Annotated in this window: 56 protein-coding genes and 1 other RNA gene (2 of these 57 only partly in view); 41 read left to right on the forward strand and 16 right to left on the reverse strand. The window is 71.7% G+C overall.

Translation table 11 applies throughout. From position 1 onward, the window contains the following. The 3 genes from cofE to AB3M81_RS03010 form a co-directional block, all read left to right on the forward strand. Positions 1-449 carry the 3' portion of a coenzyme F420-0:L-glutamate ligase gene (gene cofE, locus AB3M81_RS03000; protein ID WP_412902416.1) on the forward strand. The gene continues 229 nt to the left of window position 1, outside the view, so 449 of the gene's 678 nt are visible here — the last part of the coding sequence; its start codon lies off the left edge, out of view; it ends in the stop codon at positions 447-449. Then, positions 424-1,389, forward strand: a complete 966-nt coding sequence (gene cofD / locus AB3M81_RS03005) for a 2-phospho-L-lactate transferase (protein ID WP_412902417.1) — start codon at positions 424-426, stop codon at positions 1,387-1,389. The genes cofE and cofD overlap by 26 nt, the downstream gene beginning before the upstream one ends. Before the next feature lie 205 nt (positions 1,390-1,594). Further along, positions 1,595-1,999 carry a hypothetical protein gene (locus AB3M81_RS03010; protein WP_412902418.1) on the forward strand — a complete coding sequence of 135 codons (405 nt, stop codon included), beginning with the start codon at positions 1,595-1,597 and terminating at the stop codon, positions 1,997-1,999. A 3-nt stretch (positions 2,000-2,002) separates the two neighbouring features. Here AB3M81_RS03010 and cofC read toward each other — a convergent pair whose 3' ends face one another. The 3 genes from cofC to cofG are packed head-to-tail and all read right to left on the reverse strand — an operon-like array spanning position 2,003 to position 6,172. After that, complete coding sequence (gene cofC / locus AB3M81_RS03015; RefSeq protein ID WP_412902419.1) at positions 2,003-2,584, reverse strand: 2-phospho-L-lactate guanylyltransferase; 582 nt, start codon at positions 2,582-2,584, stop codon at positions 2,003-2,005. Further along, a complete protein-coding gene (locus AB3M81_RS03020; RefSeq protein ID WP_412902420.1) occupies positions 2,577-4,001 on the reverse strand; it encodes a flavin-containing monooxygenase in 1,425 nt (474 codons plus the stop codon). The genes cofC and AB3M81_RS03020 overlap by 8 nt, the downstream gene beginning before the upstream one ends. After that, positions 3,998-6,172, reverse strand: a complete 2,175-nt coding sequence (gene cofG / locus AB3M81_RS03025) for a 7,8-didemethyl-8-hydroxy-5-deazariboflavin synthase CofG (RefSeq protein ID WP_412902421.1) — start codon at positions 6,170-6,172, stop codon at positions 3,998-4,000. Before cofG ends, AB3M81_RS03020 begins: the two co-directional genes overlap by 4 nt. A 135-nt stretch (positions 6,173-6,307) precedes the next feature. Here cofG and ftsE point away from each other — a divergent pair, with 135 nt between their 5' ends. From ftsE to AB3M81_RS03050, 5 genes are all read left to right on the forward strand, one after another. Beyond that, positions 6,308-6,997 carry a cell division ATP-binding protein FtsE gene (gene ftsE / locus AB3M81_RS03030; RefSeq protein WP_412902422.1) on the forward strand — a complete coding sequence of 230 codons (690 nt, stop codon included), beginning with the start codon at positions 6,308-6,310 and terminating at the stop codon, positions 6,995-6,997. Positions 6,998-7,002: 5 nt separating this feature from the next. Next, positions 7,003-7,917 carry a permease-like cell division protein FtsX gene (gene ftsX, locus AB3M81_RS03035; protein WP_412902423.1) on the forward strand — a complete coding sequence of 305 codons (915 nt, stop codon included), beginning with the start codon at positions 7,003-7,005 and terminating at the stop codon, positions 7,915-7,917. Positions 7,918-8,035: 118 nt separating this feature from the next. After that, entirely contained in the window at positions 8,036-9,331 is a 1,296-nt protein-coding gene (locus AB3M81_RS03040; protein ID WP_412902424.1) for a peptidoglycan DD-metalloendopeptidase family protein, read from the forward strand. Between the two features lie 17 nt (positions 9,332-9,348). Then, the gene (smpB, locus tag AB3M81_RS03045) at positions 9,349-9,822 is read left to right on the forward strand and encodes an SsrA-binding protein SmpB (protein ID WP_412902425.1); all 474 of its coding nucleotides are present in this window, start codon (positions 9,349-9,351) and stop codon (positions 9,820-9,822) included. Then, positions 9,819-10,691 (forward strand): amidohydrolase family protein, encoded by an 873-nt coding sequence (locus AB3M81_RS03050; RefSeq protein WP_412902426.1) that lies wholly within the window; start codon positions 9,819-9,821, stop codon positions 10,689-10,691. Before smpB ends, AB3M81_RS03050 begins: the two co-directional genes overlap by 4 nt. A 98-nt stretch (positions 10,692-10,789) precedes the next feature. On the opposite strand, the gene AB3M81_RS03055 is transcribed toward AB3M81_RS03050, so the two are convergent. Next, the gene (locus AB3M81_RS03055) at positions 10,790-11,350 is read right to left on the reverse strand and encodes a YdeI/OmpD-associated family protein (protein ID WP_412902427.1); all 561 of its coding nucleotides are present in this window, start codon (positions 11,348-11,350) and stop codon (positions 10,790-10,792) included. Between the two features lie 83 nt (positions 11,351-11,433). Between AB3M81_RS03055 and ssrA the strand changes: the two genes are divergently transcribed. Both ssrA and AB3M81_RS03065 read left to right on the forward strand, forming a co-directional pair. Then, positions 11,434-11,804, forward strand: a transfer-messenger RNA (tmRNA) gene (ssrA, locus tag AB3M81_RS03060). Between the two features lie 86 nt (positions 11,805-11,890). Then, positions 11,891-12,331 (forward strand): VOC family protein, encoded by a 441-nt coding sequence (locus tag AB3M81_RS03065; protein ID WP_412902428.1) that lies wholly within the window; start codon positions 11,891-11,893, stop codon positions 12,329-12,331. A 3-nt stretch (positions 12,332-12,334) separates the two neighbouring features. On the opposite strand, the gene AB3M81_RS03070 is transcribed toward AB3M81_RS03065, so the two are convergent. Next, the gene (locus AB3M81_RS03070; RefSeq protein ID WP_412902429.1) at positions 12,335-13,420 is read right to left on the reverse strand and encodes an NADH:flavin oxidoreductase; all 1,086 of its coding nucleotides are present in this window, start codon (positions 13,418-13,420) and stop codon (positions 12,335-12,337) included. Between the two features lie 63 nt (positions 13,421-13,483). On the opposite strand from AB3M81_RS03070, the gene AB3M81_RS03075 reads away from it, so the two are divergent. Then, positions 13,484-13,885 (forward strand): pyridoxamine 5'-phosphate oxidase family protein, encoded by a 402-nt coding sequence (locus tag AB3M81_RS03075; protein WP_412902430.1) that lies wholly within the window; start codon positions 13,484-13,486, stop codon positions 13,883-13,885. Further along, positions 13,885-14,679, forward strand: a complete 795-nt coding sequence (locus AB3M81_RS03080) for an MBL fold metallo-hydrolase (protein WP_412902431.1) — start codon at positions 13,885-13,887, stop codon at positions 14,677-14,679. The genes AB3M81_RS03075 and AB3M81_RS03080 overlap by 1 nt, the downstream gene beginning before the upstream one ends. A 134-nt stretch (positions 14,680-14,813) precedes the next feature. Here the strand turns inward: AB3M81_RS03080 and AB3M81_RS03085 are convergent, their stop codons facing one another. Both AB3M81_RS03085 and AB3M81_RS03090 read right to left on the reverse strand, forming a co-directional pair. Next, a complete protein-coding gene (locus AB3M81_RS03085; RefSeq protein WP_410184367.1) occupies positions 14,814-15,017 on the reverse strand; it encodes a cold-shock protein in 204 nt (67 codons plus the stop codon). Positions 15,018-15,185: 168 nt separating this feature from the next. Continuing rightward, positions 15,186-16,151 carry an NYN domain-containing protein gene (locus AB3M81_RS03090; protein WP_412902432.1) on the reverse strand — a complete coding sequence of 322 codons (966 nt, stop codon included), beginning with the start codon at positions 16,149-16,151 and terminating at the stop codon, positions 15,186-15,188. 150 nt (positions 16,152-16,301) lie between these two features. On the opposite strand from AB3M81_RS03090, the gene AB3M81_RS03095 reads away from it, so the two are divergent. From AB3M81_RS03095 to AB3M81_RS03140, 10 genes are all read left to right on the forward strand, one after another. Further along, positions 16,302-16,469, forward strand: coding sequence for a Flp family type IVb pilin (locus AB3M81_RS03095; protein ID WP_412902433.1), 168 nt, complete (start codon positions 16,302-16,304; stop codon positions 16,467-16,469). A gap of 189 nt (positions 16,470-16,658) precedes the next feature. After that, on the forward strand, positions 16,659-16,841 hold the full coding sequence (locus tag AB3M81_RS03100) for a Flp family type IVb pilin (RefSeq protein WP_412902434.1): 183 nt from the start codon (positions 16,659-16,661) through the stop codon (positions 16,839-16,841). A gap of 119 nt (positions 16,842-16,960) precedes the next feature. Beyond that, entirely contained in the window at positions 16,961-17,350 is a 390-nt protein-coding gene (locus AB3M81_RS03105; protein WP_412902564.1) for a TadE family protein, read from the forward strand. Further along, entirely contained in the window at positions 17,341-18,543 is a 1,203-nt protein-coding gene (locus tag AB3M81_RS03110) for a Tad domain-containing protein (protein ID WP_412902435.1), read from the forward strand. The genes AB3M81_RS03105 and AB3M81_RS03110 overlap by 10 nt, the downstream gene beginning before the upstream one ends. A gap of 28 nt (positions 18,544-18,571) precedes the next feature. Beyond that, positions 18,572-19,246, forward strand: coding sequence for a CpaB family protein (locus tag AB3M81_RS03115; RefSeq protein ID WP_412902436.1), 675 nt, complete (start codon positions 18,572-18,574; stop codon positions 19,244-19,246). After that, complete coding sequence (locus tag AB3M81_RS03120) at positions 19,243-20,448, forward strand: CpaE/TadZ family protein (protein ID WP_412902437.1); 1,206 nt, start codon at positions 19,243-19,245, stop codon at positions 20,446-20,448. Before AB3M81_RS03115 ends, AB3M81_RS03120 begins: the two co-directional genes overlap by 4 nt. Next, positions 20,445-21,806, forward strand: a complete 1,362-nt coding sequence (locus AB3M81_RS03125; RefSeq protein ID WP_412902438.1) for a TadA family conjugal transfer-associated ATPase — start codon at positions 20,445-20,447, stop codon at positions 21,804-21,806. The genes AB3M81_RS03120 and AB3M81_RS03125 overlap by 4 nt, the downstream gene beginning before the upstream one ends. Further along, positions 21,803-22,741 (forward strand): type II secretion system F family protein, encoded by a 939-nt coding sequence (locus tag AB3M81_RS03130; RefSeq protein ID WP_412902439.1) that lies wholly within the window; start codon positions 21,803-21,805, stop codon positions 22,739-22,741. The genes AB3M81_RS03125 and AB3M81_RS03130 overlap by 4 nt, the downstream gene beginning before the upstream one ends. Further along, positions 22,741-23,625 carry a type II secretion system F family protein gene (locus tag AB3M81_RS03135; RefSeq protein ID WP_412902440.1) on the forward strand — a complete coding sequence of 295 codons (885 nt, stop codon included), beginning with the start codon at positions 22,741-22,743 and terminating at the stop codon, positions 23,623-23,625. The genes AB3M81_RS03130 and AB3M81_RS03135 overlap by 1 nt, the downstream gene beginning before the upstream one ends. A 54-nt stretch (positions 23,626-23,679) precedes the next feature. Continuing rightward, positions 23,680-26,481, forward strand: a complete 2,802-nt coding sequence (locus AB3M81_RS03140) for a hypothetical protein (protein ID WP_412902441.1) — start codon at positions 23,680-23,682, stop codon at positions 26,479-26,481. Positions 26,482-26,538: 57 nt separating this feature from the next. Here the strand turns inward: AB3M81_RS03140 and AB3M81_RS03145 are convergent, their stop codons facing one another. After that, positions 26,539-27,141 (reverse strand): vitamin K epoxide reductase family protein, encoded by a 603-nt coding sequence (locus tag AB3M81_RS03145; RefSeq protein ID WP_412902442.1) that lies wholly within the window; start codon positions 27,139-27,141, stop codon positions 26,539-26,541. A 121-nt stretch (positions 27,142-27,262) separates the two neighbouring features. Here AB3M81_RS03145 and AB3M81_RS03150 point away from each other — a divergent pair, with 121 nt between their 5' ends. Both AB3M81_RS03150 and AB3M81_RS03155 read left to right on the forward strand, forming a co-directional pair. Continuing rightward, on the forward strand, positions 27,263-28,735 hold the full coding sequence (locus tag AB3M81_RS03150; RefSeq protein WP_412902443.1) for a flavin-containing monooxygenase: 1,473 nt from the start codon (positions 27,263-27,265) through the stop codon (positions 28,733-28,735). A 46-nt stretch (positions 28,736-28,781) separates the two neighbouring features. Continuing rightward, positions 28,782-29,807, forward strand: coding sequence for an NAD(P)/FAD-dependent oxidoreductase (locus AB3M81_RS03155; protein WP_412902444.1), 1,026 nt, complete (start codon positions 28,782-28,784; stop codon positions 29,805-29,807). 12 nt (positions 29,808-29,819) lie between these two features. On the opposite strand, the gene AB3M81_RS03160 is transcribed toward AB3M81_RS03155, so the two are convergent. Both AB3M81_RS03160 and AB3M81_RS03165 read right to left on the reverse strand, forming a co-directional pair. Continuing rightward, on the reverse strand, positions 29,820-30,629 hold the full coding sequence (locus AB3M81_RS03160; protein WP_412902445.1) for a DNA-formamidopyrimidine glycosylase family protein: 810 nt from the start codon (positions 30,627-30,629) through the stop codon (positions 29,820-29,822). Beyond that, positions 30,622-35,130: an ATP-dependent helicase gene (locus AB3M81_RS03165; RefSeq protein ID WP_412902446.1), complete on the reverse strand. Its 4,509-nt coding sequence runs from the start codon at positions 35,128-35,130 to the stop codon at positions 30,622-30,624. Before AB3M81_RS03165 ends, AB3M81_RS03160 begins: the two co-directional genes overlap by 8 nt. A gap of 10 nt (positions 35,131-35,140) precedes the next feature. On the opposite strand from AB3M81_RS03165, the gene AB3M81_RS03170 reads away from it, so the two are divergent. Next, positions 35,141-36,193, forward strand: coding sequence for a DUF3048 domain-containing protein (locus tag AB3M81_RS03170; protein WP_412902447.1), 1,053 nt, complete (start codon positions 35,141-35,143; stop codon positions 36,191-36,193). A gap of 12 nt (positions 36,194-36,205) precedes the next feature. On the opposite strand, the gene AB3M81_RS03175 is transcribed toward AB3M81_RS03170, so the two are convergent. Then, on the reverse strand, positions 36,206-36,964 hold the full coding sequence (locus AB3M81_RS03175) for a MerR family transcriptional regulator (RefSeq protein ID WP_412902448.1): 759 nt from the start codon (positions 36,962-36,964) through the stop codon (positions 36,206-36,208). 48 nt (positions 36,965-37,012) lie between these two features. Here AB3M81_RS03175 and AB3M81_RS03180 point away from each other — a divergent pair, with 48 nt between their 5' ends. The 5 genes from AB3M81_RS03180 to AB3M81_RS03200 all read left to right on the forward strand — a co-directional run bounded on the left by AB3M81_RS03180 (position 37,013) and on the right by AB3M81_RS03200 (position 41,432). Then, on the forward strand, positions 37,013-37,564 hold the full coding sequence (locus AB3M81_RS03180; protein WP_412902449.1) for a YqgE/AlgH family protein: 552 nt from the start codon (positions 37,013-37,015) through the stop codon (positions 37,562-37,564). 77 nt (positions 37,565-37,641) lie between these two features. Beyond that, positions 37,642-37,914, forward strand: coding sequence for a DUF3039 domain-containing protein (locus AB3M81_RS03185; RefSeq protein ID WP_412902450.1), 273 nt, complete (start codon positions 37,642-37,644; stop codon positions 37,912-37,914). Further along, the gene (locus AB3M81_RS03190) at positions 37,911-39,602 is read left to right on the forward strand and encodes a DEAD/DEAH box helicase (RefSeq protein ID WP_412902451.1); all 1,692 of its coding nucleotides are present in this window, start codon (positions 37,911-37,913) and stop codon (positions 39,600-39,602) included. Before AB3M81_RS03185 ends, AB3M81_RS03190 begins: the two co-directional genes overlap by 4 nt. A 40-nt stretch (positions 39,603-39,642) precedes the next feature. Then, positions 39,643-40,608: an alpha/beta hydrolase gene (locus tag AB3M81_RS03195; RefSeq protein ID WP_412902452.1), complete on the forward strand. Its 966-nt coding sequence runs from the start codon at positions 39,643-39,645 to the stop codon at positions 40,606-40,608. Next, on the forward strand, positions 40,605-41,432 hold the full coding sequence (locus tag AB3M81_RS03200) for an oxygenase MpaB family protein (RefSeq protein WP_412902453.1): 828 nt from the start codon (positions 40,605-40,607) through the stop codon (positions 41,430-41,432). The genes AB3M81_RS03195 and AB3M81_RS03200 overlap by 4 nt, the downstream gene beginning before the upstream one ends. A gap of 121 nt (positions 41,433-41,553) precedes the next feature. On the opposite strand, the gene AB3M81_RS03205 is transcribed toward AB3M81_RS03200, so the two are convergent. Beyond that, positions 41,554-42,585 (reverse strand): aminotransferase class V-fold PLP-dependent enzyme, encoded by a 1,032-nt coding sequence (locus tag AB3M81_RS03205; protein WP_412902454.1) that lies wholly within the window; start codon positions 42,583-42,585, stop codon positions 41,554-41,556. A gap of 56 nt (positions 42,586-42,641) precedes the next feature. Between AB3M81_RS03205 and AB3M81_RS03210 the strand changes: the two genes are divergently transcribed. After that, positions 42,642-43,670: an LLM class flavin-dependent oxidoreductase gene (locus AB3M81_RS03210; protein ID WP_412902455.1), complete on the forward strand. Its 1,029-nt coding sequence runs from the start codon at positions 42,642-42,644 to the stop codon at positions 43,668-43,670. Between the two features lie 122 nt (positions 43,671-43,792). On the opposite strand, the gene AB3M81_RS03215 is transcribed toward AB3M81_RS03210, so the two are convergent. Then, the gene (locus AB3M81_RS03215; protein WP_412902456.1) at positions 43,793-45,082 is read right to left on the reverse strand and encodes a nicotinate phosphoribosyltransferase; all 1,290 of its coding nucleotides are present in this window, start codon (positions 45,080-45,082) and stop codon (positions 43,793-43,795) included. 55 nt (positions 45,083-45,137) lie between these two features. Between AB3M81_RS03215 and clpS the strand changes: the two genes are divergently transcribed. The 6 genes from clpS to AB3M81_RS03245 all read left to right on the forward strand — a co-directional run bounded on the left by clpS (position 45,138) and on the right by AB3M81_RS03245 (position 48,782). After that, positions 45,138-45,443, forward strand: a complete 306-nt coding sequence (gene clpS / locus AB3M81_RS03220; RefSeq protein ID WP_412902457.1) for an ATP-dependent Clp protease adapter ClpS — start codon at positions 45,138-45,140, stop codon at positions 45,441-45,443. Further along, positions 45,440-46,003, forward strand: a complete 564-nt coding sequence (locus AB3M81_RS03225) for a DUF2017 domain-containing protein (protein WP_412902458.1) — start codon at positions 45,440-45,442, stop codon at positions 46,001-46,003. Before clpS ends, AB3M81_RS03225 begins: the two co-directional genes overlap by 4 nt. A 61-nt stretch (positions 46,004-46,064) precedes the next feature. Further along, complete coding sequence (locus tag AB3M81_RS03230) at positions 46,065-46,538, forward strand: M67 family metallopeptidase (RefSeq protein WP_412902459.1); 474 nt, start codon at positions 46,065-46,067, stop codon at positions 46,536-46,538. A 1-nt stretch (position 46,539) separates the two neighbouring features. Next, complete coding sequence (locus AB3M81_RS03235) at positions 46,540-46,818, forward strand: MoaD family protein (RefSeq protein WP_412902460.1); 279 nt, start codon at positions 46,540-46,542, stop codon at positions 46,816-46,818. A gap of 2 nt (positions 46,819-46,820) precedes the next feature. Continuing rightward, positions 46,821-47,768 (forward strand): PLP-dependent cysteine synthase family protein, encoded by a 948-nt coding sequence (locus AB3M81_RS03240; RefSeq protein WP_412902461.1) that lies wholly within the window; start codon positions 46,821-46,823, stop codon positions 47,766-47,768. Positions 47,769-47,807: 39 nt separating this feature from the next. Beyond that, a complete protein-coding gene (locus AB3M81_RS03245) occupies positions 47,808-48,782 on the forward strand; it encodes a ribose-phosphate diphosphokinase (RefSeq protein ID WP_412902462.1) in 975 nt (324 codons plus the stop codon). Between the two features lie 64 nt (positions 48,783-48,846). On the opposite strand, the gene AB3M81_RS03250 is transcribed toward AB3M81_RS03245, so the two are convergent. Then, entirely contained in the window at positions 48,847-49,284 is a 438-nt protein-coding gene (locus AB3M81_RS03250) for a MarR family winged helix-turn-helix transcriptional regulator (protein ID WP_412902463.1), read from the reverse strand. A gap of 52 nt (positions 49,285-49,336) precedes the next feature. Between AB3M81_RS03250 and AB3M81_RS03255 the strand changes: the two genes are divergently transcribed. After that, positions 49,337-49,753, forward strand: a complete 417-nt coding sequence (locus AB3M81_RS03255) for an organic hydroperoxide resistance protein (protein ID WP_412902464.1) — start codon at positions 49,337-49,339, stop codon at positions 49,751-49,753. Positions 49,754-49,864: 111 nt separating this feature from the next. On the opposite strand, the gene AB3M81_RS03260 is transcribed toward AB3M81_RS03255, so the two are convergent. Together AB3M81_RS03260 and AB3M81_RS03265 are read right to left on the reverse strand one after the other, a co-directional pair. Then, positions 49,865-51,085, reverse strand: a complete 1,221-nt coding sequence (locus tag AB3M81_RS03260) for an MFS transporter (RefSeq protein WP_412902465.1) — start codon at positions 51,083-51,085, stop codon at positions 49,865-49,867. Then, entirely contained in the window at positions 51,082-52,413 is a 1,332-nt protein-coding gene (locus tag AB3M81_RS03265; RefSeq protein WP_412902466.1) for a GH1 family beta-glucosidase, read from the reverse strand. The genes AB3M81_RS03260 and AB3M81_RS03265 overlap by 4 nt, the downstream gene beginning before the upstream one ends. Before the next feature lie 164 nt (positions 52,414-52,577). Between AB3M81_RS03265 and murI the strand changes: the two genes are divergently transcribed. From murI to AB3M81_RS03280, 3 genes are all read left to right on the forward strand, one after another. Further along, positions 52,578-53,384, forward strand: a complete 807-nt coding sequence (gene murI / locus AB3M81_RS03270; RefSeq protein WP_412902467.1) for a glutamate racemase — start codon at positions 52,578-52,580, stop codon at positions 53,382-53,384. Further along, complete coding sequence (locus AB3M81_RS03275) at positions 53,381-54,142, forward strand: MBL fold metallo-hydrolase (RefSeq protein ID WP_412902468.1); 762 nt, start codon at positions 53,381-53,383, stop codon at positions 54,140-54,142. The genes murI and AB3M81_RS03275 overlap by 4 nt, the downstream gene beginning before the upstream one ends. A gap of 117 nt (positions 54,143-54,259) precedes the next feature. Next, positions 54,260-55,709: the 5' portion of a choice-of-anchor J domain-containing protein gene (locus tag AB3M81_RS03280; RefSeq protein ID WP_412902469.1), read on the forward strand. The gene runs 737 nt beyond the window's last position; the window shows 1,450 of its 2,187 coding nt (coding positions 1-1,450); its start codon is at positions 54,260-54,262; its stop codon lies beyond the right edge, outside the window.

Genomic DNA, 55,709 nt, shown 5'->3' on the forward strand with positions numbered 1-55,709 from the left:
AGAACCGCCTCGGCATCGTGGCGGCGGCCGCCGGCGTGGACGCCAGCAACGTGCCCGAGGGCCACGTCCTGCTGCTGCCCGAGGACCCCGACGCCTCCGCCCGCCGTCTCGCCGAGGGCCTGCGCCGGGACGCGCGCGTCGGCGTCCTCGTCTCGGACACGCTGGGCCGCGCCTGGCGGCTCGGCCAGACGGACGTCGCGATCGGCGCCGCCGGCGTGCGGCTGTTCGAGCGCCCTGACCGTGACGCCGACGGCCGCCCGCTCGCGGTGACCATGCCGTGCGTCGCCGACGAGCTGTGCGCCGCCGCCGAGCTGGTCAAGCCCAAGGACGGCCACGTGCCCGTCGCGGTCGTGCGCGGTCGCGCCGACCTCGTCGGCGACCTCGGCCTGCCGGGTGCCCGCTCCATCGTCCGGCCCGCGGCCGATGACCTCTTCCGGGCGGGCGGCTGACATGCGGGTGACGGTGCTGGCCGGGGGCGTCGGCGGGGCGCGGTTCGTGCGCGGGCTGCGCGAGGCGTTGTCCGGGGACGACGAGATCACGCTCGTCGTGAACACGGGCGACGACCTGTGGCTCTCGGGCGTGCGGCTGCAGCCCGACATCGACTCGATCCTCTACGCGCTGGCGGGCGTCAACGACACCGAGCGCGGCTGGGGCCGCGCTGGCGAGACCGAGCGCGTCAGCGCCGAGCTGCGCGAGTGGGGCTCCGGCTGGCCATGGTTCACGCTCGGCGACCTCGACCTCGGCACCCACCTGGCCCGGACCGGCTGGCTGCGCGACGGGCTCACGTACACGCAGATCGCGGAGCGGCTGGCCGCGCGCTGGCCGATCGGCGTGCGCCTGCTGCCCATGACGGACGCCGAGGTCGACACGCACGTCGTGGTCGAGGACGGCTCGCGGCTGCACTTCCAGGAGTGGTGGACCCGGCACCGCGCCGCCCTCCGCGCCGTCGAGTTCCAGAACGAGGGCATCCAGGACGCCGGGCCCGCGCCGGGTGTCGTCGAGGCGATCGAGGGCGCCGACGTGGTGCTGATCGCGCCGTCGAACCCCGTCGTCTCGATCGGGCCGATCCTCGCCGTGCCGGGGATCCGGGAGGCGCTGGCCAACGCGCGCCGGGTCGTGGGGGTCTCGCCGATCATCGGCGGCCGCGTGGTGCGCGGCATGGCCGACGCGTGCCTGTCGGCGATCGGCGTCGAGACCGCCGCGGACGCCGTCGCGCGCCACTACGGCCGGCGCGCCGACGGGGGAGTGCTCGACACCTGGATGCTCGCCGAGGAGGACGCCACGCTCGCGGCCGGCCTGCGCGACGAGGGCTGGGACGTCCGCGTCGAGCCACTCTGGATGAGCGACCTCGAGCGCTCCGCCGCCCTCGCCCGCGCCGCCCTGGCCTGACCGCCCCGCGTTCCCCGCTCCGACCTCGCCGGGGATCCGAGGCCCTCGCGTGCCGCACACCCCGGTGATCGAGTGCCGGCGAGCGCAGCGAGACGGTGTATCGAGATCACGCCTGAGGGCGGTGGTTTCGATACGCCGCTCCTTCGTCGCGTGCTGCTCAACCACCCGGGGGCTCGCGCGACCACCGGGTGGCTACGGTGGCGGCATGCGCGCGCTCCTGGGGGTCCTGCTGTCGCTCACGCTGCTGTCCGCCTGCGCGGACGAGCCGTCCGACTCGGATCCGGCACCGGAGCGCTCGACCTACACCGGCGGCCCCGAGGACACGCTGCCGTTGCTGGGCGCGTGGGTCTCGAAGGAGCCGTGGCCGTCGACCGGCCGGCGCGTGGTGCTGACGCTGTCGGACGACAACACGTACGCGGCCACCGACGAGTGCGCCGAGCTGCTGGGACGCTGGCAGCTGCGCGGCGGCCGGGTCGAGCTCGCGCCCAACGACGACGGCGTCGCGTGCGAGGACGACGGCGGCGAGCCGATCGAGCTGCCGACCGAGTACGTGGTCGAGGGCGACACGCTGGTCTCCGAGGGCGACGGCCTCGACTTCACCCAGCGCTGAGGCTCAGCGCCCCAGCACGGCGGTCGTGCGCGGGCCGAGCGGGCCGTCGAGGTGCTCGGGCCGGTCCACGTCGCGGCGCAGCGTCGACGACTCGGGGACGGCGAGCGGCACGAAGCCCGCGGCCAGGTGACGCGCCCACGACCCCGGTCCGAACGCCGCCGGCAGGTCGCCCTCGAGCGACGTGACCAGCGTGGTGCCGAGCCCTTCCGCGTCGGGCACGGCGCCCAGCCGCACCGCGCCGGCCAGCCGCAGCGCCTCGGCCAGGTCCGCGGGGTCCAGTCCCGGCACATCGCCGAGCAGCACGGCGCGTCCCTCGGTGGCGGCGTGACGCAGTCCGTCCTGCACGGCGGCGGCGATGCCGCGCGGCGCCGCCTCGGGAACCACCTCGACCCCCGCGACGTCGACGAGGCCGGGATCGGCCGTCACGACGACCACGCGCGCGACCGCGGCGGCGGCCTCGATCGTGTCCAGCGCGACGGCACGGGCCAGGGCGACGCGATCGACGCCCTCGACCGTCAGCCGCGTCTTGCCCACCTCGGGCGGCTTGACCGGGATCACGACGGTCCAGTCGCGGGGCTCAGGCACCGGCGGACTCCACGAGACCGAACGGGGCCGGGTCGAAGTGGCCGAAGCGGTCGCGGAACTCCTGCGCCTTGCCCGGCCACAGCAGCACCTGGCGGCCGGACCGCTCGTCGACGTACCAGTTGTGGCAGCCGGAGGTCCACACGCCGCTGCGCTGCTGGATCTCGTCGACGTAGGCCTGCTCGGCCTGCGCGGAGACCTCGAGCGGGCCGCGCGTGGTCCACGGCAGCGCGGAGGCCACGTAGTCGGCCTGGGCCTCGATCATCAGCACGGCGGAGTTGTGCGCGAGCGTGGCGTTGGGCCCGTCGAGCACGAAGAGGTTGGGGAAGCCGTGCACGGCGGTGGACGCGAACGCGCGCATGCCGTCGCGCCAGTGCTGGGCCAGGATCAGGCCGTCGCGCCCGGTGATGCGCGAGGCGAACGGCTGGCGCGTCGTGTGGAACCCGGTGGCGGCGACGACGACGTCGATCTCGTGGCGCGAGCCGTCCGCAGCGACGACGGCACCCGGCTCGTAGGCCGTGAGCGCGGCGGGGACGAGCCGGACGTGCGGCATCCGCAGGGCGTCGTAGTAGTCGTCGCTGAACAGCACGCGCTTGCAGCCGAACTCGTGGTCGGGGGTGAGCGCCGCGCGCAGGACCGGATCGGGGACGCGCTCGGCCAGGTGGGCGAGCGCCCGCTCACGGGCGGCGCCGCGGCCGGCGCCGGCGCGCTGGTCGAAGACCTCCTCGGTCTCGCGCATGAGCGAGTCGCGCAGGTCGTCGAGCCGCTCGGGCTGCTGCTCGAACAGGGCGATCTCGGCGTCGGCGTAGGCGCGGTCGCCCTTGGGCATGATGAACGGCGCACTGCGCTGCAGCACGACGACGGAGTCGGCGCGGCGGGCGAGCTCGGGCACGACCTGGACGCCGGAGGCCCCCGTGCCCACGACCGCGACGCGGGCACCGTCGATCGCGACGTCGTCGCGCCACCGCGCGGTGTGCACGACCGGTCCGTCGAACGAGCCGGGGACGTCGGGCAGGCGCGGCTCGGTGAGCCGGCCCGCGGCCATCACGAGGACCTCGGCCCGCAGCGCCCCGCGGGACGTGGTGATCTGCCAACCCGAGCCGTCCCAGCGCGCGTCCTCGAGCTCGGTGGACAGCATGATCCGGTCGGCCACGGGAGCCGCGGCGTCTTGGAGGTACTCGAGGATCTCGGCGCCGGGCGCGAACACGCGGCTGAAGCCGGGGTGCGCGATGTCGGAGTAGCCGTACAGGTGCGCGGGCACGTCGCACGCGACGCCGGGGTAGCGGTTGTCGTGCCACGTGCCGCCGATGCCGGGGCGGCGCTCCAGCACGACGAAGGACTCGGCCGCGGCGGCCAGCCGCCGGGCCATCGCGACGCCGGCGAAGCCCGCGCCGACCACGGCGACCCGCACGGCCGTCACCCGGGCACCCCGTACGTGGTGGTGCGCAGGCGCAGCTGCCGGCCCAGGGCCTTCGCGATCCGCTCGGCGACGGGGACGGTGAGCTCGTGGCCGAACTCGACGCCCGCCTCGGGCAGGACCCGGCCGTCGTAGAGGGTGCCGCCGAGGTCGTCGGCACCCGAGCGGAGCACCATCGTGGCGCCCTCGACGCCGAGTCGCGTCCAGGCGGCCTGCACGTGGCCGATCGAGCCGTGCAGCATGAGCCGTGCGACGGCGTGGACGGCGCGGTGCTGGTCGTCGGTGTGGCTGCCGCCCGGGAACGCCATCGGCACGAGCTCGGTGAAGCCACCCGTGTCGGCCTGGATCTGCAGGAGCTTGCGCAGGTGGGCGACGACCTGGCCGGGCGTCTCGCCGTGGCCGTAGAACAGGACCGACGTGGACCGCAGGCCGAGACCGTGGGCGGCGCGCAGCGCCTCCTCCCACCGGGCGACCGGCAGGTCGGCGGGGAAGTGGCGGGCCCGGTGGTCCTCGTCGAAGACCTTGACGCCCGTGCCGGGGACGGTGTCGACGCCGGCCGCGACGAGCGCGGCGTACTGCTCGCGCAGGGTGCGGCCCGTGCGGTGCGCCCCGTCGACGACGTCGGCGGGACGGAACGCGTGCAGGTGCAGGTCGGGCGCGGCCCCGCGCACGGCGCGGGCGACCTGCTCGTAGACGTCGTCGGGCGCGTCGGCCGGGGCGGTGCCCTGGATGCACAGCTCGGTCGCGCCGAGGTCGACCGCGTCGCGCGCCACCTCGGCGACGAGCGTGGGATCGGTGACCCGGTCCGAGCCCAGGTTGCGGTTCTGCACGAGCGAGACCGTGGAGCCGACGACGGAGCGGCGCAGCTCGTCGGCGAGCCCGGCCAGCCGGTCGAGGTCGCGCCCGGTCGAGCCCAGCAGCCGCACGTACTCGTCGTCCGTGAGCCCCGCCGGGTCGTCCTCGAGGCGCGGGGAGTGACGCCTGCGGGGCGTCCCGGCCGAGGCCATCCCGGGAACGTCATCTCCCGCGGCCAGTCCGGCGTCGTCGGCCAGCGCGAGGACGGCGTCGTGCAGCCCCGGGTCGATCCACTCGTCGCGGTCGCGGATGTAGTGCGGGTGCACGGTGAGGCGCTCGCGCAGCGTGTAGCCGGCGGCGCGGGTGGCCTCGGCGAGCTGGTCGACCTGGGGCCACGGCCGCTCGGGGTTGACGTGGTCGGCCGTGAGCGGGCTGACGCCGCCCCAGTCGTCGATGCCGGCGGCCACGAGGCGGCCGAGCTCGGCCGGGTCGGACAGGTTGGGCGGGGCCTGGATGCGCGCGTCGGGGCCCAGCACGATGCGCGCCGTGGCGACGGCGGCGATGAAAGCGTCGGCCTCGGCGTCGTCGGACGCCTGCATCGCGGTGGCGGGCTTGGCGCGGAAGTTCTGCACGATCACCTCCTGCACGCTGCCGTGCCGCTGCGACAGGTCGCGCAGGGCGAGGATCGTGTCGAAGCGCTCCTCGACGGTCTCGCCGATGCCCACGAGCAGGCCGGTCGTGAACGGGATGCGCAGCCGCCCGGCGTCCTCGAGCACCTGCAGCCGCAGCGCGGGGTCCTTGTCGGGCGAGCCGAAGTGGGCCTCGCCGGGCTCGGTGAACAGCCGCCGGCTGGTGGTCTCGAGCATCATGCCCATCGACGGCGCGGTGGGCCGCAGGCGCTGCAGCTCGTCGAACGTCATGACGCCGGGGTTGAGGTGCGCGAGCAGTCCGGTCTCGGCGGTGATGCGACGGGCGAGGTGGCCGACGTAGTCCAGCGTCGAGGCGAAGCCGTGCGCGTCGAGCCACTCGCGGGCGACGTCCCACCGGTCCTCGGGCCGGTCGCCGAGCGTCAGCAGCGCCTCCTTGCAGCCCAGCGCGGCGCCCTGATGCGCGGTGGCCAGCACCTGCTCCTCGGACAGGTAGGGCGCGATGCCCTTGCGCTCGAGCTTGCCGGGGGTGTCGACGAAGACGCAGTAGTGGCAGCGATCGCGGCACAGCGTGGTGACGGGGACGAACACCTTGCGCGACCACGTGATGACGCCCGGGCGGCCCGCGCGGGCCAGTCCCTCATCGCGGATCCGGCCGGCCTCGCGCACGAGCGCGTCGAGGTCGTCGCCACGCGCGAGCAGCATCGAGGCGTCGCGCAGGTCGGGCCGCATGTCGTTCACCATAGTCCGCGCTCATGACGCCGCGACCGGGCGCGGGGGAGGGGCCGCGGCGATGAGGCGGGCCTCACGGGAAACGGGTCCCGGTGCTTCCGGGAATCCTCAGGTCACGCACCTACACTCGATCGGGTGATTCGCTTCGACAAGGTCACCAAGACCTATCCCGGACAGAAGCGCGCTGCGCTCGACCGGCTCGACCTGGAGATCACGAAGGGCGAGTTCGTGTTCCTGGTCGGCGCCTCGGGATCGGGCAAGTCGACCTTCCTGCGCCTCATCCTGCGCGAGACCCGCCCCACCTCGGGCCACGTCTTCGTCGCGGGCAAGGAGATCAACAAGCTGTCCAGCTGGAAGGTGCCCAAGCTGCGCCGCCAGCTCGGCACGGTCTTCCAGGACTTCCGCCTGCTGCCGAACAAGACCGTCTTCGAGAACGTCGCGTACGCGCTCGAGGTCATCGGCAAGCCGCGCGACGAGATCAAGCGACTCGTGCCCGAGACCCTGGACCTGGTCGGCCTCGACGGCAAGGGCCACCGCCGCCCCGACGAGCTGTCCGGCGGCGAGCAGCAGCGCGTCGCGATCGCGCGTGCCTACGTCAACCGGCCGATGATCCTCATCGCGGACGAGCCGACCGGCAACCTCGACCCGAGCACCAGCGTGGGCATCATGAAGCTGCTCGACCGCATCAACCGCGAGGACACGACCGTCCTCATGGCGACCCACGACTCCTCGATCGTCGACCAGATGCGCAAGCGCGTCATCGAGCTCGACGAGGGCCGCGTCGTGCGCGACGAGGCCCGCGGCATCTACGGCTACCAGAACTGAGACCCATGCGAGCGATCCTCACCGAACTGCGTGCCAGCCTGACCCGCAACACCTCCATGACGATCTCGTTGGTCGTCACGATGAGCGTGTCGCTGCTGCTCGCGTCCCTGGGCCTGCTGATCCAGTCGCAGGCCGAGCGCACCGAGCAGTACTTCGGCGACCGGCTGCAGCTGCAGGTCAACCTGTGCACCAAGAACTCCCCGGCGGCGACGTGCGTCGGCGGCGCCGCCACCGACGAGCAGAAGGCAGCCGTCCGCACGGCCCTGGAGGACAACCCCGAGGTCAAGGGCGTCGACGTCCGCAGCCCCGAGGAGAACTTCGCCCAGGCGCGTGAGCTGCTCGGCCAGACCGACACGGGCCGCAAGCAGCTCGAGACGCTCGGCGTCGACTCGTTCCCCGAGTCGTACTTCGTGACGCTCAAGGACCCGCAGCAGTTCGACGGCGTCGTGAGCGAGGTCTCGGGCATGGACGGCGTCGGCAACGTGAACTCGCTGCGCGACCTGCTCGGGCCGCTGTTCGAGATGCTCGACAAGATGCAGTGGGCGGCGCTCGTCACGGCCGGCCTGCTGATCATCGCGGCGATCCTGCAGGTCTCCAACACGATCCGCATGACGGCGTTCGCGCGCCGCCGCGAGATCGGCATCATGCGCCTCGTCGGCGCCTCCAGCTGGCACATCCAGGCCCCGTTCGTGCTGGAGTCGCTCGTCGCGGCGCTGGTCTCGGCGGCGCTCGCGGCGGCGGGGCTGGCGGCGTTCATGCACTTCGTCGTCTACGGCTACCTGCGCGACACGCTCGGCCGGATCACCACGTGGGTCCGCTGGGAGGACGCGTTCGTCGTCATGGGCATGACGACCGTCCTGGCGCTGCTGCTGGCGCTCGTGCCGACGTTCGTCATGACGCGCAAGTACCTCGACGTCTGAGCCGGCCGACACGCGCGGCCTCGACGCGGAAGCGGCGAAACCCTCAACCTCTGCCGTAGAGTCACAGGGTCACACCGCACGATTCCGTCCCGACGGACACTTCCCCGGATTCGAGGCCATGACGAGATTGCGCAAGCCGCTGCTCGCGATCGCCCTCAGCGTCATGCTGTTGGCGGGACTGAGCGCGCCCACGTTCGGTGACGAGAAGGACGACGTCAAGCGCGAGCAGCGCGAGAACAAGAAGAAGCTCGACGCCGCCCGGGACGAGGTCCAGGAGTCCACGAAGGCCGCCCGCGACGCGAAGGCCGCGCTCGACCGCGCCGAGTCGCGGCTCGCGGACGCCCAGACCAAGCTCGGCCGCACGCGCGGCCGGCTCGCCGTGGCGCAGGCGGAGGACGCGCGCCTGCGTGCCGCGTTGCAGAGGGCCGAGGCCGAGCTGGCCGCCGCGGAGGCCAAGCTGGAGAAGGCCGAGCGCGAGCTGAAGTCCTCGCGCGGCGCCGTCGAGTCGTTCGCCGTCGAGTCCGTCATGGCCGGCGACACGGGGCTCAAGGCGTTCGGCGACCTGCTGCGCGGCGCCGACCCGGCGCAGTTCTCCGAGCAGATGAGCGTCAGCACCTCGATCGGCGACGCCCAGATCGCGGTCATGCAGGAGCTGGCCGCGTCCGAGGTCATGCTCGAGATCGAGCGCGACAAGGTCGAGGACCTGCGCGACGAGGTCGCGGCACAGAAGCAGAAGGCCGAGGCGATCGTCGTCCAGATGCAGGCGCTGACCGCCCAGGCCGAGCAGCAGGCCGCCTCGGTGGCGCAGCTCGTCACGGCGCGCACGGGCGCGAAGCGGACCGCCGACAAGGCGCTCGCCGAGGACCAGAGGCTGCTGGCGCAGTGGGAGGCCGAGCGCGTCGCCCTCGAGAACCAGATGGCCGAGATCGTCCGCAAGGAGCTCGAGGCCGCCCGCAAGAAGCGCAAGAAGAAGGGCGGCGGCGGTGGCGGCGGTGGCGGCGGCACGACCGGTGACTCCGGCGGCGCCCTGAGCTGGCCGGTCAACGGGCCCATCACCTCGCCGTACGGCATGCGACGTCACCCGATCACCGGCGTGTACAAGCTGCACGACGGCACCGACTTCGGTGTCGGCTGCGGCACCCCGATCCGCGCGGCCGCGGGCGGCACGATCGTGTCCCAGTACTACAACGGCGCGTACGGCAACCGCGTGATCCTCAACAACGGGGTCAAGCGCGGCGTCAGCGTCATCACGACCTACAACCACCTCTCGCGGTACGCCGTGAGCACGGGTGCGCGGGTCAAGCGCGGCCAAGTCATCGGGTACGTCGGATCGACGGGCTACTCGACCGGGTGCCACCTGCACTTCATGGTTCTGGCCAACGGGCGCACCACGCAGCCGATGAACTGGCTCTGACCTGTCAGAATGGTCGAATGGCCAAGGAGACCGGTCGCAAGCTGATCGCCCAGAACAAGAAGGCGCGGCACGACTACCACATCGAGGACACGTTCGAGGCCGGTCTCGTGCTGACCGGAACCGAGGTCAAGTCGCTGCGCCAGGGGCGCGCCTCGCTCGTCGACGGCTTCGGTGAGATCGACCGCGGCGAGGCGTGGCTGCTGCAGGTGCACATCCCGCAGTACGACAACGGCACGTGGACCAACCACGAGACGCGCCGGCGCCGCAAGCTGCTGCTGAACCGGCACGAGATCGAGAAGATCGAGCACCGCACCCAGTCCAAGGGCCTCACGATCATCCCGCTGAGCCTGTACTTCAAGGACGGCCGCGCCAAGGTCGAGATCGCCCTCGCCCGCGGCAAGAAGGCCTACGACAAGCGCCACGCGATCGCCGAGCGTCAGGCGTCCCGCGACGCCGAGCGCGAGGTCGGCCGCCGGCTCAAGGGCATATGACCTGGCAGGACGCCGAGCTCGGGGCGTACCTCGAGCGACTCGGCGTGCCCGGCATCGTGGACGTGCACGTGCACTTCATGGCGCCTCAGGTGCTGGCGAAGGTGTGGGCGTACTTCGACGCGGCCGGGCCGAAGCTGGGCCGGCCGTGGCCGATCCACTACCGCACGAGCGACGAGGAGCGCGTCGAGACGCTGCGCGCCCTGGGCGTGCGCCGCTTCACGGCGCTGTCCTACGCGCACAAGCCGGGCATCGCGGAGTTCATGAACGACTGGCTGGCCGGGTTCGCCGAGCGCGTGCCCGACTCGGTCCGGTCGGCGACGTTCTTCCCCGAGCCGGAGGCGGCGCAGTACGTCCCGAAGGCGATCGCCGACGGTGTGCGCGTGTTCAAGGCGCACCTGCAGGTCGGCGAGTTCGCCGCCGACGACCCGCTGCTGGACCCGGTGTGGGCCGCGTGCCAGGAGTCGCAGGTGCCGATCGTGCTGCACGCCGGCTCGGGCCCGATGCCCGGTCCCCACACCGGCCCGCAGGGCGTCGCGCACGTCATGGAGCGCTTCCCCGAGCTGCCCCTCGTCATCGCGCACCTGGGCATGCCCGAGATCGACGCGTTCTGCGACCTCGCCGAGCGGTACCCGGCGATGCGGCTGGACACGACGATGACGTTCGTGGACTTCTTCGCCGAGCCGCCGCCGGTCGACCCGCAGCGGCTGCTGCGCCTGCAGGACCGGATCGTCTTCGGGTCGGACTTCCCGAACATCCCGTACCCGTACGCGCACCAGGTCGAGGCGCTCGACCGCCTCGGCCTCGGCGACGACTGGATGCGCGCCGTCCTGTGGCACAACGGCGCCGCCCTGTTCGACGTCACGCCCTGACCGCCCGCCCTGACCGCGAGTGGCGCAGATCTGCCCGCCACTCGCCGAGTGGCGGGCACTTCTGCGCCACTCGCGACCCCGGTTTGCGCCACTCGGCGTCAGCCCGAGAGCTTCGCGACGACGCGCGCCACGACCCGGGCGCGCCCGGCCTCGGTCAGCGCCTTGTAGACCGGCAGCATCAGGGCGTACTGCTCCGACCGGCTGAGCCGGCCGAACGCCTCGGCCGCTCGCGGAACGGCGGCCAGCGCCTGAGCGAGGTCCTCGGGCACCGTGGCCTGCGACTGGCTCGGGTACGCCGCGGCCCAGCGCCCGTCCGCGCGTGCCGCCTCGACCTCGGCCATGCCGCCCGGCCGCATCCGGCCGGCGGCGATGAGCGCCTCGACCTTCGCCACGTTGACCTGCGACCACGGGCTGCGCGGACGCCGCGGCGAGAACCGCTGCAGCCGCGAGACCTCGTCGAGCGACCGGCCCATGCTGTCGATCCATCCGTGGCACAGGGCGCACTCGAGCGCGTCGCCGAACTCGACCAGCGCGATGCCGGCGCTCTTGCGCCGCACGCGCAGCCACGCCTCGGCCGTGTCGGCATGGTGCTCGGTCAGCCACGCGTCCCAGGCGTCGACGTCGGCGAGCTCCAGCACGTCCAGATCCCCGACCCTCACGAGCCCACGCTAGATCGATTCCCGGTCGCGGGGAACAAACCCGACCCGGGCCCGGTTAGAATGAGTGCATTGACAATTCCAGAGGGGCTGATCGGTTTCGACTGTGGTCGTTCGATCCAAGAGAAGCGGGTAGAGAAGGCAACGTCATCTCTCAAACGTTCGTTGCAAACCCATAAGTGCCGATTCCAAGCGCACTGACTTCGCCCTCGCTGCCTGACAGCGACCTGCGAAGGGTGGACCCGGGAGCGTCCTCGTCCCGGATCGTCCATCTCATCTAGAGGACTTGCTGGTCTGACCGTGTAGCGAGGTCAGATCGGGACTTCTCCGCTACTGAGCCTGTCGGTGACGCGTTCGTCCGAGCACCGGGGCCGAGAAAAGCGCCAGACGGACTGCACCCGGAGAAGTCTTGGTTCAGCGTCATAGGACCCGGGTTCGATTCCCGGCAGCTCCACCAGCCCTCATGGACAGAGCCGCCCCGCACCAGCGGGGCGGCTCTGGTCGTACCTGGGCACGTGCGCGTCCTCGGAGGACGATGGCGTCATGGGACACGTCACCGCCTTCGACCACGTCGGGATCACGGTCTCGGACCTGGAGCGCGCCACGGACTTCTTCGTCCGGATCGGGCTCGAGGTCGACCAGCGGACCGACGTCGCGGGAGAGTTCATCGACACCGTCACCGGGATCGCCGGCGCGCACACCACGATCGTGGGCCTGCGGGCGCCGGGCGGCGGCACGTGGGTCGAGCTCTCCAGCTTCCACCGGCCCGACCACGAGCCGGGCTCGCCGGACGCCATGGCCAACGAGCTGGGGCTGCGCAGCGTCGCGTTCCAGGTCGACGACCTGGCCGCGGTCGTCGCCGAGCTCGCCGAGGCCGGGTACGGGCTCGTCGGCGGGATCGGCGAGTACGAGGACGTCTGGCGGATGGCCTACGTCCGTGGCCCCGACGGCATCACCGTCGCGCTGGCCCAGCGGCTGGGCTGAGGCTCAGGCGACGAAGTCGTCCCAGTTGTCGGCCAGGTAGTCGATGAACACCGGGCCGACGTGCTCGGCCTCGAGCCGGGCGCGGGGGAACGGCTGCGGCTCGCTCACGAAGTCGTGCGCGTCCGCGACGCGGCGCGGGAAGTCGTGGTGGATGATCGCGGCCGTGCCGACGGTGACGAAGTCGGCGCCCTGCTCGAGGCACCACGCCGCGTCCTGCGCCGACAGGATCTTGCCGGCGACGCCCAGCCGCGTGCCGTGCCGCGGCAGGTCCATGAAGCGCTCGATCAGCAGGCCGTCGAGCGACGTGTCGCGCGGCGCCTTCGCGACGTCCCACATCGACAGGTCGACGTAGTCGGCGTCGCCGGACGCGAGCAGCTGCGACACGAGCGTCGTGGCGTCGTCGATCGAGACGCCGTAGCCCTCGGGCGAGACGCGCACGCCCACCTGGAAGTCGGCTCCGGTCGCAGCGCGGATGCCGCGGGTGACCTCGCGCAGCGCCCGGCTGCGGTTCTCGGCCGAGCCGCCGAACTCGTCCGTGCGGTGGTTCTTGCGCGCGTCGAGGAACTGGCACAGCACGTAGCCGTGCGCGCCGTGGACCTCGACCCCGTCGAACCCGGCACGCTCGGCGCGGACCGCCGCCCGGACGAAGTCGTCGATGACGCGGTGGACGTCGGCCGTCGAGAGCTCCTCGACCCCACGCGTCGCGTCGGCCCAGGGCGCGACGGTCGGCCGTCCCGTGACCTCGGCGTCGGCGCGCATGCCACCGTGGTGCAGCTGGATCGACGAGACCGCGCCGGCGTCGCGGATGCCGTCCGCCAGGCGGCGCAGCCCGTCGTCGTGGCGGTCGTCGCTGATGCCCAGCTGGCCGGCCCAGGCCTGGCCCTCGGGCGAGACGTACGCGGCGCACGTCATGACGAGGCCGAAGCCGCCGCGGGCGCGGGCGACGAGCCAGGCGTACTCGTCGTCCGAGAGCGTCCCGTCGGCGTGGCTCTGCTTGTTCGTCAGCGGAGCGAGCGTCCAGCGGTTCGGCCACTGCGGGCCGTGCGCCAGGTCGAGCGGGCAGGACAGGGCGGCGGGGGAGTGCGACACGCCCGCCACTCTACGAGCGGCCCCCAGCGGTCGCGTCAGGGCCGCGTCGCCGATGATGGGCGCATGACCGACGTCTGGCTCCCCGAGGGCGACTTCCTCACCGATCGCCACCTCGCGACGCTGTCCACGATGGGCCCGAGCGGACGGATCCACGTCGTCGCCGTCGGGTTCACGGTGTTCGAGGGCATCGTGCGGATCACGACGATGGACGGCAGCCAGAAGGTCCGCAACGTCGAGCGCGACCCGCGTGCCACCGTGGCGCAGGTGGCCGGCCCGCAGTGGGTCAGCATCGCCGGCACCGCCGAGATCCTGCGTGACCGCGAGTCCGTCGCGCTGGCCGAGCGGCTCTACGCCGAGCGCTACCGCCAGCCGAAGGAGAACCCGCGCCGCGTCGTCATCGCGATCACGCCCGAGAAGGTCATGTGCTCGCCGGGGCTGCGGGGGCAGGCGCCCGCGCACGACTGATGGACGTCCTGCTGCTGGGCACCGGCGCCGCCGACGGGTGGCCGTCGCCGTTCTGCCGGTGCGAGTCGTGTGTGACGATGCGCGAGCGCGGCGAGCTGCGCACGCCCACGAGCGTCCTGGTCGACGGGCGGATCTGGATCGATCCCGGACCCGAGGCCGCACGCCAGGCGCTGCGGGCCGGCGCCGACCTCGTGGACGTCGACACCGTGCTGGTCTCGCACGCGCACAGCGATCACCTCGATCCGGCGTTCCTGCTGCACCGCAGCTGGGTGAGCGACCGGCCGCTGACGGTCCTCGGTCCCGCGCCGGCGATCGAGCGCTGCCGCGACTGGCTCGCCCCGGGTCAGACGGCGGTCGCGCTCGTCGAGGTCACGGCGGGGGACCGGCTCACGACGCCGTCGCACGACGTGACGGTGGTCAGGGCGGCGCACGAGGCCCTCGGCGAGGCGGTGCTCTACCGCGTCGACGGCATCGGGTCGCTGCTCTACGCGTGCGACACGGGGCCGTGGGCGCAGGGAGCCTTGGAGCAGATCGGTCGCGAGCGCCTCGACCTCGTGCTGCTGGAGCAGACGTTCGGCGCGCGGTCCGACCTCGCGGGGGAGCGACACTTGGACCTGGGCGGGTTCGGAGCCTCGGTCGCGGCACTGCGTGCGACGGGCGCGGTCGACGAGGCGACGCGGGTCGTCGCCGTGCACCTCAGTCACCACAACGCACCCGATGTCGAGGAGCAGCTTGCGACGCTCGGAGCCGAGGCCGGCCGCGACGGCCAGCGCCTCCGCGCGCGAGATGTGTAGCGGTCGCCACCCGAGATCGCCCTGACGGGCCGGATCCGGGTGGACTGCGCTACACATCCGGTCCGGGGCACCCGGAAAAGGCGAAAGCCCCCGCCGAAGCGGGGGCTTTCGAGGAGTTCTCGTGTTGCGAGAGCTCAGATCGCGCGGATCTTGGCGGCCTGCAGGCCCTTCTGGCCCTGCGTGACCTCGAACTCGACCTTCTGGTTGTCCTCGAGCGAACGGTAGCCCGAGCCCTGGATCTCGCTGAAGTGCGCGAACAGGTCCTCGCCGCCGTCGTCGGGGGCGATGAAGCCGAAGCCCTTCTCAGCGTTGAACCACTTCACAGTTCCGGTAGCCATGTTGTCTCCTTGGGAGTTGTGCGCACTCGTGAATCGCGTGCGGCTGGAAATGTCACGCGTCACTTCAACCAAAGAGAGAACCGATAAGCCCGAGGGCTCGACCATCAATCTGCTGAGTCATGCCATGCAACGACTCCCACCTTACGGGGTGGGGCCACGGAAGGCGAATCAGTGCCCCGTCCGCAGGCGCACCTTGCGGCTCTGGCCCTCCTCGTCGACCTCGACCGCGTGGTTGCGGGACCGGAGGAAGTCCGTGAACGACTTGTAGCCCAGCTCCTTCTCGTTGAACGAGGAGTCCATGCGCTTCATCTGGTTCTTGACCGTGCCGGAGTGCACCCACTCGTCGTCGGTGTCCTTCTCGCCGAGCAGGCGCATCGCGCGCAGCAGCAGGCGGGTGGCCTGGCGGGCGAGGGCGCGCTCGTCGTCGTGCTCGTCGTCGGGGTCGGGGACGGCGGCGACGAAGACGGGCTTGAGGGCGGGCTTCGGGTCCGGGTCGGCCTCGGGCTCGGGAGCGGCCTTGGCCTTCTTCGCGGGCTTGCGCGTGGTCTTCTTCGCCGGCGGGGGCGAGGCGGCCTCGACCTCGTCGCCGGTCTGGGCCAGGCCCGGCAGGTTGTCGTAGGTGAGCAGCTCGTCGCACGCGGCGGCGAGGGAGCGGCTGGTGGCGCCGGCGACGCCGACGGCCACGACGTAGCGGCCCATGCGCTTGAGCCGCTGGGCGAGCGGGATGTAGTCGGAGTCGCCGGCGGCCAGCACGACGGTGCCGACCTGCGGCATGCGCGCCATGTCCTCGAGGGCGTCGACGGCCAGGCGGATGTCGGCGCCGTTCTTGGAGCCGGAGGCGGGGAACAGCTGGACGAGGTCGATCGCGCGGTCGACGAGCTGCTTCTTGTAGCGGACGTTGAAGGGCATGGACCAGTCCGCGTAGGCGCGGGTCAGTGCGAGGCGGCCGAAGGAGGAGGCGTAGTCGAGGATCGCGTGGACGTCGATCTCGGCGGCCTTGAGCCGGGCCTCGTCGAACCCGGCGTCGCGGTCCTTCCAGAAGGACTGCTTGCCGTGCACCTGGTCGTACCGGGAGATGACGATGTTGTCGAAGTCGAGGTAGACGGCCACGGCGGAATCGCTCGAGTTGGTCATGGGGCCAGTCTGCCGGTCCTCGCGGACAGCGTCAGGAGCAGGCGCGGATCTGGCCGATCCGCCCACCAATTCCGGTCAGATGCCCTACTTTGAACTCGCGAGTCACCAGAGACCCTTCCGTCCCACGGTGACATCAGTCGAGGAGCCGTCATGACGTGGTGGAGGACGTGGGCGCAGGCCCGCCGGATGGAGCGTGGCACGAGCGCCACGGAGTACGCCCTGCTCATCAGCGGAGTGGCGATCGGGATCGTCGTCCTGGTCGTGATGTTCGGCGATTCGCTCGCGACGAACTGGCTCGGCTTCGCGAACGTCCTCTGATGTTCCGAGTCCTGTAGCGGTCAGATATCTTTCGTCACATGTGACTCACTAGTTCCTTGGGACCATTTTCTCTCTTCTGTGTCATTTTTCACAGATTCCCCTCGCTCACCAGGGGACCCACGGCTTAGCGTTTTCACATCGGGACTTCGCAGTATGCGAGCTCGCCACCACACCTTGAGGAGAAAACCCATGCTGCAGATCTTCAGCTTCCTGTCCGCCTTCGTCGCCGACCGCGAGGAGAAGGGCGCCACGGCCACCGAGTACGCGCTCATCATCGCCGGCATCGCCGTCGCGATCGTCGCGGCCATCGGCGTCTTCGGCGACGCGCTCACCGGCTTCTGGGAGGGCCTGGGCGGCGAGCTCGGCCTCTGATCCGAGCGGTTCGCACGAACCACCGGGGTGTGCCGCGTCGCCGGGATGCGACGCGGCACACCCGCCCCGGGGCGACGACGCCCCACCACCACGACGTCCTTTGAGGGAGGGAAGACGTGATGCTGCACCTCACGACCTGGACACGACGCCCGCGCGATCGACGCGAGCGTGGTGCCGCGGCCGTGGAGTTCGCACTCATCGTCCCGATCCTCATGACGGTGATCATCGGCATCGTCGAGTTCGGGATGGCGTTCAACTTCCGCACCCAGCTCAACAACGCCACGAGCGTCGCCGCCCGCAGCTACGCGATCGACCGCAACTGGAACGTCGCCCGGGCCAACGTCACCGGCCTGGCGCCCACCGCGACCGTCACCAAGTCCGTGGACTGCACCGCGAGCAACGTCGGCGCCTCGGTCACGATCACCTCGACGGTGACGCGCGCGTCGATCACGGGCCTGTTCGGCAACAGCTTCACGTACCGCGTGAGAGGAGTGGCGCAATGCAGCTGAAGTCCCGTCGCCCGCGCCCCGAGCGCCGCCTCGGCCTGCGCCGCCGGGAGCGCGGTGCGACCGTCGTCCTCGTCGCGGTCTCGATGGTCGCCCTGCTGGGCATGGCCGCCGTCTCGGTGGACTTCGCCGTCGCGTCGGACCAGAAGGCCAGCGTCCAGAACGCCGCCGACACCGCCGCGCTCGCCCTGGGCAACGAGTGCTCCCTGAAGAAGTCGGGCTGCAGCACGAGCACCAGCACCTGGTACGCCCAGCAGAACGCCGGCGCCTCCGCCACGGTCCAGACGCTGAAGGACGGCGTCGCGAAGAACCCGTCCTACGACGACGGCAAGGCCACCGTCCGCGTCTCGAAGAACGTCTCGCACACCTTCGCGCGGGTCCTGGGCGACTCGAGCAGCACCGTCCGCGCCGAGGCCACGGTCAACTGGAAGTCCGTGCCGCTCAAGGGCGCCGGGCTGATCCCCATCGGCCTGCCGTACTGCGACTGGCTGGGCGCCCAGCCGTCCGCCGGCGGCCCCGGCGCGATGAAGTCGTTCCTGTGGGCGCGCCACTCCGCGACCGAGACCAGCTGCCCGGGCACGGGCGCCACGGCGCCCACGGTCTACGGCCGCAAGGGATCGGGCACCGGGTACACGAGCTTCGGCCGCGCCATGTGGTTCACCAGCTCGGTCTTCCCCGGCATCACGAACAACTGCAACTACTCGGCGAGCCTGTGGGACCTCTACCGCGACGTGCTCGACGACTGGACGCTCTTCGGCTGGGACTCGTGCATGACGCAGAAGCTCTCCGGCGTCGGCCCCGGCTCGATCGTGATGTTCCCGATCTACGCCCTGGAGAAGAAGAGCATCTTCTGGGGCGCGGTGTCGTACACGAGCCGCCTCGTCGTGATCGGCTTCGCGCCGTTCAAGATCGACAAGTGGCTGACGTACCCCAGCATCTACTTCGGCACGCAGCCCAGCGCGAGCTCGATCGGGACCTCGAACAGCTGCTCGTTCGGCTTCTACATCCAGTCCGGCCTGGGCAACATCACGTGGGGCGGCACCTGCGCCGGCGTCCGTGGCCAGTTCGTCCGGTCCACCGAGGGCGCCCTGTTCAACAACTTCACCGAGTACGGCACGAGCTACGACAACCCCGACTCCGGTCTGAGCGGCAACGCCCCCGACCTGGGCCTGACCCGCGTGAAGCTCGTCCGCTGACGCACCCCTACCTGGAGGAATCGATCTCATGAACTCTCGCGTCATCGCCGCCATCGCCGCCGCCGTGCTGGCGATCATCGGCATCGGTGCCGTCGTCGCGTACGCGGTGGGTGCCCGTAACGCGGCGTACGACGGTGCCGAGATGGTCAAGGTGTGGCGCGTCGCGACCGACATCGACGCGAACTCCGACTCCGCGACGGTCAAGGACAACGTCGAGCAGGTGAGCATCCCCAACGCCGCCGTCGCCAAGAACACGATCCGCGATCTCAAGGAGATCGACGGCCTCAAGACGGTCGTCAAGCTCATCGCGGGCGAGCAGCTGATCAAGGACCGCTTCGACAAGGAGGGGGCCAAGGCCGCCGCCGACGTCACCGTGCCCGCCGGGCTGCAGGAGGTGGCCGTCCTCGTCGACGCCGCCGCCGGCGTCTCCGAGCGCGTCGACAACGGCGTGAAGGTCGGTGTCATCGGACTCGTGGAGGACGGCGACAACAAGCGTGGCCGGATGTTCGCGCAGAACATCCTGGTCACCGACGTCGAGAAGAAGGAGGACGGCACGATGGTCGTCACCCTCGCGGTCAACACCCAACAGGCGACCCAGATCGCCACCGCAGCCCAGTTCGGCCAGGTCCGGCTCGCCGTACAGAACGACGAGACGTCCCGTGATGGTGCGTCCAGCATCGAAGCGGGGTCTCTCGTCAAGTGAGCATCATCGTCGTCATCACCGAGGCCAGCCCCTTCGCGGGCCGCCTCCGGCGCGTCGCGGACCGTCAGGTCGTCGGCCTCCGGCCGACCTTCACCGAGCATGCCCTCAGCTCCATGCTCGCGAACATGCGCGCGATCGACCTCGTCGTGATCGGCGAGGACGTGGATGACGACCAGGCGCTCGACCTCGCCGACATCGTCCACGACCACCAGGGCGGCGTGCCCGTCGTCCTCGTGCGCGAGTCGCCCGAGCCGCTGTCGACCGAGCAGCGCCAGTGCGGCGTCGTCGAGGCCGTCTCGGCGATCGCGTCCGACCTGGAGATCGAGCGGCTGCTGGGCCGTCACGTCTCGGGCACGTCGGCGCCGGCCGCCGTCGCGCCGTCGTCGACCGCCGCGGTCGTGCCGCAGGCGCCCGTCCGGCCCGTCGATCCCGAGGAGCACCGCGTCGTCGTGGTGATGTCGCCCAAGGGCGGCGTCGGCAAGACCACGATCAGCACGAACCTCGCCATCACGCTCTCGCGCCGCGCGCCGCTCGACGCCGTCATCGTCGACTTCGACTCCCAGTTCGGCGACGTCGGCAGCGTGCTGAACATCAACGCCCAGCACACCCTCGAGGACGCCTTCACCCAGAACGGCGTCCACCCGCCGCTGGTCGTGAAGGGCCTGCTGAACGCGTTCGACGAGAAGCTGCTCGTCCTGGCCGCGTCCGAGTCGCCCGCCGCGCTGGAGAAGATCACCCCCGTCCAGGAGAGCGACCTGCTGCGCCAGCTCTCCAAGGAGTACTCGTACGTCGTCATCGACACCGGCTCCGGCCTGACCGACGAGACGATGGCGGCCCTCGAGGTCGCCACCGACGTGATCCTCGTGACCACGATGGACGTCTCCAGCGTCAAGGCGCTGCGCCGGGCCGTCGACCTGCTCGACCGCATCGACCTGCTGCCGCGCAACCGCCACCTGGTCGTGAACATGACCGAGTCGGGCACGGGCTTGGAGCTGCACGACATCTCCCAGGCCATGCGCATGCCGGTGGACGTGTCGATCGCCCGCTCGGTCGACATCGCGCTCTCGGTCAACACCGGCAAGCCGCTGGCCCAGGCCAAGCGGTCGGCCGAGCTGTCCGGCGCCGTCGACTCGCTGGTCGCCAAGCTGCGCGGCGAGGGCCAGTCCCGTCGCCGCAGCGGACTGTTCAGGAGGGACGAATGAGCATCACCGACCGGCTCCTGGCCGCCGAGAAGCAGACCGAGGTCGGCAGCCGCCCCACGACCGTGCTGCAGCGCTCCGCCGTCCTCGACGACCTCAAGAAGCGCTCCGTCGAGTCGCTCTTCCGCCGCATCGGCTCGCGCATCAACGACGCCTCGCTGACCGACCTGCAGCTGCGCGACTTCGTCCGCTCCGAGCTCGAGCTGATCCTGCAGGAGGAGCACGTCCAGCTGGGCGCCTCCGAGCGCGCCGCGCTGACCCGCGAGATCGAGGACGACGCGCTCGGCCTCGGCCCGATCCAGCGCCTGCTCGACGATGACGACGTCAGCGAGATCATGGTCAACCACCCGAGCCAGATCTTCGTCGAGCGCAAGGGCAAGCTGACCCTGGCCGACGAGACCTTCAGCTCCGAGGACCAGCTGCGCCGCGTCATCGAGCGCATCGTCGGCAAGGTCGGTCGTCGCATCGACGAGTCGTCGCCGCTCGTGGACGCCCGCCTCGCCGACGGGTCGCGTGTCAACGCCGTCATCCCGCCGCTGGCCGTCCGCGGCTCCTCGCTGACGATCCGCAAGTTCGCCAAGAAGGCGCTCAGTATCCAGGACCTGATCAACTACGGCTCGCTCAGCCCCGAGCTGGCCGAGCTGCTCGAGCTGTGCGTCCGCGGCCGCCTCAACATCCTCGTCTCCGGCGGCACCGGCACCGGCAAGACGACGCTGCTCAACGTGCTCTCGTCGTTCATCCCCGAGGACGAGCGCATCGTCACGATCGAGGACGCGATCGAGCTCAAGCTGCAGCAGGCGCACGTCGTGCAGCTGGAGGCGCGCCCGGCGAACATCGAGGGCCGCGGCGAGGTCACGATCCGCGACCTGGTCAAGAACTCCCTGCGCATGCGCCCCGACCGCGTCGTCATCGGCGAGTGCCGGTCGGGCGAGGCGCTCGACATGCTGCAGGCCATGAACACGGGCCACGACGGCTCGATCTCGACCCTGCACGCCAACTCCCCGCGCGACTGCATCGCGCGTCTGGAGACCCTCGTGCTCATGGCCGGCATGGACCTGCCCCTGCGCGCCATCCGTGAGCAGATCGGCTCGGCCGTCGACCTCATCGTCCAGATCACCCGCCTGCGCGACGGCTCGCGCCGCATCACGCACGTCACCGAGCTGCGCGGCATCGAGAACGACGAGCCGGTCCTGAACGACCTGTACCGCTTCGACTTCGGCGCCGGCTACGACGAGGACGGCCACCCGCGCGGCACCGTCCAGGCGGTGGGCGACGGCGCCACGATGATCGACCTGCTGGAGGAGCGCGGCGTCAAGGTGCCGCCCCACCTGCTGGCCTCGCGATCCGGGGGAGCCCGATGAACATGCTCGTCCTGGGCTCCGTCGCGATCCTCGTGGCCGTCGCCCTGTTCGCCTACTTCCTGCTCGAGCCCGAGCTGGCGGACCTGCGGTCCGAGCAGATGAAGGCCGAGACGGCCGCGACCGAGGCCACGCGGGGCACGGCGCAGACCCCGATCTACGACCTCATCGACCGCGTCCTTCGCACGCTCGGCATCCGCCCCTTCGAGGAGGAGGAGCTCGAGCTCGCGGGCATCACGTCGAGCGTCACGTCCGTCGTCGCCACGACGCTGCTCATCGCCTTCGTCGCGTTCGGCGGCACGCTGGCCCTGACGGGCTCGTTCTTCTTCGCCGTGATCGTCATGCTGGTCGCACCGCTCAGCGTGAAGATGTACGTCGGCCTCAAGACCAGCCGGCGCCGCGCCAAGTTCAACCAGCAGATGGCCGAGACCATGACGCTGCTGAGCTCGGCGCTGAAGTCGGGCATGAACGTCCCCAACGCCCTCGGCAGCGTCGCCGCCGAGATGGACGCCCCGATGGGGGAGGAGATCGCGCGCATCGTCAACGAGACGCGCCTGGGCCGCGACCTCATCGACGGCATGAAGGACACCGCCGCCCGCATGGAGAGCGACGACTTCCTGTGGGTCACGGAGGCCGTGGCGATCCAGCGCGAGTCGGGCGGTCGCCTGAGCGAGATCCTCGACCGCGTCACCGACACGATCTCGCAGCGCAACGAGCTGCGCCAGAAGGTCGAGTCGCTCGCGGCCGAGGGCAAGGCCTCCGCCGTCATCCTCATGGGCCTGCCCGTGGGCGTCGGCGTGCTGTTCCTGGTCATCAACCCCGACTACATGGCGCCGCTGTTCACGACGGGCGCCGGCAAGATCTGCATGATCATCAGCCTGGTGTTCTACGTGCTGGGCGGCCTGTGGCTGCGGTCGATCACGAAGGTGAAGCTGTGATGCTGCTCATCGGAATCATCGCGATCTTCGGCGCCCTGGCCTGCCTGTTCAAGGCGCTCGGGATCTTCGGCCGCAGCGAGTCCGCGGCCGCCGCCCGCCTGCGCGAGCTGACCGAGTCCGAGGTCGTCGTCGCCGGCTCGGCCAAGCAGTCGCAGCAGGACGACCGCTCCGCGCTGGGGTTCCGTCTCACGCCCGCCTCGATGATCGCCAAGGCCGAGCGCAACTACATGCTCGCGGGCCGGCCCGACGGCACGAGCGTCGCCAAGATCCTGCTGCAGAAGGTCATCTTCGGCATCGCCGGGCTCGGCCTGGGCTGGATGACGTTCAACAGCCAGGGCGGCCTCATCGGCCTCATCTTCCTCGTCGGTGCGCCGGTGCTGGGGTACCTCGCGCCGGACATCATCCTCAACGGCAAGGCCGTGCGCCGCCAGGAGGAGATCCAGTACGCGCTGCCGGACCTTCTCGACCAGATCACGATCTCGATCGAGTCCGGCACGAGCTTCGAGAACGCGCTCGCCCGGTCGGGCCAGACTGGCTCGGGGCCGCTCGCGGACGAGATCGTCCGCACCGTCCAGGACATCAGCCTGGGCCTGCCGCGACGCGAGGCCTACGAGGCGCTCGTGGCGCGCACCGACGTCGACGAGCTGCGCAAGTTCGTCCGCTCGATCCTGCAGGGCGAGGAGTTCGGCGTGCCGGTCTCCGAGATCGTGCGCGACCAGGCGAACGACATGCGCACCACCCGTCGTCTGCGCGCCGAGGGCGTCGCCAACCAGATCCCGGTCAAGATGCTGCTGCCCCTGATGGGCACGATCCTGCCGGTCCTGTTCATCATCGTCATCGGTCCGGCCATCATCGCGGCCATCGGGCAGTTCAAGGGAGCGTGACCGGCGCGGGCTCGCTGCCGTTGCGTCGTTCTCGGACATCAGAGGGGAATCTCCGTGAAGCACCACTACCTCAGGCCCGTGCTGGCCACGGCACTGGCCGGCGGCCTGCTCGGCCTCGTCGCGCCGACGGCCAGTGCCGACGTCACCGACGTCGACCTGCAGGGCAACGTATCCGAGGCGCTGGACCTGCCTGCGGGCGTCACCGTCGCCAAGGGCGGCACGGCACCGGACCAGATGATCGGCACCTCGACCCGCCGGTTCAACGACTTCCCGCGCCGGGGCAGCTCGTCCTACGCGGTCATGTCGACGGGCAAGGCGAACGACCTGTTCAACATGGACCTGCCGGGCCTGCAAGCCAGCACGAGCCACGGCGGCGCGCGCGACACGGCGAGCCTGACGTTCACGGTCGACCCGTCGGTGAGCGGGTCATGCCTCCTCGTGGACGTCGCGATGGCCACCGAGGAGCGCGTGCACACGTTCCTGCCCTCAGCGCCGTCGGACAACGCGTCGCTGACCCTGAACGGCTCGTCGAAGCAGTACGCGATGAACCCGGGCCCGCGCTACTTCGAGCAGCAGAACCTCGCGGCGAAGCCGGTCGGCTTCGAGGTCAACAAGATCGACTACTGGCACCAGATCGACGAGGAGTTCGAGCGCCAGCCCGACGACGCGGACGCCCCGATGCTGGCGGCCGTGACGCCGTTCGACAACTTCACCTCGGTCGAGACGATGGAGGTGCCGCTCACCGACAACCCTGACGGTGAGACCGACGTCGTGACGCTCGCCCTGTCCGACGCGAACAACGACTCGTTGGACTCGGCCCTCATGGTCGATCGCGTGCGCATCGCGCCGGTGTGCTCGGGCTCGGCGAGCGCCGAGACGGGCCTGTACCCGACGCGCGCCTTCACGATCGTGGGTCACCGCGGGATGCACAACATCCTGACCGTCGACCTGTTCCCCGAGACCGACGAGATCGAGCGGTACGACGCGGCCGACAACAGCTGGTTCCCGAACGGCGAGGTCGACCTGCGGTTCCGCTGGTATCGCGGCGCGTGCACGCAAATGCCCAATGCGGCCACCGCCATCCCTGACGCGGACCGGCAGTCGTACTCGCCCACGGTCGAGGACGAGGGCAAGTGCCTCATGGTGCTCGTCACCGGCGTGAAGGACGGGTACCGCACCGAGACGTTCCCGAGCCCGAACAACTGGTCACAGGCCCTGACCCTGCCGATCCAGAAGGGTGTGTTCACCAGCGAGCTCGCCCCGACGATCACCAAGACCGGGGACCCCGACGTCATCAAGGTCAACGACAGCCTGACCGCGACCAACGGCGTCTTCACGCCCCGGCCGGACACGTTCGAGTACCAGTGGTACGCCGACGACCGACCCATCAGTGGCGAGACCGCACAGACGTTCAGGGTCACGTCGGACCAGGCGGGCAAGAAGCTCGCCGTGCGGGTCACGGCCCAGCGCCTCAACTTCGACGCCCTGCCGAAGTTCAGCCCCGAGACGAGCGCGGTCCAGCTCCTCGAGCTGACGGCCACGCCGACACCGCGGGTCACGGGCACGGGGCGCGCGAACGAGATCCTCACCGGAGTCCCCGGAACGTGGGGTCCGGATCCGGTCGCGCTGAGCTACCAGTGGTACGCCGACGGTGCGCCGATCACGGGGGCGACGAAGGTGACGTACACGCCGACCGCGTCGCAGGTGAACCGCCAGGTCCGGTTGGCCGTCACGGGCACGCGCGCCGGCTACCGGTCGGTGACGCAGCAGAGCGACCCGATCCTGGTGACGCTGCAGAGCTTCAACGCCCCACGGCCGACCATCGGCGGCACCCCGTTGGCCGGCAACCAGGTCCAGGCGATCACGGGCACGTGGAGCCCGACGCCCACGACCTTCGTGTACCAGTGGCTGCTCGACGGCGAGCCGATCTCGGGCGCCACGCGCTCTCTCTACACGCTCACCTCCGCGCAGGCGGGACGCGAGCTCACGGTCGAGGTGACCGGAAAGGCCACCGGGTACACCGACACGACGCGGGTGAGCGACCCGGTCGTCGTCGGGCTCAAGGACTTCACGGTCAGCGGCGACCCGACGATCATCGGTGACGGCCTCGTGGGATCGTCCCTGAGCGTCGACCGCGGCGTGTGGGATCCCATGCCGGGCTTCAGCTACAAGTGGTACGCCGACGGCAATGAGATCCTGGGTGCGACGCGCTCCACGTTCACGCCGTCGGATGCCGAGCGCGGCAAGAGCGTCTCGGTCAAGGTCACCGGCTCGCTGACCAACTACCGGACGCAGGAGCGGATGAGTGCGCCGATCGACATCGACATCCGCCGGTTCATCGCCGGACGGCCCTCGATCACGGGGTCGCTCAAGGTCGGCCAGCGGGTCAACGCTGCACCGGGCAGCTGGCTGCCGTCGGCGTCCTACACGTACCAGTGGAAGCTCAACGGCGTGCTGCTGAGCCGCTACAGCTATCTCACGATCCCGGCCTCGGCCGCGGGCAAGCGCCTCACGCTCGAGGTGACCGGCAAGAAGAGCATGTACCTGACGCAGACGGTGTCGACGACGAGCGCGATCATCGCCAGGGGAACGCTCACGGCGACCACGCCACGCATCACCGGCACCCTGAAGGCCGGCAGGACGCTGCGGGTCAGTGGCTCGTGGCGACCGAGCCCGGTCACGCTGCGGTACCAGTGGTACCTCGGAACGAAGGCGATCCGCGGCGCGACCAAGTCCTCGTACAAGGTCCCGAAGAAGTACCGCAACAAGAAGATCCGCGTGCGGGTGATCGGCTACAAGTCCGGCTACACGACGCTCTCGCGGTACTCCTCGTACAAGCGGATCTCGAAGAGGTAGTCAGACGCGAAGGGGCCCGGCTGGATCACCAGCCGGGCCCCTCCGTCGTTCCGGCCGTCAGGCCCAGAGGCTCTCGCCGAACTGGAACCAGATCGTGGCGACGACGGCGATGATCCACAGCGCGGAGATCAGCACGGTCCAGTTCCTGAGGAATCGGCTGCCGGTGAAGCGCGCGGTCACCACGACGAACATCGGGATCATCATGGCCCACACGACCATGCACCAGGGGCAGAGCTTGCCGATCTCGAAGATGGCCTGGTACTGCAGCCACGTCACGAAGCCGATGCCGAAGATCACGCCGGCCTGCAGGCCGCCCCACATCCAGCGAGGGAGCGAGACGCCCGTGGCCAGCACCACGCCGAGCGTCAGCACGACGGAGAACGCGACGACGCCGATGAACGTGTTGGGGAAGCCGAACGCCTCGGACTGGTCGGACGTCACGACGCTGCTGCAGCTGACGAAGGCCGAGAGGTCGCAGCCGAGCGGCTCGGCGGTGCCCTCGATCTGACCCTTGAGCAGGGCGATCTTGTCGTAGGTCAGCGTGAGCGACGCCCACAGGGCGATGGCGCTGGTGACGATCAGGAAGGCGCCCAGGCCCCGGTCGGAGCGGGGCTCGTCCTCGAGCGGGGCCGGCGGCGTGTCGGCGGCGACTGCGGTCATGCGCAAAATCCTAGTCCGGTGGTGGTCTACGCCCTGAGTGAAGCAGGCCCGTCCCAAAGCAGTGACGTGAGCCACAGGTCCTGTTAATGTGACATTACCAATGTCACATAGGAGTGTGAGCATGAGCGACCACGTCGACGTCCTCATCGTCGGTGCCGGCCTGTCCGGCATCGGTGCCGCGTACCGACTCCAGGAGCGCGCCCCCGGGCGGACCTACACGATCCTCGAGCAGCGCGACGCGATCGGCGGCACGTGGGACCTGTTCCGGTACCCGGGCGTGCGCTCGGACTCGGACATGTACACGCTGGCGTACCCGTTCGAGCCGTGGACGCATCCTGCGTCGATCGCGGACGGGGCGGACATCCGGCAGTACCTCGTCGACACGGCGGCCAAGCACGGGATCGGCGAGAGGATCCGGTTCGGCCGCCGCGTGGACTCGGCGGAGTGGTCGAGCCAGGACGCGACGTGGACCGTCACGAGCACCCTCGCGGACGGCTCGACCGAGGTCGTCACGGCCTCGTTCCTGTACCTGTGCAGCGGCTACTACTCCTACGAGGAGGGCTACACGCCCGACTTCCCGGGCCTGGAGTCGTTCGAGGGCGAGGTCGTCCACCCGCAGTTCTGGCCCGAGGGCCTCGACCACGCCGGCAAGGAGGTGGTGGTGATCGGCTCGGGCGCCACCGCGATCACCCTGCTGCCGTCGCTCGCGCGCGAGGCCGCGAAGGTCACGATGCTGCAGCGCACGCCGACCTACGTGCTGAGCCAGCCCGCCACCGACCCGCTCGCGATCGCCGCGCGCAAGGTGCTGCCGAACCAGCTGGTCCACGACGTGTCGCGGCTGGGCCACGCGGTGGCGACCGTCGCGTTCTACCTGTTCTGCCGGGCGTTCCCGAAGGCGGCCCGGCGCATCCTGCTGGGCCTGAGCGGCAAGGCGATGCCCAACGTGGACCGGGCCACGATCACGCCGCCGTACAAGCCGTGGGACCAGCGCCTGTGCGTCGTGCCCGGCGGCGACCTCTACGAGTCGGTGCGGTCCGGCCGGTCCGAGATCGTCACCGACCGGATCGCCTCGTTCACCCCGACCGGGATCTCGCTCGTCTCGGGCCGCCACCTCGACGCCGACGTCGTCGTCACGGCCACGGGCCTCAAGCTCGTCGCCCTGGGCCAGATCGACCTCACGATCGACGGGACCAAGGTCGATCCGCACGAGCTCTACACGTACAAGGGCCAGATGTTCAGCGGCGTGCCCAACCTGGCGTGGTGCGTGGGCTACACCAACGCGTCGTGGACGCTGCGCGCCGACCTGACGTGGAAGTACGTCGCGGAGTACCTCAACCACCTCGAGCGGCAGGGGTACGCGTACGGCATGCCCGACCCCCGCGCGGACTTCGGCGAGGACTCGCGCATCCTCGACCTCGAGGCGGGCTACATCGCGCGCGCCGATGACCTGCTGCCGCGGTCCGGCGGCAAGCACCCGTGGAAGATCCGGCAGAACTGGTTCCTCGACGCGTGGGACGCCAGGCACACCGACATCGACGAGGACATGATCTGGGTGCGCCGCGCGGACCTGCCGGCCCGGTCCGGAGGGGCCTGACCTCGTTCAGCCGTGACACCTGAGGTTTCCGGGGCATGATGGGTCGATGGACGTCATCGTCATCGGCGGCGGGATCTCGGGAGTCGCCCTCGCGTACGAGCTGGCCGCCGACCGCGAGGTCCTGGTCCTGGAGGGGGAGCGGTCCCTCGCGGTGCACACGACGGGCCGCTCGGCCGCGACGTGGATCGGCAGCTACGGCCCGCCGATCGTGCGCGAGTTCACGACCGCGAGCCGCGAGTTCCTGATCGACCCGCCGTTCGACGTCGACGGCCCGGTGGCCGCGCCGATGTCGTGCCTGTGGGTCGGCGTGAACGGGCGCGACGACGACGTGCGCCGGCTCGCCGACGAGACGCAGGCCCAGCTGGTCGACGGGGCGGAGGCCGAGCGGCTGTGCCCCGTGCTCCGGCCGGGCGAGGTCCGGATCGCGGCGTGGGACGAGACGGCGCTCGACCTCGACGTCATGGGCCTGCACCACGCCTACACGCGGGCGTTCCGGGCTCGCGGCGGGCAGGTCGTCACGTCCGCGCGGGTCGCGTCGGCGCTGCGCGAGGGCACGGAGTGGGTGCTGACCACGACCGACGGCGCGACGTACCGCGCCGACGTCGTCGTCAACGCGGCGGGCGCGTGGGGCGACGTCGTGGGAGCGATGTTCGGTGCCGAGCGGCTGCGCCTCGAGCCGCGCCGCCGCACGATCTTCCAGTCGCCGACCAAGGCCTCCCTCGAGGGGGTGCCGTTCACGGCCGGCATCGACGACGGCTTCTACTTCAAGGCCGAGGGCGCCTCGGTGCTGTGCTCGCCGCAGGACGCGACGCTGCACGAGCCCGGCGACCCCAAGCCCGACGAGCTCGAGATCGCGCGCGCCATCGAGGCGGTCAACGAGGTCACGACCCTCGGCCTGCGCAGCGTCAGCACCGCCTGGGCCGGCCTGCGCACCTTCGCTCCCGACGGCAACCCGGTGGCCCGCTGGGACGCCAAGGCCGACGGCTACTTCTGGTACGTCGGCCAGGCCGGGTACGGCATCCAGATGGCCCCCGCCCTCGCCCAGTACGCCGCGGCTCTCCTGCACACCTGAGGCCCCGCGCCGCTACCGATCGCGCCCGCCGAACGCGGGTTGGCAGGTGGGGCACCAGTAGACGCGGCGCTCCTGGGTGGGGGTGCGTCCGAGGGAGATCTCGCGGATCGTGGTGCCGCAGCGGCGGCAGGGGCGGTGCTCGCGGCCGAAGACCCACGTCATCTGGCCGGGGCGCGTGGTGCCGGTGAAGGTGCGCTCGACGCGGTCGCGGTTGGCACGGATCAGCTTCACGCCGCGGTCGAGGATCGGCCCGAGCGGGGCGTCGCCGGCGGGCGTGCGCGGATCGAGCCGGGCGAGGTAGCACAGCTCGTTGGCGTACTCGTTGCCGAAGCCGGCGACCTTGCGCTGGTCGAGCAGGGCGACGAAGACCGGCACGTCGGGCTCGTTCCCGAGGTTCGCCAGGGCGAGGTCGCGGTCGAAGTCCGGGTCCAGCGGATCGGGACCGAGGTGGCCCACGGCGGTGTCCTCGGCCGCGAGGGGCAGCACCTCGACGATCCCGAGATCGAAGCCGACGGCGATCCACTCGTCCGTGCGCAGGATCGCGCGGATCGTGTGTGCGGGGCGGCGGATCCTCCCGCGGCGCATCGTCTCGGGCCTGTAGAGGTGCCAGGAGCCCTCCATCCTCAGGTGCGAGTGGACGGAGTGGCTCTCGGTGCGCACGAGCAGGTGCTTGCCGCGGCTGACGACCTCCTGCACCGTCTCGCCGGCGAGCTCGACCGTGGCGAACTTCGGGACGCGGAACTCCGTGGAGGTCAGGACGCGGCCGGCGAGGGCCTCGTGCAGGTGGTGCGCCGAGCGCCAGACGGTGTCGCCCTCAGGCATCGAGGCGCAGTCCCTTCAGGTGGGCCTCGAACCCGGCGGCGGCGAGCGCCTCGCCGAGCGGCGTCGAGGCGACCGGCTCGCCGTCGGCGGTCTGGACGGTGAGGCGGCCCAGCCGGCCGCGCCGCACGGTGGCGACCAGCGACTCGGCCGCGGCGGCGAGCGCGCGCGGGTCGTCCGTGAACGTCAGGGCGGACTTGCCGCCCCGCTCGAGGTACACGACGGCGCGACCGTCGTGGATGACGACGAGGGAGCCCGCCTTGCGGGCTGGACGGTGGCCGTCAGAGGCGCGGTCCGGCCAGCCGAGCGCCGCGCCGAACGGGTTGGCCGGATCGGTGGCCGCGAGCGTGACGGCCGGGGTGTCCGCGGGCTCGTCCTCGTCGCGCACGAAGGAGCGCAGCCGGTCGACGACGCCCTGGCCCGCGAACTGCGCCGCGCCGAGCGAGTCGACGAAGTACCCGCGCAGCGCGGAGCCGGTCTGCTCCATCTCGCGCAGCACGCGGTAGGTCGCGGCGAAGCCTCCCGGGGTCTGCTCGGCCTGGACCGAGCCGCGCGTGACGACGCCGTACCGGTTGAGCAGGACCTCGGCGCGCGCGACGTGCTCGGCGGTGGTCTCGGCGCCGTCACCGACGGCGAACCAGCGTCCGGAGACGATCGGCGGGACGACGGGCCGCGGCGATCGCATCCGGCTGGTCATCCGCGCACGCGGCGCCTGCCGCTTGGTGCGGTGCGCGCCGCCGCCGGAGACCAGGCTGCGGACCGGTGCGAACGTGTCGTTGCTGACGTGACCGGCCCAGACCAGGTCCCACAGCGCCTCGACGAGGCCCTCGCGGTCGTCGGCCTCCACTCGCGAGGACAGCTCGGAGAACAGCCAGGCACCCGAGTCGCTCAGCAGCTCGAGCAGGCGCTGGTGGGCGGCCTCGGTGGGGGCCTCGCCGGCGGGCCAGGGCATGTCGCCGGGCAGCAGCCGGATCCAGCCGTCGCGGCCCGGCAGGCTGCCGGCGCCCGTCCACGTGACCTCGCCCGCGGCGGTCAGCTCGTCGAGCATGCCGGGGGAGTAGTCGGTGACTCGCGCGGGCAGCACGAGCGACTCCCACGCGCTGGCCGGCAGGGCGGCGCCGGCGAGCTGCTCGACGACCGTGAGGACGCCGTCGGCACCACGCAGGCGCGAGCCGACGTTCTGCCAGGCGGGCAGGAACCGCGCGAAGGCGGCGGGATCGACGGGCTCGACCTGCTTGCGCGCCGCGGCCAGCGACCGGTTGCGCAGGCGGCGCAGCACCTCGGCGTCGACCCACTCGGTGTCGCCGGACGCGACCGGCAGGAACTCGCCCTTCGTGACCCGCCCCGACTCGGACAGCCGCTGGAGGGCGTCGCGCACGACGGCGGCACCGAGCGCGAGCCGGGACGCGACCTGCTCGGTGGTGAACGGTCCGTGGGTGCGCGCGAACCGGGCGACGAGGTCGCCGAGGGGGTCGTTGCCGGCGGCCAGGTGGGCCTCGGCGATGCCCAGCGGCAGCGCGGTGCCGAGCGCCTCGCGCAACCGGCCGGCGTCCTCGATCGCCGCCCAGCGGGCCTCGCCACCGACTTGGACCTCGATCGCGCGCCGGGCCTCGCGCAGCTCGGCGAGCCACGGGCCGACCTCGTGCCGCGAGTCCTCGCGCGTGCGCTCGGCGACCTCGCCGAGCGTGAGCGGGCCGACGAGGCGCAGCAGGTCGGCGACGCCCTCGATGTCCTTGGCGTGCCGCTCGGGGACGAGCCGCTGCAGCTCGAGCTCGGTCTGGGTGACGACCTCGGGGTCGAGCAGCTCGCGCAGGTCCGCCCGGCCGAGCAGCTGCCCCAGCAGCTCGGGGTCGAGGGTCAGCGCGGCGGCCCGGCGCTCGGCCAGTGGCAGGTCGCCGTCGTAGAGGAACGCGCCCACGTACCCGAACAGCAGCCGCTGCGAGAAGGGCGAGGCCGACTCGGTGCCCACCTCCACGAGGGCGACCTCGCGCGAGCGGAGGCGGCGCGCGAGCGTCACGAGCGCCGGCAGGTCGTAGACGTCCTGCAGGACCTCGCGCGCCGTCTCCAACAGGATCGGGAACTCGGGGTACTTGCGGGCGACGTCGAGCAGCATCGCGGCGCGGCGACGCTGCTGCCACAGGGGAGCGCGCGCGCCGGGATTGCGCCGCGGCAGCAGCAGGGCGCGCGCGGCGCACTCGCGGAACCGCGCGGCGAACAGGGCGGAGCCGCCCACCAGCTCGGTGACCTCGGCCTCGAGGTCGTCCGGGTCGAGGTCGAACAGGTCGCCGCCGGGCGGCTCGCCCGTGACGTCGGGAACGCGCGCGACGATGCCGTCGTCGGAGGCCACCACGGCGCCGTCGACCCCGTACCGCTGCTCGATCCGCCGGCCGACGACGAGCGCCCACGGCGCGTGCACGGCCCGCCCGTACGGCGACAGCAGGACGAGTCGCCAGTCGCCGACCTCGTCGCGGAACCGCTCGACGACGAGCGTGGTGTCGGTGGGCAGGTGACGCGTGGCCTCGCGCTGCTCGGAGATCAGCGCGGCCAGGTTGCCCACGGCATTCGGGTCGAGGCCGACCTCCTCGACGCGGGCCCGCTGCTTGCCCGGGGACAGCCCGCTCAGCTCGCGCAGGAACGCGCCCATCGCCTCGCCCAGCTCGTACGGACGGCCCACGGCGTCGCCGCGCCAGAACGGCAGCCGGGCGGGCTGGCCGAAGGCCGGGACCACGATGACGCGGTCGGCGGTGATCTCGAGGATGCGCCAGCTAGTGGCGCCGAGCGCGATGACGTCGTTGATGCGCGACTCGTAGACCATCTCCTCGTCGAGCTCGCCGACGCGGCGGCCGGCGGTGCCCTCCTCGCCGGCCAGGACGACCGAGAACATGCCGCGGTCGGGGATCGTGCCGCCGCTGGTGACCGCCAGCCGCTGGGCGCCGGGACGCCCGGTGAGCGTGCCGGCCTGGCGGTCCCAGACGGCGCGGGGCCGCAGCTCGGCGAACTCGTCGGACGGGTACCGGCCCGCGATGAGGTCGAGCGTGGCCTCGTAGGCCGAGTGGGGGAGCGTGGCGAACGGGGCCGAGCGGCGGACGGTGTCGAACCACGCCTCGACGTCGATCGGCTCGAGCGCGCACGCCGCGACGGTCTGCTGGGCCAGGACGTCGAGCGGGTTGGCGGGCACGGCGAGCCGCTCGATGCGGCCCTGCGTCATCCGCTCGACCGTGACGGTGGTGGACAGCAGGTCGTGGCGGCCCGTGGGGAAGACGAGTCCGCGCGAGACCTCGCCGACCTGGTGCCCGGCGCGGCCGACGCGCTGCAGGCCCGAGGCGACCGACGGCGGCGCGGACACCTGGATGACGAGGTCGACCGCGCCCATGTCGATGCCGAGCTCGAGGCTGGACGTGGCCACGACGCACCGGAGCCGCCCGGACTTGAGGTCGTCCTCGATCAGCGCGCGCTGCTCCTTGCTGACCGAGCCGTGGTGCGCCCGCGCCAGCACCGGCTCGGCGCCGAGCGAGATGTTGGACCCGCCGCCGAGGTGCGCCGGCTGGCGGGTGGACGGCTCGGGCCGGTAGCCCGTCTCCCGCTCGACCCAGACCTCGTTGAGCCGCTGCGTCAGGCGCTCGGCGACGCCGCGGCTGTTGGCGAACACGATCGTGGTGCGCGCCTTCTGGATCGCGTCGACGATCGCCTCCTCGACGTGCGGCCAGATCGTGCCGCCGGCCTCCTGCGGCTCGTCGACCGAGCGGGCGGAGCTGCCCTCGCGGGGCCCCTCGTGGCGCGGCGGCATCTCGGTGAGGTCCTCCACCGGGACCCGCACCGAGAGCTCGAGCCGGGACGGCGAGGCGGGCGCCACGACCTCGACCGGCGCGCGGCCGCCGAGGAAGCGGGCGACCTCGTCGTGCGGGCTGACGGTGGCGGACAGGCCGATGCGCTGGGCGGGCGTCTCGAGCAGGTCGTCGAGCCGCTCGAGCGAGACGGCCAGGTGGGCGCCGCGCTTGGTGCCCGCGACGGCGTGGACCTCGTCGACGATGACGGTGTGGACGTCGCGCAGCATGTCGCGCGCGGCCGACGTGAGCACGAGGAACAGGGACTCGGGCGTGGTGATCAGCACGTCCGGCGGGTGCGACTGGAGGCGACGGCGCTCGGACGGGGGAGTGTCGCCGGTGCGCACGCCGACCGTCACGGGCGCCAGCTCCTCGCCCAGGCGCGCGGCGACGCCCGAGATGCCCACGAGCGGCGAGCGCAGGTTGCGCTCGACGTCGACCGCGAGGGCCTTCAGCGGCGAGACGTAGAGCACCGAGGTCCCGGCGCCCTCGCGAGGCTCGCGGTGCAGCAGCCCGTCGATCGCGGACAGGAACGCGGCGAGCGTCTTGCCCGAGCCGGTGGGCGCCACGACGAGCGTGTGGCGGCCGCGCTCGATCGCCTCCCACGCGCCGGTCTGGGCCGGGGTGGGCTCGGTGAACGACTCACGGAACCACGTCCTCGTGGCCTCGCCGAAACCCATGGGATACATCGTGGCATCGACCTCCGACACCGGCGCGCCGGTCGAGAGGCCCCACCACCCCTCCGGCATGCTGGACGCCATGAAGTTGCGGATGTTGTCGCTGACCTGTGCCCTCCTGCTGACCGTGGGCGCGTGCTCCGACGAGGAGAAGAAGGAGGCCGCCCCGAAGGAGCCGGGCCGGACGACGGCCGCCCAGGTCACCGCGATCAACCCGCTCACCGGCGCCACGCTGGAGCAGGCGCCGAAGAACCCCGTCTTCGTCGTCAAGATCGACAACACGCCCGCGTCCGCCCCGCAGACCGCCGTCGACCGCGCCGACCTCGTCGTCGAGCAGACCGTCGAGGGCGGCATCACCCGCCTCGCCGCGCTGTACTACTCGCGCCTGCCGAAGGACGTCGGCCACGTGCGCTCGATGCGTGCCACCGACATCGGCATCGCCAAGCCCGTGCGCGGCCAGATCGTCGCCTCCGGCGGCGCGGGCCGCACGATCAAGCGCATCAAGGACGCCGGCCTGAAGATCCACTCGCAGGACGCCGGCTCGAAGGGCCTCTCGCGCGACGACGGCTACGCGCCGTACAACGTGGTCGTCGACCTCGCCACGCTCAACCAGGACGCGAAGAACGCCGGTCCGGACCGCCCGTACTTCCAGTGGGCCGCTGCGGGCGCGGCCGCGCCGAAGGGCCCGGCGGTGACCTCGGCCAGCGTGACGTTCTCGCGCTCGCACACCACGAACTGGAAGTTCGACGGGAAGGCGTGGAAGCGCACCAACGGCACGAGCGCCCGCGAGTTCGGGGCGCGGAACCTCGTCGTGCTGTGGGCGGACGAGAAGGACGCCGGCTACACCGACCCGGCCGGCAACCCCGTCCCCGAGACTGTGTTCGCCGGGAAGGGCAAGGCCGTCGTCATGGTGGGCGGCACGCGCGTCAACGCCACGTGGAGCAAGGCGAACAACGCCTCCACCGTGGTCCTGCGCACCGCCGACGGCCAGGTGCTGAAGCTGCCCCGCGGCAAGACCTGGATCGAGCTGGTCAACAAGGGCCAGGGAGCCGTCAGCGCGAAGTGAGCCTGCGCCCGGTCACTCGGCCGGGCGCTCGATCGCGAGCTCCTCGAGCTTGTGACCGATCTCGACCTCGATGGCCTCGCGCAGCACGCTGCGGAACATCGCCACCACGACCTGGCTGGCGATCGGGATGAGCTTGTCGATCTTCTCGAAGACGACCGGCCACTCCTCCGGGGGCAGGCCGGCGTCGAGGAACGGCTGCGCCACGTCGCGGCTGACGTGGTGGACGAACCGGTCCGAGATCTGCTCGAGGTGGTCGCGCATGTGCGGGACGATGTCGACCACGCTGTCGGGCGACAGGCCCAGCGAGACGGCGGCGCTGCCCGGCCGGACGACGCCCGGCTGCAGCATGCGGACCGTGTTCTCGTCGACCTGCTCCAGCAGGCCCAGCTCGATCATCTGCGCCAGCAGCTCATGGTCGGGGTTGACGCCCGCGAGCGAGGCCAGCTCGGCGCGGTCGATGAGCTCGGTGGGGTCCTCGTCGGACTCGGCCTCGAAGATGTTGATGAGGTCCAGCGCGACGCCCGCGGCGGTCGACGGGGACTTGAGGATGGACTCCTCGATGGCCGCCAGGGTGAAGCCGCGGCCCAGCAGCGTGCGGATCAGCACGAGCCGCTGCAGGTGGGCGTCGGTGTAGTAGCCCGTGCGGCCCTCGAGGCGCGGCGGGTCGATCAGTCCGCGGGTGGAGTAGGCGCGCACGTTGCGCACGGTCATCCCGGCGCGCTCGGCGAGCACATCGATGGTGAACTCCTCGGTGTGCCCGGCGTCTGCCATGGCGGCCAGTCTAGATGTAGCCCCCGTCACGTCCGGCATCATGGGGGTATGTCATCGGTGCGAGGACAGCTCCTGGTCGCCACCTCGGCGATCGGCGCCGGGCCGTTCTGGCGCAGTGTCGTCTACGTCCTCGACCACGACGAGGACGGGGCGCTCGGCGTCATCCTCAACCGCCCGTCCGAGGCGGGGGTCGAGGAGGTGCTGCCCGGCTGGGCCGCGTGGGTCAACGCGCCGGGCTGCCTGTTCGAGGGCGGCCCCGTGGCGATGGACTCCGCGCTCGCGGTGGGCGTGGTCACCGACGTCGGGTCGCGGCCGATCGGCTGGCGGCAGATGAGCGGCCGCGTCGGCCTGGTGGACCTCGACGGGCCCGAGCCGCAGGGCGGGGAGTTCCTCGGCCTGCGGGTCTTCGCGGGGTACGCGGGGTGGAGCACGGACCAGCTCGAGGTCGAGATCGCCGAGGGCGCGTGGATCGTCGTGCCGGCTCAGGAGAGCGACCTCATGTCGCCCTCGCCGGACCTGCTGTGGAGCGAGGTCCTGCGTCGCCAGCGCGGCGAGATCCGGTTCTGGGCGACGCTCCCGGACGACCCGGCGATGAACTGAGCGCGACACGCCGGACGCACCTGCGCAGACGTCGGCGCGTGCCCGCGGTGTCGTCGCCATCGCCTACGATGGGGGACGTGGGATTCTTCGGCCGCGGCACCCAGACCGTTCATGACGAGCGCACCGAGCAGCGCCTCGACAACGGCGATCACGAGCGCTTCAGCCACTACGTGCCGAAGGACAAGCTGACCGAGGCGATGGTCATGGGCACCCCCGTGATCGCGCTGTGCGGCAAGGTGTGGGTCCCCAGCCGCGACCCGCAGCGCTTCCCCGTCTGCCCCGAGTGCAAGGACATCTGGGAGAACTTCCAGCCCGGCGACGACGAGTCCGGGAGTGACTCCGACCAGTGAGCTCGGGCCTGTCTCTACGGGCCTGGCAGCGTGAGGCGTTCGAGCAGTACGCCCGCACGCAGCCGGCCGACTTCCTCACGGTCGCCACGCCCGGCGCCGGCAAGACGACGTTCGCGCTGACGATCGCCGCCGACCTGCTGCACCGGCGCGTCGTCGAGCGCGTCGTCGTGGTGACGCCCACCGAGCACCTCAAGAGCCAGTGGGCGCAGTCGGCCGCACGCTCGGGGATCGCGCTCGAGCCCAACCTGACCGGCGCGCTCGGCGCCCGCTTCGACGGGTACTGCGTGACCTACGCGGGCCTGGCCACCAACCCGGTCGGCCACCGCGTGCGCATCGAGCGCAGCCGCACCCTCGTGATCCTCGACGAGATCCACCACGCCGGCGACGCCCTGAGCTGGGGCGACGCGGTCCAGGAGGCGTGCGAGCCGGCCATCCGCCGCCTCGCGCTCACCGGCACGCCGTTCCGCTCGGACGACAACCCGATCCCGTTCGTGACGTACGCGCCGATGGGCGACGGCTCGATCTCCAGCGTCGCCGACTACGCGTACGGCTACGGAGAGGCGCTCAAGGAGGGCGTCGTCCGCCCCGTGCTGTTCATGGCGTACTCGGGCGAGATGCAGTGGCGCACGCGGGCCGGCGACGAGGTCTCCGCGCGGCTGGGCCAGCCGCTCACGCGCGACCAGACGGCGCAGGCGCTCCGCACCGCGCTCGACCCGAACGGCTCGTGGGTGCCGGCCGTGCTCGAGGCCGCGCACAAGCGCCTCGTCGAGGTGCGCCGCGACATCCACGACGCCGGCGGGCTGGTCATCGCGAGCGACCAGAACTCCGCCCGCGCCTACGCCAGGCTGCTCAAGGAGCTGACCGGCACCGACGTCACGCTCGTGCTCTCGGACGAGGCCGGCTCCAGCGCCAAGATCGCCGAGTTCTCCGCCGGCACCGACCCGTGGATGGTCGCGGTCCGCATGGTCAGTGAGGGCGTCGACGTCCCGCGCCTCGCGGTCGGCGTCTACGCCACGACGATCGCCACCCCGCTGTTCTTCGCCCAGGCCGTCGGCCGCTTCGTGCGCGCCCGGCGCCGCGGCGAGACGGCCTCGGTCTTCCTGCCCAGCGTCCCGGGCCTGCTCAAGCTGGCCGCCGACCTCGAGGCCGAGCGCGACCACGTCATCGGCCGTCCCGTCCACGACGAGGACGACCTGTTCGCCGCCGAGGAGGCGATGGTCGCCCGGGCCAACGCGTCCGAGGGCGCCAGCGACGAGCTCGGGAACCAGTACGCGGCCCTCGGCAGCGAGGCGCTGTTCGACCGCGTCGTCTACGACGGCGACGAGTTCTCCCCGATCGACTACGAGATGGTCGCCGGCGACGGCGAGGAGCTCGACTTCCTGGGCATCCCGGGCCTGCTCGAGCGCGACCAGGTGGCCGAGCTGCTGCGCAGCGCCCGCGCCCGCAAGCGCGAGGCGGCACCGGCGCGCGTCGAGGCCGACGTCGAGTACGAGCGCCGCGCCGAGCTGCGCCGCGAGCTCAACTCGCTCGTCGCCGCGTGGCACCACCGCACCGGCACCCCGCACGGCGTCACCCACAACCGGCTGCGCCACGAGTGCGGCGGCCCGCCCGCCGCGCAGGCCACGACCGACCAGCTGCAGCGCCGCATCGACACGCTGCGCGACTGGGCCCTGCGCGCCTCGGGATAGCCGCGTGACTCAGGTCACGCGAGCCCCCTAGGCTGACCGCGTGACCGCACCGCTCGCCCCCCGGACCCGGATCTTCGCCGCGCTCCTCGAGCGCCTCGCCACGCCCGTCGAGGAGGCGCAGGACCACGCCGCCCTGCGCGCCGAGCGTGACCGCCTCATGAGGACGGCGGCCGGCCGGCTCGTCTTCGGCACGCCGGACCGGCGCGTGCGGACCGAGAGCATCGAGATCCCGCTCAAGGGCCGTACGCTGCGTGCCGTCGTCCACCGTCCCACCGGCGTCGGCGGGGTCCGCCCGGTCGTGGTCAACTTCCACGGCGGCGGCTGGGTGCAGGGCTCGCCCGAGCAGTCGGCCTGGCTGGCCTCGCGCGTGGCGGCGGGCTCCGGCGCCGTCGTGATCTCGCCCTCGTACCGGCTCGCGCCCGAGCACCCGTTCCCCGCCGCGACCGACGACACGTGGGAGGCGCTGGGCTGGATCGCCGAGAACGCCGAGCGGCTCGGCATCGACCCCGACCGCCTCGCCGTCATGGGCGACAGCGCGGGCGGCAATCTGGCCGCCGTGGTCGCGCAGCGAGCCACCGCCGAGGGCCTCCCGCGCATCGCGGCGCAGGTGCTGATCTACCCCGCTGTCGAGATGTACGAGAAGTTCGCGTCCGAGCTGCGGATGCCGGACGAGCCGGTGCTCACCTCGGCCAACATGTCCGCGTTCGCCCACCTCTACATGGGTGACGCGTACGGCACGACCGATCCGCTCGCCTCGCCGCTGCGCGCGGAGTCGTTCGCGGGGCTGCCGCCGGCGTTCATCCTCACGGCCGACCACGACCCGCTCCTGGACAACGGCGTCAAGTACCGCGACGCGCTGCAGCGCGCGGGGGTGCCGGTGCAGTACCGCGAGTACGCCTCGGCGATCCACGGCTTCCTGAGCCTGCCGGGCGTGGTCCCGGTCGCGAAGCAGGCCGTCGTGGACATCGTCGACTACGTCGCCGCCCGGATCGTGATCCCGCGATGACCCGTCGCGCGAGGTCCGCCGGGCTCGACCCGCTGGTCGACTACGAGAGGATCTCGCGCGACTTCGGGCAGTACGACTTCCCGTGGGACCTGGAGCAGGCGCTGAGCTTCGCGCTGTTCCGGACCTACGCCGTGCCCTCGATCGGCCGGCTGCTGTACGACACCCAGCAGTTCACGACCGACACGCAGCGCCGGCACGACGACACCGCGCTCATCCTCGGCGAGATCGTCGACCAGGGCCTGGAGACCGAGCCGGGCCGGGCGGCGGTCCGACGGATGAACCAGATGCACGGCCGCCACGACATCGGCAACGACGACATGCGGTACGTGCTCGCGACGTTCGTGGTCATGCCGAATCGCTGGGTCAACCGCTACGGCTGGCGGCGCACCACGCCGGAGGAGGACGTCGCGGGCGTGCAGTACTACCGGCGGCTCGGTCGGCTCATGGGCATCCGGGACCTGCCCGAGGACCTCGCCGGGTTCGAGCGACTGCTGGACGACCACGAGGCGCGGCACTTCGCGTTCGACCCGAGGTCCAGGGCGGTCGCGGACGCCACGCTGGAGCTGTTCGTGACGTTCTACCCGCGGCTGCTCGCGCCCGTCGTGCGCCGCTTCAGCATCGCGATCATGGACCCGCACCTGCGCGACGCCTTCGGCTACGAGCACCCGCCCGCCTGGTTCGAGGCGGCGTCACACGGGGCGCTGCGCCTGCGCGGCCGCCTCGTGGGGCTCATGCCCGAGCGGCAGCGGCCCCGCCGGGTGCGCGACTCGCGCCGCATCCGCAGCTACCCGGGCGGCTTCCTCGTCGAGAACCTCGGCACCTGAGCCGTCCCGCGCGCCTTCTCCGCGAGTGGCGCAATCGTGCCCGCCACTCGGCGAGTGGCGGGCACTTCTGCGCCACTCGCGACCCCGTTCTGCGCCACTCGCCGAACGGGCCGGGCGACCGTCAGTCCGCGAGCGCCCCGAGCAGCCGGTCGAGGTCGTCCTGCGTGTTGTAGAGGTGGAACGCGACCCGCGCGCGGCCCTGCCGCACCGACGCGCGCAGTCCGGCACGCTCAAGCCGGGCAGCCGCGTGCTCGCGCGGGATCGACACGATCGCCGACTCGTACGGCTCGAGGTCGAGGGCCGCTCGCGCCTGCCGCGCCAGCCCCAGGCAGTGCTCGGTGACCGCGTCGAGCTCGAGTCCGGCGAGCCACGCCAGGCTCGTCGCGGCCGCGCGCACGCCGAACCACGCGGGGGAGACGTCGAACCGGCGCGCGTCCGCGGTCGCGCGCAGCGGCAGACCGTAGGTCGTGTTCCACGGGTCGCCGCCGCCGTACCGGTTGGCGTGGTGGGGGACGAGGCGCTCCGCGAGCGAGGGGGAGTAGGCGCCCCACGCAACGCCGGTCGGCCCGAGCAGCCACTTGTAGCCCGAGCTGGCGACGACGTCGGCCCACGCCACGTCCAGGCGCAGCCAGCCGACCTGCTGCGTGGTGTCGAGGACGACGATCGTGTCCTTGCCTGCCGTCGCCTCGCGCAGCGCGTCCAGGTCGATCCGGGCGCCGTCGGCGGACTGGACGGTCGAGACCGCGACGAGGTCGTGGCCGGCGGCGAGCTCGGGGAGCCGGTGCAGTGGCACCTCCGTGACGGTCGTCCCGCGCTCCGCGTGCGCCGCGAACGGGAAGCTGACCGAGGTGAACTCGCCCTCGGGGACGAGCACCGACGCGCCGTCCGGCAGTGCGGAGGCGACGGGCCCGAGCAGTGCGGCGACCGAGTGACCGACGGTCACCGACTCGACCGGGACGCCGGCCAGGGCGGCGAACCCCGCGCGTCCGGTCTCGATGTCGGCGTCGAAGTCGATCCCGGCGGCCGTGCCGTGCGCCCACGCGCGGTGCGCCTCCTCGAGGGCCTCGACGGCGGCTGCGGGCGGCAGCCCGTACGAGGCCGTGTTGAGGTAGCCCTCCGGGCCGATGAACGTCGCTCCGAACGCCTCGCGCATGGCTCGACGCTAGCGCCCGCGGGAATCCCCGGGCGGCGCTCGCCGTTGTGACGGGTGTGAAGCTCTCGGTCCTCGATCTCGTCCCTGTCCGCACCGACCAGACCACCAGCGACGCGCTGGCCGCCACCACGGAGCTGGTGCGGGCCGCCGACCGCCTGGGGTTCGAGCGCTACTGGGTCGCCGAGCACCACAACATGCCCGCCGTCGCCGCGACCGCGCCACCGGTCCTGATCGCCCACCTGGCCGCGCACACTGAGCGCATCCGCGTCGGCTCCGGCGGCGTGATGCTGCCGAACCACGCGCCGCTCGCCGTCGCCGAGCAGTTCGCGCTGCTCGAGGCCGCGCACCCGGGTCGCATCGACCTGGGCATCGGCCGCGCCCCGGGCTCGGATCCGGTGACCTCGTGGGCGCTGCGCGGAGCCGCCGGACGCGACGACTCCGACATCCAGAACTTCCCGCGCTACCTCGACGACGTCGTCGCCCTGATGGACGGTCGCGGCGTGCGCGTGCCGATCCCGAACCAGCAGTACGTCCTCAAGGCCACGCCGGTCGCGCAGGGTGCGCCGCAGCTGTGGCTGCTGGGCTCCTCGATGTACTCGGCGCACCTGGCGGCCGCGAAGGGACTGCCGTACGTCTTCGCGCACCACTTCAGCGGCCACGGCACGGCCGAGGCGCTCGAGGTCTACCGCAGCGAGTTCCGCCCCAGCGACGTGTGCGACCGGCCGACCACGTTCCTCACCGCGAACGTGGTCGTCGCCGACACGACCGACGAGGCCGCGGCGCTCGCGCTGCCGAACCTGCAGAACATGGCCCGCCTCCGGACCGGCAAGCCGATGGGCCCGGTGGACCTCGTCGAGGACGCCGAGGCGCTCGAGCTGGACCAGGGCATGGAGTCGCTCGTGGACTCGGGCCTGGCGCGCATGGTGGTCGGCGATCCCGAGACCGCGCGCAAGGAGCTCGAGGCCCTCGCCGCGCAGTTCGAGGTCGACGAGGTCATGGTCCACCCGGTCGCCTCGGCCCGCCGCGGCACCGACCCCCGCACCTCGCCCGCGCGGGTCCGCACCCTCGAGCTGCTGGCTGGCTGACAGTTTCCCCGGTTAAGCAGGTTTTCCTCCCACATGGCGAGGTTCTCTGTCACTTAGCGAGGATCGCGATCCTCGCTAAGTGACAGGGAACCTACTTAACCGGGGAAACCGCCACCCGCCCGTCAGTCCTCGTAGATCGTCGGGATGGCCGGGTCGCCCTTCGAAAGGCGCTTGGCCGCCGCGGGGAGCTCGCGCAGCGAGGCCTGCAGGCGCTCGCGCGCGTCCCGCAGGGTCGACGTGCTGACCCGCTCGCCGGACTCGACGAGCGGCACCATGAGCTCGCGGTCGTCGCCGTCGTCGCGCGGCTTGACGTCGATGCCGATGACCTCGGCCTCCGCGACGCCGCGCGAGGTGAGCCGGCGCAGCGCCGTCTTGCGGCCGCCGACCGACGCCTTGTCCTTGCTCTTCTTCGCGACGCCCACCAGCCGCCCGTCGGCGCCCTCGCGCGAGACGAGCTTGTAGACGAAGCCGCTCGTCGGGACGCCCGAGCCGGTCACGAGCGAGGTGCCGACGCCGTAGCCGTCCACCGGCGCCGCCGCCAGGGCCGCGATCGCGTACTCGTCGAGGTCGCTCGTGACCGTGATCCGCGTGTCCGTGTTCCCGGCGGCGTCGAGCTGCGCGCGCGTGGCCTGGGCGACGTCGGCGAGGTCGCCGGAGTCGAGGCGCACCGCCCCGAGCGCGCGCCCGCCCACCTCGACGGCCGTGGCGACGCCCTGCGTGATGTCGTACGTGTCCACCAGCAGCGTCGTGCCCTCCCCGAGCGCGCGGACCTGAGACGCGAACGCGTCGCGCTCGGAGTCGTGCACGAGCGTGAACGCGTGGGCCGCCGTGCCGGCCGTGGGGATGCCGTGGCGCCGTCCCGCCTCGAGGTTCGAGGTCGCCGCGAAGCCCGCGATGTAGGCGGCGCGGGCGGCCGCGACGGCCGACTCCTCGTGCGTGCGGCGCGTGCCCATCTCGATGCAGGGTCGGTCGCCGGCGGCGATCGTCATGCGGGCCGCGGCCGAGGCGATCGCCGAGTCGTGGTTGAGGATCGACAGGATCAGCGTCTCGAGGATCACGCCCTCGCCGAAGGAGGCGTCGACGCGCAGGACGGGGGAGCCGGGGAACCACAGCTCGCCCTCGGGGTAGCCCCAGATGTCGCCCGTGAACCGGTAGTCCGCGAGCCAGTCGCACGTCGCGTCGTCCACCACGCCCTGCCGGCGCAGGAACGCGATCTCGTCCTCGCCGAACCGGAAGTCGGCCAGCGCGTCGAGCACGCGTCCCGTGCCGGCCACGACGCCGAACCGGCGGCCACCGCCCAGCCGCCGGCCGAACACCTCGAAGACGCATCGCCGGTCGGCGGTCCCGTCGGCCAGCGTGGCCTGCAGCATCGTCAGCTCGTAGTGGTCCGTCAGCAGGGCGGTCGAGGGCATGCGCCCAGCCTAGGGCGCATGCTGCCCTCACGCGGACGAGCCGGAGGCAGGCACAATGGGAGGCGTGACCACACCCACCCCCGTCGAGACCGAGAAGCCCGAGGCGGACCTGTCCATCCAGCTGGAGGACCCGTGGGTGACGATCGTGTGGAACGACCCGGTGAACCTCATGTCCTACGTGGCGTTCGTGTTCCGGACGTACTTCGGCTACACCGAGGAGAAGGCGAAGCAGCTGATGCTGGCGGTGCACGAGGAGGGCCGCGCGATCGTCTCGAGCGGTCGGCGCGAGGAGCAGGAGCGGCACGTGCAGGCGATGCACGAGTACGGACTGTGGGCCACGCTCGAGCGGAGCGAGGTGTGAAGCCCTTCCGCCGCCGGCGCCGCGGCACCGTCACGGCGTCCTTCGACCTCAACGAGGCGCAGCTCATCGTCAACCTGACCAGTCAGGTCGTCGAGCTGCTGCAGGACCGCAACGGCCCGTCCGAGTCCGAGCCGGACCCGCTCGCGCAGCTCATCGGCATGACGGGCCCGGCCCTGCCGCCCGAGGACCCCGTGCTCGCCCGTCTGCTGCCGGACGCGTACCGCGACGCGCCGGACGACGCCGCCGAGTTCCGCCGCTTCACCGAGCAGTCGCTGTCGTCGGCCAAGGTCGCCAACGCCCACACCGTCATCGAGACGCTCGAGGAGGGCGGGCTCGACGTGGGCTCGAAGCACGTCGAGGTCGAGCTCGACGACGCCCAGGTCATGGCGTGGCTGCGCGCGCTCACCGACGTCCGGCTCGCGCTCGCCGTGCGACTGGGGATCGAGACCGACGAGGACACCGCCCGGCTGGCCGAGTCCGAGGACGAGGCCACCGTGGCGATGGGCGACGTCTACGACTGGCTCGGCTTCGTGCAGGAGACGCTCGTCCACGTCGCGTGACGGCGTCCGCAGGGCGGATGGCCGCCCGGGCCGCCGCGAGCGCTCGATAGACTCGGTCACCGTGTTGACCATCCTGCGCGAGCACGTGGACGCGATCGTCGCCCACGCGCGACGCGACCACCCGGACGAGGCCTGCGGCGTCATCGCCGGGCCGTACGGATCGGACCGGCCCGTCCGGCACATCCCGATGCTCAACGCCGCGATGTCGCCGACGTTCTACGAGTTCGACTCCGGCGACCTGCTGCGGCTCTACCGCGAGATGGACGACAACGACGAGGAGCCCGTCGTCATCTACCACTCGCACACCGGCACCGAGGCCTACCCGTCGCGCACCGACGTGAACCTGGCCTCCGAGCCCGGCGCCCACTACGTCCTGGTCTCGACGCGCGACGGCGCGCACGAGTCCGGCCCGGTCGACTTCCGCTCGTACCGCATCGTCGACGGCGAGGTCACCGAGGAAGAAGTTCGCATCGTCGACCGTTACACCGATGACAGCAGCACCGCTGACACCCCCCGAACCGAAGGTGAAGCCTGACATGACCGTCGAGGTCCGCATCCCCACGATCCTGCGTCCCCACACCGGGGGTGAGCGCGCCGTCTCCGCCGAGGGCGCCACCCTGTCCGCCCTGATCGACGATCTCGAGGCGAACCACGAGGGCATCAAGGACCGGCTCATCGACGGCGGCGAGCTGCGCCGCTTCGTCAACGTCTACGTCAACGACGAGGACGTGCGCTTCACCGGCGGCCTCGAGACCGCGATCTCCGATGGCGACACGGTCGTCATCCTGCCCGCCGTCGCGGGCGGCGCGGCCTGAGCATGCGCTACGACTCGCTCGTCGACTCGGTCGGGCACACGCCCCTGATCGGCCTGCCGAACCTCTCGCCGAGCGAGGACGTGCGGGTCTGGGCCAAGCTCGAGGACCGCAACCCGACGGGCTCGATCAAGGACCGCGCGGCCCTGTCGATGATCCTGGCGGCCGAGGCCGACGGGACGCTGCGCCCGGGCTGCACGATCCTCGAGCCCACGAGCGGCAACACCGGCATCTCGCTGGCGATGGTCGCGCGCCAGCGGGGCTACCGGCTGATCTGCGTCATGCCCGAGAACACGTCGGTCGAGCGGCGCCAGCTGCTCACGATGTTCGGCGCCGAGATCATCAGCTCGCCGGCCGCGGGCGGGTCCAACGAGGCCGTGCGCGTCGCCAAGGGGCTCGCGGCCGAGCACCCGGACTGGGTCATGCTCTACCAGTACGGCAACCCGGCCAACGCCGACGCGCACTACCGCGGCACGGCCCCCGAGCTGTTCGAGGACCTGCCCGAGATCACGCACTTCGTGGGCGGCTTGGGCACCACCGGCACGCTCATGGGCGTGGGCCGGTTCTTCCGCGAGCACAAGCCCGACGTCCGCATCGTCGCTGCCGAGCCGCGCTACGGCGAGCTCGTCTACGGCCTGCGCAACATCGACGAGGGCTTCGTCCCCGAGCTGTACGACGCCTCGCTCATCGACTCGAGGTTCTCGGTCGGCCCCCGCGACGCCGTGCGCCGCGTGCGTGAGCTGATCGACGCCGAGGGCATCTTCGCCGGCATCTCGACCGGCGCGATCCTGCACGCCGCGCTGGGCCAGGCCGCGAAGGCCGTCAAGGCGGGCGAGCGCGCCGACATCGCCTTCATCGTGTGCGACGCAGGCTGGAAGTACCTGTCGACCGGCGCCTACGAGGGCACGATCGACGAGGCCGAGGACCGGCTCGAGGGACAGCTCTGGGCCTGAGGTGTCCACGGGGGCGCGCGAGGCGCTAGCCTTCGACGCGTGAGCGACATCGTGGTCTTCTCCGGAAGCGCCCACCGTGCCCTGGCCGAGGAGATCTGCAGCAATCTCGGCGTCGCGCTGAGTCCGTCCGAGACGACGCGGTTCAGCAACGACTGCCTGCAGGTGCAGCTGCTCGCCAACTGCCGCCAGCGCGACGTGTACATCGTCCAGCCGCTCGTGCCGCCGACGCAGGACCACCTCATGGAGCTGCTGCTCATGGTGGACGCCGCGCGCGGCGCGTCGGCCGCCTCGGTCACGGTGGTCGTGCCGCACTACGCGTACGCCCGCTCGGACAAGAAGGACGCCTCGCGCATCTCGATCGGCGGCAAGCTGGTCGCGGACCTGATGGCCACGGCGGGCGTCGGCCGCGTCGTCACGATGACGCTGCACGCGCCGCAGGTCCACGGCTTCTTCTCGATGCCGGTCGACCACCTGACGGCCCTCGGCGAGCTCGCCGAGCACTACCGCGCGCAGGACCTCAGCAACTCGATCGTCGTCTCGCCGGACTTCGGCAACGCCAAGACGGCCTCGCAGTTCGCCCGGCTGCTGGGACTGCCCGTCGCGGCCGGCAGCAAGCAGCGCAAGGCCGACGACAAGGTCGTCATCGACACGATCGTCGGCGACGTCGCGGGCAAGCGCGCGATCGTCCTCGACGACGAGATCGCCACGGGCGGCTCGATCATCGAGCTCATGGACAAGCTGGAGGAGTTCGGCGTGACCGAGGCGTCGGTCGCGTGCACGCACGGCCTGTTCGCGGGCAAGGCGGTCGAGCGGCTGCGCTCCCACCCGGCCATCACCGAGGTCGTCACGACCGACACCGTCCCGGCCCCGGCCGACTGGCCCGAGCTGACGGTCCGCTCGGTCGCCCCGCTGTTCGCCGAGGCGATCGCCCGCATCCACGCCGGCGAGTCCGTCTCCAGCCTGTTCGACGGCGTCGATCCGGCGCACGCCCCGCCGCAGCCCAAGCTGTTCTGACCCGACCCGCTGAGTTGCACGTTCGGCCGCTCGCGCACGGCGTGTCGGCGGCCGAACGTGCAACTCAGCGCTCCAGCTCCTCGATGAGGCGGTCGAGGAGGCCACGCAGGGCGCGGCCGTCGGCCTCGGTCATGCCCATGCCCTCGACGAGGCGCGCCGGGACGTCGGCCACGCGCGGGCGCAGGGCCCAGCCATCCTCGGTCAGGCTCACCAGGACCCGACGCTCGTCGCCGCTGTCGCGACCGCGGGTCACGAGGCCGGCCGCCTCCAGGCGCTTGAGCAGCGGCGTGAGGGTGCCCGAGTCCAGGTGCAGCAGGCGGCCGAGCTCGCCGACGCCGAGCGGCCCGTCGGCCTCCCAGAGCGCCAGCAGGCACAGGTACTGCGGGTAGGTCAGGCCGACCTCGGCGAGCAGCTCGGTGTAGCGGCGGGTCACCGCACGCGACGCCGCGTACAGCGGCAGGCAGATCTGCTGGTCGAGCGCGAGCTGCGGGTAGTCGTCCACTCGTCGAGTTTATCTGTTGTCCTATTCGATTGCGCGCAATAGAGTTGTGCGCATGAAGCCTCTCTACACCGCCAGCGCCGTCGCCACGGGCGACGGCCGCAACGGCCACGTCGAGTCCACCGACGGCATCCTGTCCGCCGACGTCCGCACGCCCAAGGAGATGGGCGGCGCGGGCGGCGCCACCAACCCCGAGCAGCTCTTCGCCGCCGGATACGCGGCCTGCTTCCACTCCGCTCTGCGCCTCGTCGCCCAGAAGGCGGGCGCCGACGTCTCGGAGTCCGAGGTCGTCGCCGACGTCTCGATCGGCGACAACGGCAACGGCGGCTTCGGCCTGGCCGTGGCCCTCGAGGTGACGCTGCCGAACGTCGCGCGCGAGGAGGCCGAGAAGCTCGTCGAGCAGGCCCACCAGGTGTGCCCGTACTCGAACGCCACCCGCGGCAACATCGAGGTCGACCTCAGCGTCGCCTGACGCCCGTCGATCCCGCCCCGTCCGGGCGACTTCTGGAACGGGATCCACCCTTCTCGCGAGAGCGGGCGTGGATCCCGTTCCGAAAGTCGGGCAGGGGGCAGCACGCGGCGGTCAGCGGACGCCGCGGATGCGCACGACCGCGACGGCGCCGACGAGCCCCACGACGGCCGCCGTGACGTACAGCGTCGTGTAGCCGCCCAGCTGCGTCACGATCGGTGCCGCGATCACGGGCGCGATGACCTGCGGCAGCGCGTTCGCGATGTTGATGACGCCGAGGTCCTTCGCGAACCCGGCCTCGTCGGGCAGCACCTCGGTCACGATCGCGAGGTCGACCGCGAGGAACGCGCCGAAGCCGATGCCCAGCACGACGGCCGCCACGAGCACGCCGGTCCAGGTCTGCCAGAACGCCAGCAGCAGGGCCGCGGCCGCCATGACGACCCCGGCCCAGACCACGAACACCTTTCGGCGCTCCACTCGGTCGGACCAGCGGCCCGCGACCACGGCCGAGACCGCGACCACCACCGAGTTCAGGGCGATCACCACGAACACGCCGCCCTCGGGATCGTCCACGCCGACCGCCTCGGACAGGAAGTACAGCAGGTAGAGCGTCGCGATGCCGTTGCCGAGGTTGACCACGAACCGCGTGAGCCACGCCCACGCGAAGTCCGGATACCGCGTCGGCGAGACCCAGAACGACCGCGCGAACGCGCCGAGCGAGAACACGGGACGGTCGCGGACCGGCGCGTCCGCGCTGCGCAGCAGGTACGGCAGCGCGCTGAGCAGCAGGAACGCCGCGCACGCGAGGTAGCCCCCGCGCGTGCCGCCGAACGCGATCGCCAGGCCCGCGCCGACGAGGATGCCCAGGGTCTGGCCGAGCCCGACGAGTCCGCCCGCCCACGCGCGCTGCGGGACCGGCACCCGATCCGGCAGCGTGGCCGTGATGGCGGCGAGCGAGGCGTTGACCGACGCCTGCACCAGGCACCAGCCCACGACGACCTGCCAGAACGCCGTCGCGCCGGACAGGATCGTCAGGCCGAGGGCGCCGACCAGCGAGCCGCCCGTGATCCACGGGACCCGGCGGCCGAGGCGGCTGCGGGTCCGGTCCGAGAGCGCCCCGAACAGGGGGTTCGCCACCATCGAGATCGCCGCGCCGACGCCGGTCACGACCGCGAGGGCCGTCTCCTTCCCGTCGCCCACGAGCGCCTCGGTCTGCTGCGGCAGCAGCACCGCGAGCGGTCCGAAGAAGGCGACGTACGTGCCGAGGTTGACCAGTCCGACCGAGAGCAGCCACGGCAGCCGGACGGGCGCCAGCCGCTCGGTGCCTGAGGTCACCGCTCGCCCTTCTGCGCCGTGATGAGCTCGCGGTACCAGTGGAACGAGTCCTTCGGGATCCGCTGCTGCGTCGCGTAGTCCACGTACGTCAGGCCGAACCGCTGCGAGTAGCCCTCGGCCCACTCGAAGTTGTCCATGAACGACCAGTGGAAGTAGCCGCGCACGTCGACGCCGGCCTCGATCGCGTCGTGCAGGGCCCGCAGGTGCGCGGCCGTGTAGTCGATGCGCCGCTGGTCGCGCACGCGCCCGTCGGCGCCGGGAACCTCGTTGAACGCGCCGCCGTTCTCGGTGATGACGATCGGGGGCAGGGCGTCGCCGTAGGTCTCGCGCAGGCCGACGAGCATCTGCGTGAAGCCCTCCGGGATGATCGGCCAGCCGAAGTCGTTGTACGTCAGGCCCTCGGGGGTCACCATCTCGAACGGGATCTGCGAGCCCGGGGCGGCAGCGGCGACGTACTGCGGGTTGTAGGAGTTCACGCCGAGGAAGTCGATGGGCTGGGCGATCGTCGCGAGGTCGCCGTCCTGCGCGACCGGGTCGACGATGCCGGCGAGCGGCCACGTGCCGAGCAGGATCGGGTCGAGGAACGCCCGGTTGTAGACGAGGTCGAACAGGGCGGCCGCGTCGTGGGACTCCTGCGTGTCGTCGATGGGGCGGATCTGCGCGTGGTTGTTCGCCGGGCCGACCCGGTGAGCGCCCGCCGCGCGCAGCGCCTGCACGGCCTTGCCGTGCGCGAGCAGCTGGTGCCACGCGACCTGCAGGGCGCCGAAGCCCAGCTGCTTGCCGGGCGCGTGGATGCCGTTGCCGTGGCCGAGGAGCGTGAACACGACCGTCTCGTTGAGCGTGAACCAGCGCGCGACGCGGTCGGCGAGTCGCTCGCCGACGACGTGCGCGTACTCGGCGAACCGCTCGACGACGTCGCGGTTCTCCCAGCCGCCGTCGGCCTCCAGCACGACGGGGGAGTCCCAGTGGAAGAGCGTGGCGCTCGGCTCGATGCCGTGCTCGAGCAGCGTGTCGACGAGGCGGTCGTAGAAGTCCAGGCCGCGCGGCTCGACGGTGACCGCGTCCGGCATGATCCGCGGCCACGCGATGGAGAAGCGGTACGCGTCGACGCCGAGGTCGGCCATGAGGGCGACGTCCTCGCGGTACCGGTGGTAGTGGTCGCACGCGACGTCCCCGGTGTCGCCGTTCAGGGTCCGGCCGGGGATGTGGCTGAACTCGTCCCAGATCGATCGCCCGCGTCCGTCCTCGTTCACCGCCCCCTCGATCTGGTAGGAGGCGGTCGAGACGCCCCACACGAAGTCGCTGCCGAAGTGAGGTACGTCACTCATGCGCCCATCCTGCCCGAGTCGGGACGGTTCCGGGGGAGGGTTCGCCGCGGGTCGCGGCGTGGGCGTCCCGAGGCCGTGACTCTCGCCACGCGCGACGCGGGAGGGACGGACGTAACACCGGGTTGACTGCGCTTTGTCCGTCCGACCTGTCTACCCTCTGACGTGTGAGCGACGCACCCATCGGCATCTTCGACTCGGGCTTCGGTGGTCTCACCGTGGCGCGGGCCGTGCTGGACCAGTTGCCGCACGAGCCGATCGTCTACCTGGGCGACACGGCCCGGCAGCCGTACGGGCCCAAGCCGATCTCCGAGGTGCGCGAGTACGCCCTCGAGTGCCTCGACCACCTCGTCGCGCAGGGCGTCAAGGCGCTCGTCATCGCCTGCAACTCGGCCAGCGCCGCCGTGCTGCGCGACGCGCGCGAGCGGTACGACGTGCCGGTCGTCGAGGTCATCCTGCCGGCCACCCGCCGCGCCGTGAACGCCACGCGCAACGGCCGCGTCGGCGTCATCTGCACCGTCGCCACCGCCACGTCGCGCGCCTACGACGACGCGTTCGCCGCCAACCCCGGCATCGACCTGCACACCGAGACGTGCCCGCGCTTCGTCGAGTTCGTCGAGGCCGGCGTGACGGGCGGTCCCGAGCTGCTCGCCGTCGCCGAGGAGTACCTCGCGCCGCTCAAGCGCGCGGGCGTCGACACGCTCGTGCTGGGCTGCACCCACTATCCGCTGCTCACGGGCGTGCTGGCGTACGTCATGGGCGACTCCGTGACCCTCGTGTCCAGCGCCGAGGAGACCGCGAAGGACGTCTACCGCCTCCTCGCCTCGCACGGCCTGGAGCGGGACCCGTCGCTGCCCGCGCCGTCGCACCGCTTCCTCACCACGGGCCGCCCCGAGGAGTTCGCCGCGCTCGGCCGCCGCTTCCTCGGCCCCGAGGTCGAGTCGGTCGACCAGTTCGCGTGGGTGACGGTGTGAGGCTCACGATCGTCGGCTGCTCCGGCTCGTTCCCCGGACCCGACTCCGCCGCCAGCTGCTACCTGGTCGAGGCGCCGTTCGAGGGACGCACCTTCCGGCTGCTGCTCGACCTGGGCTCGGGGGCGCTGGGGCCGCTGCAGGACTACATCGACCTGCGCGACATCGACGCGATCAACCTCTCGCACCTGCACCCGGACCACTGCTTCGACATGAGCGGTCTCTACGTCGTGCGCAAGTACCACCCGCAGGGCCGGCCGCCGCGGCTGCCGGTCTACGCGCCCGCCGGCGCCGACTGGCGACTCTCGGACGCGTACGGCACCACGGCGCCGAACGGCATGACGCTGCCGTTCGAGTTCCACGCCCTCTCGGACGGCTTCGAGACGAAGATCGGACCGTTCACGATGCGCACGTACCGCACGCCGCACCCGGTCGAGGCGTACGCGACGCGCATCGAGCACGACGGCAGCGTCCTGGTGTACTCCGGCGACACGGGTCCGGACGCGGGCCTGGTCGAGTTCGCCCGTGGCGCCGACCTGCTCCTGTGCGAGGCCTCGTTCGTCGAGTCCGCCGAGAATCCGCCGGACCTGCACCTGACCGGGGCCGACGCGGGCCGGCTCGCCACCGACGCGCAGATCGACCACCTCCTGCTCACGCACATCCCGCCGTGGACCGATCGGGACGAGGTCGAGGCCGACCTGCGGACCTCCTACGCGGGCGCCTACCGGCTCGTCCAGCCCGGCGACGTAGTCGAGTTGTAACTCGGCAGGGGATTGTCGGACTCGGTACAGGGGGAGTTACATGGCTCACGGTGCCGAACACCTGCGCATGAAGGTGCACGTGTGGTCCGGGGGGACAGGCGCCGAGAGAGGCAGATCGTGAAGATCGCTGGGAAATCACTCGCCCTGGCCGCCGCGCTCGCGGCCTCGGCGCTGACGGTGCCGACACTGGGCACCACCGCCACCGCCGCGCCGAAGCCCACGGGCGTCGCCGATCCGCGGCCGTTCCACCCGTCCGAGGACCTCAAGGACGTCACGTTCAAGGGGAAGAAGGTCGACACCTCGCTGCAGTACCGGGCGAAAAAGTCGATGCGTCGCAGCGCCGCGCCCGCCGCGGGGACTCCGGCCGTCGGCACGGTGCGCGACCTGCTCGCGCTCGACGACGTCGCCGGCGAGATCTACGGCAAGGAGTACACGCTGCGCGGCGTGGGCGACCACATCGAGGTGTGGGTCGCGAACGACATCGCGTTCCCCGAGGGCGACTGCCGCGGGGACGACGCCGCGGTCGTGACGGACGCGCAGGTGGCCGACCTCGTCAAGGAGTTCGACACCAACATCTACCCGAAGGAGTCCGAGGCGTTCAGCACCCCGCCCGACCGCGACGGCTCCGGCGCGCTGCTCGACGGCCTCGACTTCACCGGCGACGGCGACAAGATCGTCACGCTCGTCGACAACGTGCGCGACGACAACTTCTACGACTTCGCCGAGAACCCCACGTACATCGCGGGCTTCTTCTGGTCGGTGTTCAACGAGTACATGGACCGCAACGTCATGACGATCGACGCGTTCGACTGGGCGCACCGCACGGGTGCCGACCCCGCCGACGAGCCGACCGACGACAACTGCACGTCGCGCCCGGCGCGCCCGCGCCTGTACGAGGGCACGTTCGCGCACGAGTACCAGCACCTGCTGCAGTACTACACCGACGCGAACGAGTCCATCGCCGTCAACGAGGGCCTGTCGGACTTCGCGCAGACGCTCGTCGGCTACGTCGACGGCACCAAGACGGTGGAGGAGAAGGGCAGCGACAGCCACCTCTACTGCTTCCAGGGCTTCGGCACGGTCAAGACCGAGGCGAACACGAACCCGCGCGACTGCGGCGGCCCCGAGAACTCGTTCAACCTCTGGGACGAGGGCAGCAACTCGTCGGGCGTGCTGGCCGACTACGGCCACGCGTACCAGCTGATGCTGTACCTGTTCGACCGGTTCGGCCAGGACTTCATCTCGGCGCTGCACCGTGACGGCGCCGACCAGGGCATCGCGGGCATCGAGAAGCAGCTCGAGGCCGAGGGCACCACGTTCCGCAAGGTGTTCCACGACTTCCAGTCGATGACGCTGCTGGACCGGACCGTCGGCGACGCCCGCAAGGCGCTCCTGCTGGGCGCCTCGCGCTCGACCGTGACCACGCCGAGCCTGCGCTCCGCGGTGAACCTGGCCAACCCGGCCGCGTACGCCACGCCGGGCGCCGCGCCCAACGGGGCGGACTACGTCCCGCTGACCGTGAAGGGCAAGGCCGTCAAGGGCTCGGACCTGCGCAGCCTGTCCTTCA

Source organism: Aeromicrobium jepli (genome assembly GCF_047246605.1).
GTDB lineage: Bacteria > Actinomycetota > Actinomycetes > Propionibacteriales > Nocardioidaceae > Aeromicrobium.

Bases quoted from the DNA above. Each gene is read 5' to 3' on its own strand.
- cofD (WP_412902417.1), top strand. From the start codon at position 424: ATGACCTCTTCCGGGCGGGCGGCTGACATGCGGGTGACGGTGCTGGCC.
- AB3M81_RS03010 (WP_412902418.1), top strand. From the start codon at position 1,595: ATGCGCGCGCTCCTGGGGGTCCTGCTGTCGCTCACGCTGCTGTCCGCC.
- cofG (WP_412902421.1), bottom strand. From the start codon at position 6,172: ATGCGGCCCGACCTGCGCGACGCCTCGATGCTGCTCGCGCGTGGCGAC.
- ftsX (WP_412902423.1), top strand. From the start codon at position 7,003: ATGCGAGCGATCCTCACCGAACTGCGTGCCAGCCTGACCCGCAACACC.
- AB3M81_RS03040 (WP_412902424.1), top strand. From the start codon at position 8,036: ATGACGAGATTGCGCAAGCCGCTGCTCGCGATCGCCCTCAGCGTCATG.
- smpB (WP_412902425.1), top strand. From the start codon at position 9,349: ATGGCCAAGGAGACCGGTCGCAAGCTGATCGCCCAGAACAAGAAGGCG.
- AB3M81_RS03050 (WP_412902426.1), top strand. From the start codon at position 9,819: ATGACCTGGCAGGACGCCGAGCTCGGGGCGTACCTCGAGCGACTCGGC.
- AB3M81_RS03065 (WP_412902428.1), top strand. From the start codon at position 11,891: ATGGGACACGTCACCGCCTTCGACCACGTCGGGATCACGGTCTCGGAC.
- AB3M81_RS03075 (WP_412902430.1), top strand. From the start codon at position 13,484: ATGACCGACGTCTGGCTCCCCGAGGGCGACTTCCTCACCGATCGCCAC.
- AB3M81_RS03080 (WP_412902431.1), top strand. From the start codon at position 13,885: ATGGACGTCCTGCTGCTGGGCACCGGCGCCGCCGACGGGTGGCCGTCG.
- AB3M81_RS03085 (WP_410184367.1), bottom strand. From the start codon at position 15,017: ATGGCTACCGGAACTGTGAAGTGGTTCAACGCTGAGAAGGGCTTCGGC.
- AB3M81_RS03090 (WP_412902432.1), bottom strand. From the start codon at position 16,151: ATGACCAACTCGAGCGATTCCGCCGTGGCCGTCTACCTCGACTTCGAC.
- AB3M81_RS03095 (WP_412902433.1), top strand. From the start codon at position 16,302: ATGACGTGGTGGAGGACGTGGGCGCAGGCCCGCCGGATGGAGCGTGGC.
- AB3M81_RS03100 (WP_412902434.1), top strand. From the start codon at position 16,659: ATGCTGCAGATCTTCAGCTTCCTGTCCGCCTTCGTCGCCGACCGCGAG.
- AB3M81_RS03105 (WP_412902564.1), top strand. From the start codon at position 16,961: ATGCTGCACCTCACGACCTGGACACGACGCCCGCGCGATCGACGCGAG.
- AB3M81_RS03110 (WP_412902435.1), top strand. From the start codon at position 17,341: ATGCAGCTGAAGTCCCGTCGCCCGCGCCCCGAGCGCCGCCTCGGCCTG.
- AB3M81_RS03115 (WP_412902436.1), top strand. From the start codon at position 18,572: ATGAACTCTCGCGTCATCGCCGCCATCGCCGCCGCCGTGCTGGCGATC.
- AB3M81_RS03125 (WP_412902438.1), top strand. From the start codon at position 20,445: ATGAGCATCACCGACCGGCTCCTGGCCGCCGAGAAGCAGACCGAGGTC.
- AB3M81_RS03130 (WP_412902439.1), top strand. From the start codon at position 21,803: ATGAACATGCTCGTCCTGGGCTCCGTCGCGATCCTCGTGGCCGTCGCC.
- AB3M81_RS03135 (WP_412902440.1), top strand. From the start codon at position 22,741: ATGCTGCTCATCGGAATCATCGCGATCTTCGGCGCCCTGGCCTGCCTG.
- AB3M81_RS03145 (WP_412902442.1), bottom strand. From the start codon at position 27,141: ATGACCGCAGTCGCCGCCGACACGCCGCCGGCCCCGCTCGAGGACGAG.
- AB3M81_RS03150 (WP_412902443.1), top strand. From the start codon at position 27,263: ATGAGCGACCACGTCGACGTCCTCATCGTCGGTGCCGGCCTGTCCGGC.
- AB3M81_RS03155 (WP_412902444.1), top strand. From the start codon at position 28,782: ATGGACGTCATCGTCATCGGCGGCGGGATCTCGGGAGTCGCCCTCGCG.
- AB3M81_RS03160 (WP_412902445.1), bottom strand. From the start codon at position 30,629: ATGCCTGAGGGCGACACCGTCTGGCGCTCGGCGCACCACCTGCACGAG.
- AB3M81_RS03165 (WP_412902446.1), bottom strand. From the start codon at position 35,130: ATGGGTTTCGGCGAGGCCACGAGGACGTGGTTCCGTGAGTCGTTCACC.
- AB3M81_RS03175 (WP_412902448.1), bottom strand. From the start codon at position 36,964: ATGGCAGACGCCGGGCACACCGAGGAGTTCACCATCGATGTGCTCGCC.
- AB3M81_RS03180 (WP_412902449.1), top strand. From the start codon at position 37,013: ATGTCATCGGTGCGAGGACAGCTCCTGGTCGCCACCTCGGCGATCGGC.
- AB3M81_RS03200 (WP_412902453.1), top strand. From the start codon at position 40,605: ATGACCCGTCGCGCGAGGTCCGCCGGGCTCGACCCGCTGGTCGACTAC.
- AB3M81_RS03205 (WP_412902454.1), bottom strand. From the start codon at position 42,585: ATGCGCGAGGCGTTCGGAGCGACGTTCATCGGCCCGGAGGGCTACCTC.
- AB3M81_RS03215 (WP_412902456.1), bottom strand. From the start codon at position 45,082: ATGCCCTCGACCGCCCTGCTGACGGACCACTACGAGCTGACGATGCTG.
- clpS (WP_412902457.1), top strand. From the start codon at position 45,138: ATGGGAGGCGTGACCACACCCACCCCCGTCGAGACCGAGAAGCCCGAG.
- AB3M81_RS03235 (WP_412902460.1), top strand. From the start codon at position 46,540: ATGACCGTCGAGGTCCGCATCCCCACGATCCTGCGTCCCCACACCGGG.
- AB3M81_RS03240 (WP_412902461.1), top strand. From the start codon at position 46,821: ATGCGCTACGACTCGCTCGTCGACTCGGTCGGGCACACGCCCCTGATC.
- AB3M81_RS03255 (WP_412902464.1), top strand. From the start codon at position 49,337: ATGAAGCCTCTCTACACCGCCAGCGCCGTCGCCACGGGCGACGGCCGC.
- AB3M81_RS03265 (WP_412902466.1), bottom strand. From the start codon at position 52,413: ATGAGTGACGTACCTCACTTCGGCAGCGACTTCGTGTGGGGCGTCTCG.